Genomic DNA, 44,724 nt, shown 5'->3' on the forward strand with positions numbered 1-44,724 from the left:
TCCAGTTTCAGGATAGTTGCGCCACACAAAGTGAGGCAGAGCCTGCGGGCGCTCGATATTCAGGCGACCCCAGTGGCCGAACCGTTGCTGGTTGCTGCGGATATTGTCGCGGGTGCGGACACCACCGCTGGTCGCCCCGTGACCTTCTTGAGCCGAACCTCAAAATGGCATCGGCACCTGAACGACGATGATGGGCATCGGCTTTGGGAGGTGGCGGTCCTGTGCCATCTGCGTGATGCATTCCGAGCTGGTGATATGTGGCTTGCACACTCCCGCAGGTATGGTGATCTCAAAGATGCGCTGGTCCCGGCCGAAGTCGCTCGCGCCACGCCAAGACTGGCCATGCCGTATGAGCCGGAAATCTGGTTGGCAGATCGGAAAGCCCGCCTGGCCGATGGCTTGCAGCGACTGGCCCGCGCTGCCAGGGCCGGTGCGATTCCGGGTGGTTCCATCGAAAACGGTGCCCTCAAAATAGATCGTCTGACAGCCGCTGTCCCCGAAGAGGCCGATGCCATGGTGCTCGATCTTTACAGCCGCCTGCCGGAGATCGGGATCACCGACCTCCTGCTCGAAGTGGATGACGAGATTGGTTTTACCGAGGCCTTCACCCATCTGCGTACGGGCGTTCCATGCAAAGACAGGGTCGGCATGTTGAATGTGATATTGGCTGAAGGGCTGAACCTTGGCCTCAGCAAAATGGCTGGGGCTACGAACACCCATGATTATTTCCAGCTCTCGCGCTTGTCGCGATGGCATGTGGAAAGCGACGCGATGGCACGCGCCTTGGCCATGGTAATCGAAGGTCAATCAGCCTTGCCGATGGCCCGGATTTGGGGCGCAGGGCAGACCGCTTCGAGCGACGGGCAATTCTTTCCCGCCACGCGCCAGGGCGAGGCGATGAACCTGATCAACGCCAAATACGGCCATGAACCCGGTCTAAAAGCCTATACCCATGTCTCCGACCAGTTCGGCCCTTTCGCAACTCAGAACATCCCCGCCACTGTGAACGAAGCTCCGTACATTTTGGACGGGTTACTCATGAACGAGACAGGCAAGCGAATAAAGGAGCAATATGCTGACACGGGCGGGTTCACGGATCACATCTTCGCGGTCACTGCGTTGCTCTCCTATCGCTTCATTCCCCGCATCCGCGATCTACCGTCCAAACGACTCTATCTCTTCGACCCTGCAGCCGCGCCGAACGAGCTGCGCGGGCTGATCGGCGGAAAGATCAGGGAGAAGCTGATCGTCGAGAATTGGCCTGACGTACTGCGCGCCGTCGCCACTATGGCGGCGGGTGTTATGCCACCCAGCCAGCTCTTGCGCAAATTCGCGGCCTATCCGCGCCAGCATGAACTCGCCCAAACGCTGCGTGAAATCGGGCGCATCGAGCGGACGCTGTTCATCCTCGAATGGTTGCTCGACGCCGATATGCAGCGGCGCGCCCAGATCGGACTGAACAAGGGCGAAGCGCATCATGCATTGAAGAATGCACTGCGCATTGGCCGCCAGGGCGAAATCCGGGATCGTACTGCCGAGGGGCAGCACTATCGGATGGCGGGCCTCAACCTCCTCGCCGCGATCATCATCTACTGGAATACAAAACACCTCGGCTACGCGGTCAACGCGCGAGAGCGCGACGGTCTCGACTGCAGCCCAGAGCTTCTGGCCCACATCTCCCCCCTCGGATGGGCACATATCCTCCTCACAGGAGAATACAGGTGGAAAAATCAGTGACAGCTAAGCTTAACGTACGATCCTGCACTCAACCAGAGCAGACCCCAACTGGGCCTCGATGCGCTCGACAGTTCGGACATCCGATGGCATGTTCACGACCCGGGTCCCGATATCGTTGCATATGCGCGCCTCGATCGTGTGTGCGATGTAGAGTTCGAACACCGTCTGCATCTGATCAGCCGTCAATCCGTCGATCTCGGTTATGCCCGCGTCGGCAAGATCGGCGATTGTCTCAATGAATGCATCTCGAGCGATCCCCTCATCGATGGAGCCCCCATCCGGACAGATGAAGTCGGCCAGTCCAGCAAATACTTCCTCGATCGGCCGTCCCGCAAGACCTCCGAGGTCGAGAGAGCGGAGCACCTCTCCGATGCCAACATTCCCGACTTGGCCGAGAATGGTCGCGAGCCTCGACGCAGCGCCGCGCGAGCTACCCATGCGCCTCGCTGCCCGCGCCGCACCACCGGATGACCTCGACACATATTGCGATACAGCGCGTCCCATGCTCCTCCGGTCATCGCCACCGGAGCGTGCGTACCTGGTGAAGTTTGTTCGAGCGGACGTGTATCGGTCGGTCTCACCCGGAACCGGTGTCGCGGTCCGCTCCGGTGGCGCGGCCGGCGGAGCGGCGGGATCGTTGCCCGTCGGCGGCGCATCGCTGCCTGATCCGTCGGATCGCGGATCGCCCGGTGCACCGTCATCAGATCCACCGCCTTCCAACCATGATGGAACAAGTGGCGTTCCACCCGAGGCTCCGCCAAACGCGCTGGACGTTCCCATCAACAGCCCCCTTTTCGTGTGCGTGCCGCCGCGAGGGCCGCGACTCTCAACGTCGTCGACCCCTCCTCGGACCAGGTCGCGAGAAGAGCGTCCAAGCGAGCAACGAACTCCGAGCCGCGGATCACCCTATCCCAACCTGAAGCTACCCATGTCCCGCAACGTGCCGAAGGCAGGGATTCGAGAAGGTCCAAAAGGTTTGTCTGTAAGAAATCGTGGGCTTTGACGAGCACGGTCATGCCGTTCACTCCGGCTGGAGCGGTGTCGAAAGAGTCACTGGCGACGATACGCGCTCTCAGTTCTTCGAACACTTGGCCTGCTTCGGCTGGCGCGAGCTGCCGAAGTTCCGTCTCGTAGGCTTGAACACTCAGCTTCGACCCCATCAATCTCTCGACCACAGCACCAAGTCTGCCGAGCACAGATACGGCGCCGAAGTAATCTTTCCTGTCTTTTGCGACAAAGAGATAGGGCCTTAGATCGATCGCACCGAGGTTCGGCGGCATACTCGCCCAATCCCGGATAGCCTCCGACCCTCGCCATTCCGACAAGACAGCGCTCTCGTTCGGTTCCGTATCCTTTGGTTTGGTTTTGACATCATCCAGATCGGTGACTTTTGGGCGGTCTCCACGCTTTTTGTTCGGTTTGGACCTAGCCTCAGTCGGATCTTCGAGAGCCGCCAAGTCCTCGCAATGTCCGTTTGGGTGTTTCGCTGCCGCCGAGGCGATCTGATCGAACATGCGGGACATGAAGCGCTCGGCGAGCATCAGTTTCGCCAAGACAGGAAGCTTGACATCGTCACCGAATCCGCGAGCTCGCGCTGTCTGGTTCCTGAGAAGAAGCGTGTTCAGGAAGCGCTTGATCTGACGTGGGTTGCCTTGCGTACCGCTAGCCAGAATTTGGCCGATCTGATCACTTAATGTGAGCGCGTTTGAAACGCTGGCAGCCTTGGCGCCAAGGGCGTCACGGACAGTGGCCGCTGAGAGCCCGGTCGAGAGCCACGGCTTTGCGAGATGCTGGCGAGCCACTTTGATCAGCTTCTGGTATTCAGTGTCCTCTTCCCCTAGCTCCGCCCCCACGAGCAAGAGCGTCACATAGATTCGAGTTTCCGTCTCCCCCAGGGAGGGGATCCTGAACGGCACCTGGATGAGTTTCTCAAGATAGTTTCGCGCATAGTCCCTTGGTCCGGTCGTGTCGGGCAACTCCGGGAAATGCTTACGCACCGAATACTCGATCATCGCTTCATCGGCAGCAACCACGAAAGCAGTGTGTTCAGTGAAAACGAACAGCCGAACTGCCTCCAGCGTTTCGATCGCGACTTCAGGCAGGCACCTGTCGAGATCGTCGATCAGAACGACGAGTTGATCGACACCCGCCTTGTTGAGTAGATTTCTGAAAGCCTTCCGGAACTCACTGATTTCTTCAGTAAGCCGTTTCGAGTCATCTGGCTTCAGTAGGCCCGACATCCCAGCGATGGCGGCCTCATAGTTTTCACGAGTGAGCAATTCACCTGGCTCACCTATAGCCTTCTTCACAGAACCAACGACCGCGTCGATGTGCTCGGGCAGCGGAACTCCCGACAATGCTGTGAAAGCAAGACCTCCTCCTCGCCGGGCAACCTTGAGCCAATCGATGCGTTTGAAGATATTCTTAACCGCTTCACCCGCATTTGTTGCAAGCGACCGTTCGGCAACAAGCTCTGTGACAATGCCCTCGATCAGCGCGATCTTTGCATCCTCGAACCCCTGGAATCGCCAACCATTGAATTTCACGCAGAGAACGTCTGGGGTCGGCGATAGAGATGCCTCGATCATCTCCAAGATGCTGCTCTTTCCTGCTCCCCAATCACCATGGACACCGATCGTGATCGCCTGCTCTGGACGCTCCCGCAGCAACTCGGTGATCGTGCGCGCGATGGCCTCGTTGTTCAGCAGATCGACGCTTGTCTCGTTGTCGGGTAGAATCATTTCGCCCAGTCCACGACGCCATGATCTTCTAAAGTGGACTCGGGCAGTGATCTCACCTTGTCGCAGAAGACGATTGCATTCCTTGCGTCAGATCGCGCGGACGGGACAATTAGGCCATCGAAATCTAGAAAATGTGCGACTTCCCCAATTTCCTGGGTACGGGGATACTCGTCATTCTTTTGCTCATAGGAAAGACGACCGAACGTTTCCGTGTTCAGCCCGACCCTGGAAAGTGCTTCCAGATCCAGAAACTGAAGCGCACGCCCAAGTGAAAGTCCAATCTCAAACATGCGATACTTGACCTTGCTCGGCATGACCGGTTGGCCGCGCATCAGATGAAATCGCATCTCTTCCAGAGCACCTGATCGAGCCAAGGATGTATAGAGCACATCGAACGTCCCGTCGTCCCACCGACCACCGGACGCGCTGCAAATCAGCGGATCGCGCCCGTCGCGCACCAGCCGCCAAACGTTCCCTTCGAAAACGACGGGATCGATCGCCTCAATCGCGTCAATCAGCCGGTTGTCGCGTCGAGCTTTAACCATTTATTGGACCTACACATAGACATCATTGTCCAGCCGGTCGATGACGGCCAGTACTTCGAGCGAGCGATCATTGTGAATGAGGTCCATAGCGCGCTCGCCTCCGAGTTGTGGGTGCCGCGCATAGAGCCAGGCACGAACCTCGTCCGGTGTGTAATATTCATTGAGACGGCCGACGATGTAATAGAGGTCGGACAGAATCAATTCGTTCTTTGGTTGCGGCTTGATATCACCGGCCTTCCAACGCGATACCGTCGCCTTGGAGACATCCGTAATATTTGCGATATCGGTTCCTTTCAGACCCCCGATGTCGGCAAGTTCGCCGATGTAGCGTGACACTGCACTTTGCATTTCTTACCTCTGATCACCCCGCCGCAGGGCCGTGTCGACATTGAAGTCGCAAGCCCGAACACGCGGGGACTCCATTCCGCGCTCCTCATGGAGCTTTTCAAGCGCATCTGCAACCTTGCCCATCGTCTCTGCATGCGCCCGAGTCCGCTTGAGCAAACTCGTCAGGTCGATGCCCGCCGCCTGAGCTTGAGCCTCAGTGGGCTTAAGGAAGCTGACATCTTTTGCGCGACGCTCGGCATCCGCCATCGTCTTTGACAAGAAATGCCCTGCTCGGTTGAGGTCCGGTACGGACTGAAGCGCTTCTTGCGAGCGCACCAAATGAAGAGCCTGAATCTGCTTTCGAGTTCTTACCATTTCTTCAACGCTGGAAACGGTTACAAACTCGCTTTGCAGAAGCAGCTTCCGCCCGCCACGAGACTTGGCAAGCAATTCGAACTCGTTGGCATAGAAACCCCTGCCAAGACCCGGAACCTGCACAATGCGCGGCCGAGCAAATCTTGCATCGGGATCTGGCTCTTCCGGCGTCTTGTGCCAATCCCGAGCGTTGAACTGATCCAACTCGAGTATCCCGCTCGCGGACCCAGAAGCGACGCCAAATGCTTCTGTAGCCTCAGAGTTCAAACCAGAGCAGTAGTCGAGGATCACGGGCTTCCCGATATTGTGGAAACCGCTGAGCATCCGGATCAAAGAACGAACCTTTTGTGGACCGGGTTCTTTCCCTAGGCCGGAAAGGCGCATCCAGACAGCATCGACAGGCAGTATCGAAAGTGTTTCCGCTAGTGCCTTCCGCGACGTGGAATCCACCAATCCTTGGACGCTTTGTATTACCGGATAGTCGATCCGGATTCGGCCTCCGCCCAAGCGATCAAGCGCCGCTCGAAGAGCCGAGCAAGAGGCTGCGTCCACCTTGAGCCAGCCGTCGAAGCTGGGATCGCCCAAGAAATGACTCGGGGCAAGCACGCGGTCCGCGCCGACCGCAACTGCCATTTCTGCGATGCGCTCAATGATCTCCGTGGTGAAATCGTCCGGCCCCAAAGGCGACATCGGGACCTCAGTCAACCAAGCAGAATTGCGTACAAACGTCCCATGTCGCGCCGGGCTCGACAGCTCGGCCGCTCCAGTGTCGATCGTTATCTCCACACCCTCTGCTTTCAGCTCTTTTGCGAGAGCGGTCTGCCGATTGAGGCGTCCGGCATCGAAGACGACTCGCGAAGCTGGCAGACCTCCGGATGCAAACATCTCGGCAAACTTGTTGTGAGAGTCTCCGACACGGAAGAACTGCGCCAACGGCGAACGCAGCCGTTGGCCTTTCGGAAATGGGACGACAACCTTGGTCATGGCGCTGGTTCCATATTGGTTTCACCGATCAATATAGTGAAACCGTTACGGAACGTCAATCCTTGGAGTTCATCCCTCAAGCAACCGATACCCACGCCGCTTCTTCGTCGCCGACAGCTTCATCAGAGCGTTGACTGCCCTGCCCTCGTCATCATGCTGCTCGACCAGCATCTGGCCGCGGTAGCCGATCCGACCCCACTCCCGCACCAGGCTCACGCCGCCAAACAGGTCAGGCTGAACGCTCATCCTGTAAAACCGCCGCATGTTAAGAGACAGGTCGATCCGCTTGAGATCGACTGTGGTCGGAAACACCTCCAATTGCTTCGATTCATCGAACATCTTGCGGTCACCTTGTCTGCGACAACAATACCAAGTGTATGTACGTGTTTCCACAATGTTCTATCCCGAAAGCAAAGAGGGGGGCTCACGCCCCCTTCTCGAACTTCATGACCGGGATGCCAAGCTTCTTGGCCTTGTCGGCGAGGTTTTCCTGGATACCGGTTCCGGGGAAGACAAGGACCCCGACCGGGAGCACATCCAGCATCGCGTCGTTGCGCTTGAAGGGCGCGGCCTTGGCGTGCTTGGTCCAGTCGGGCTTGAAGGCCACCTGCGTCACGCCCCGGGCTTCGGCCCATTTGGCGGCGATGAGCTCTGCGCCCTTCGGGCTGCCACCGTGCAGGAGGACCATGTCGGGATACTTGGTCCGGACCTGGTCGAGCTTGCCCCAGATCAGGCGGTGATCGTTGAAATCGGTCCCGCCGGTGAGGGCGACCTTGGGGCCTGCGGGAAGCATTACCTCGGTCTCGGCGCGGCGCTTGGCGGCCAGGAAGTCGCGGCTGTCGATCAGGGCGGCGGTCATGTGCTGGCGGTTCACCATCGAGCCGGTGCGGGGGCGCCAGGTCGATCCCGTGTGATGGACGAACTCGGTGGCGGCGTGATCGCGCATCATGTCCATGCAGTTGCGCCGTTCAACGAGAGTCAGGCCTTCGGCCGTCAGGCGCTCGAGTTCGACGGACTTCACTTCGGAGCCGTCCTGCTCGCGCTGGAGGCGGCGCTGCGCCTGCTCGTTCTCATCGAGCGTCCGCTCGATCCTGGCCGTGGCGCGGTGGAAGAGGTTGACCTGGCCCCAGAGCACCTCTTCGAGGTCGGGTTCCATACGGGTGTCTTCCAGGGTCGCGACGAGGGCGTCGAAGATGTCGGCGACGGCGACGGCGAGGCGCTGCCCATCGGGCATCGGGCGCGGATCGGGCTCGTCAAAGGGGCGATAGCCGTAGAGCTGGAGCTCGTCGAGCGCATGGGCGGTCTGGGATGCGCTATGGGCGGGTTCATACGCGTCGTCGTGGGTATGGATCGTCATCGGTTTCTTGCCTCCGGGCCTGTCTCGTCCGCGCGTCATACCGCGCGGCCTTCATGGGCAGACCCGAGCCGTCGGGGCGGTTGCCCCTTCACCCCGGCTTCACCGGGGCCGGAACAGAGTGGAGGAGGTCGGCAGGGAAGCTATTTGTCTCGCGATGCAAAGGCGGCAGATCGGGGTCCCCACGCGACTTGTCGCGTGGGGTGGTCTCGCCGCCGGCGGAAATAGGTTCCCTGCCGACCTTGCTGGGGCAACCGCTTTGACGGCCTGCCCATCTCTTGAAGGCCGCGCAGGATGACGGGTGGATGCGCAAGGCCCGGGATGGAGTGAGGACGACGATCCAGAGCCACGACTGGGATGCTGCCCCCTGCCCCGCACTCCCAGACCCCCCTGCGCGATGCAGCTCAGCCCAATAGGCGATGCCGATCCTCTGGCCCGATCTGACCTGCCAGATGCTGGCGCAGCGCGTCCTTGCCGTTCGCCCGAAGATCATCGTTGAAATCCCCGAGCCGCGGTTCCAGCACATGGCAACCAATCCCGACCTCGGAGGCTCTGGCGCTCAACTTCTCTGCCGCGCGCTGCCCGGCCGGATCGCAATCGATCGCAACGTAAAGGCGCTTGAGCCCCTCCGGCAACAGGACCGCGCCGAGGTGACCCGAAGAGAGTGCCGCCCAGACGGGCAGACCTGGGATTGCCTCGGACAGGGACAGCATGGTCTCGATGCCTTCGCCGACGACGAGGATGTCATCGTGCGGGGTGAGCCTGACAGCATTGCCGAGTAGGTGACCCATAGCCCGACGCTGTGGATTCACTGCCGCCTTCCCCTGTCCGTCAGGCGCCAGCCAGGTGCGATGCGCTCCCTGCACGGCCCCTGCCCCATCGGTGACCGCCGCGATTATCGCAGGTCTGGGGATGCTCCGGGGCTGCCCCTCTTCCCGATGCCAGCACTTCGGGTGGAAGCGTAAGGCGCCGTTCGCCCCGAATTGGGTGATGCCTCGGGAACGGAGGTAGGTCTCAGCAAGCGTGCCTGTGATCGGGTTCGATGCAGCAAACAAGCGCGCCGCCGCAGCAGGAGTGCCACCTGGCGCCTTGGCCTTCCTCGGCTCTTGCCTATCAGGGACGACCGGCTGCGGACGGCCAAGATGCGCTCGGGCCTCGGCGAGAAGGTCGGGGAAGCGCGTGATCCCCGTCCGGGCGCGGATGATGTCCAGGAGATCGCCATGCTCGCCTGTGGCCCCATCCGTAAACTTGCCCGCTGCTCCTGGTCCCGACGCAGGGCCCGTCAACCGCACGAAGAGAGACCGGCCGGGGTTGTTCTGCAGATCGCCGACGATCCAGTAGGATCCTTCCCGCCGTCCGGCGGGAAGGTAGGCACGACAGACGCCTTCGGCATTTTCTGCCAGATCGCGCACGAGGTCTTCGGTCTCGGAATACATGGGTCAACAACCTCCGCGATCATGTAGCCTTGCGACAGAACAACGCGCAAGCAGACGATCCAGTATCGCGACGCCATCGGCGTCGGTCGGGCAAAACAGCCGAAGCTTCCAACTAATAATCTCCGAGAAGAAGCCATCGGCCTTGAGTCGATCCTTGGCTGCCTCCGAGAAGCCCGACAGTTCGATCCGGTTCGCGCCCATGACGCGCGAGCGGTGCAATTCCATCCCTTCGGACAGGCGCACCACGGTCTTGCCCTCCAGAACGAGGGCATGGACCTGCGCGGCCGAGAGCTTGGGCGCATCGGCGGCCAGCGTGGTCGCGACCCAGGCAGGCGAGACGCGGCGGCCGATGATGCGCTGCCCGTCATCGGTCTGCAGGCGGTAGACGCGGGTTTCATCCTGGGGAAGCTGCTTCCAGATCGGCAGCAGCAGACCTGCCACGATGTGCAGCGTGGAGTCCGAAAACTCCGGCACCTCGGCCAGTTCCGCAGTCCACGCCGCTGTGAAGGCCGCGCGGTCGGCCTCGAGCCAGTGGGTGTCCTCCATGACCTGGGCCGGGACCGTGCTGGCATCAAGCGGGCGGATCAGGCGCAGGCGCGGCTCGATGGTCCCATCGTCCAGCATGTGACTGGTGGCGGGAACCTGCACGGCAGCTCGGCCCGAGCGGCTGTTGACCAGAAGCCGCGCCTGCGGGTCATCCAGCCATTCGAGCGCATCGGCCAGCGAGGTAGGCGTGTTGCGGCGCTTTTCCGCGATGGTCAGCAGCTGGGTTTCCGCGCCGGAGCCCGGATGGGTGTAGATGACCTGTGCGTCGGTCACCCGAAAGCTCTCCGCACGCAGGGTCTCGAGCCCGAGATCGTAGACCCCGGCGGCGACAGCGCCCTCGATCCGCTGATCGAGGAGTTCTTCGAAACCCGCGAACAGCACGGCCTGCATGTCGATCGTCAGTGCCAGCAGGCGATTGAGGAAGGTCGTGATCGGCGGCAGATCGTCCTTCAGCCCGTTGTCATCGGTCAGGCTGAGGCCAGTGGCATCCTCGAAAGCCCCGAGCGAGCAGCCCGCCAGATCGCCGCGAAAGATGCGGCGGTAAAGCTGGCGCAGGGCGTCGCGGGCGTAAGGCGACTCGAGATTGTCCTCGGGGCGGAACAACCCCTGCCCTCCGGTCTGACGCTGGCCGCGCGTGATGGCGCCAAGCGTGTCGAGACGTCGCGCAATGGTCGACAGGAACCGCTTCTCCGCCTTCACATCCGTGGCCACCGGCCGGAACAGCGGCGGCTGCGCCTGGTTGGTGCGGTTGGTCCTCCCGAGACCCTGAATGGCGGCATCTGCCTTCCAGCCGGGTTCCAGCAGATAATGGACCCGCAAGCGCTGGTTCTTCGCCCCGAGATCGGCGTGATAGCTGCGCCCGGTGCCGCCGGCGTCCGAGAAGATCAGGATACGCTTTTCGTCATCCATGAAGGCTTGGGTCTCAGTGAGGTTCGCGGCTCCGGCCCGGTTCTCCACCACGAGCCGTGCCGAATGCCCTTCGCCCTTGCGCACGATGCGCCTTGAACGCCCCGTGACCTCGGCCACAAGATCGGTGCCGAAGCGCTGGACGATCTGGTCGAGCGCACCCGGCACCGGCGGCAACGAAGCCAGTTTCTCGATCAGCGCATCACGACGCCGGACGGCTTCGCGGCACTCCACCGGTTGGCCATCTCGCGTGACGGGGCACGATGAAAGATTACCTTCGCTGTCGGTGAAGGGCTCGTAGAGCTGCACGGGGAAGGAATGGGCGAGGTAGTCCAGAACGTAATATGCCGCGCCACTGTTATGCGGAGTTCTGGGTTTCAAGCTGTTGTTCTGGTGATTCATTTTCGGGATTCTGCTTTGGATAATCATGATGCCTCTGCTCTCAACCGCAGAAGGACATCTCCCATGAACTCCCCCTCAAACTCTCCGTTCGGTGGTCCGACCGATGAGCTGCCGGACCTGCTTACGCCTGTAGGTTTCGCGCTTTATGCTGGACGGGGCGGAACGGTCTGGGTGGAAATCGCAGGTGGCAGACAGAAGCGGCATTGATACGGAGTTGGCGCGGCTTCGAGCACGTCTGGCCGATCTGGATGTCGAACGCGCGCAGCTTCAGCGCGACGTTGCAGCGCTAGAGGCTCGTCTCGCTGCAGAGCACGTGCCGGCAGTGAGACAATCCTCATTCGAGAACGCCCCTGTCACTAATTCCTCTCCGTCGCGCGACAAGGTCGATCTGTTCCGACGGCTGTTTGCCGGTCGGCCTGACGTGTTCCCAGTGCGATGGGAAAATAGGAAGACTGGTCGCTCAGGTTATTCGCCCGCCTGCGCCAACGAATGGGTGAAAGGGATCTGCGGCAAGCCGAAGGTCAAATGCGGCGAATGCCCCCATCAGAAGTTCATCCCGCCGAACGAAAGCGTCATAGAAAAACACCTGCGCGGCGACGATGGTCGGGGCGGGGATTTTGTCGCTGGCGTCTATCCGTTGCTGCCCGGCGATACATGCTGGTTCCTGGCTGCGGATTTTGACAAGGCGTCCTGGGCTGAAGACGCCAATGCGCTGCTCGAAACCTGCCGGGGGAAGGACGTGCCCGCAGCGTTGGAAAGGTCGAGGTCAGGAAACGGAGGGCATGTCTGGATCTTCTTCTCTGAATCGGTCTCCGCTCGTTTGGCACGCCAGCTTGGATCCGTCCTGATCACGGAAACGATGGAGCGACGGCCTGAAATCGGCTTCGCCTCCTATGATCGGCTGTTTCCGAACCAGGATACGATGCCGATTGGCGGCTTCGGAAATCTGATCGCGCTGCCGCTCCAAAACACCGCACGCAAAGTGGGCAACAGCGTCTTTGTGGACGCGGACATGCAGCCACATGATGATCAGTGGGCCTTTTTGTCTTCCTTGCCGAGAATGACGATGGCGGCGGTGACCGACCTCGTCGAAGCGGCAGAGCATTCCGGGCGAGTGCTGGGCGTCCGCATGCCGGTGGAAGACGAGCAAGCAGCCGAACCGTGGAAAATGTCGCCCTCGCGCCGCACTACACCGACCCGACTGGATGTGCCCATCCCGCAGACAATCACGGTGACGGTCGCGGATCAGATTTACATTGACCGGTCCGACCTTCCATCAGCCATGATTGCCCAAATGGCGCGACTGGCCGCGTTCCAGAACCCCGAATTTTACCGCGCACAAGCGATGCGGCTGCCGACATTTGGAAAGCCGCGCATTGTGTCCTGCGCCGAGTTGCATCCCCGGCACGTCGCGTTGCCGCGTGGCTGCTTTGACGATGTGGCCGGGTTCCTCGCCGATCACGGAGCGAAGGTCGACCTCGAGGATTTGCGTGAGGAAGGCACCGCAATACCGGAGACTGTACGGTTCCGCGGTGAACTCCGCCAGCAGCAGTCGCGGGCATTCGATGCCCTTATCAAACACGATACCGGCGTGCTGGCAGCCACCACCGCCTTCGGCAAGACGGTCGTGGCCTCGGCGCTGATCGCGCATCGCGCCCGCAACACGCTGGTTCTGGTTCATCGCCGGGAATTGCTGAGTCAGTGGGTCGAAAGACTTGGCTCGTTCCTGCAGATCGATCCCAAGCTGATCGGCACCATCGGTGCCGGAAAGCGTGAACCTACCGGTGTGATCGACGTGGCGCTGATCCAGAGCCTGGTTCGCAAGGGTGAAGTTGACGATATCGTTGCCGACTACGGTCATCTTGTCGTCGATGAATGCCATCACCTGTCCGCCGCGAGCTTCGAACTCGTCGCCCGCAGGTCGAAGGCCCGCTATGTCACCGGATTGTCGGCGACTGTCGCCCGCAAGGACGGGCATCATCCGATCATCTTCATGCAATGTGGCCCGGTGCGCCATCAAGTGAGCGCCAAATCGCAGGCCGCCGAAAGTGGCCTTCGCCATCGGGCGCGAGAACGTCACACGAGATTCCGGTTGCCGGACGCGCTCGCCATGGCCGAACGCCCGTCCATGCCTGCAATCTATGCAGCACTGGCGGAGGACGAGGCCCGAAATGATCTGATCTTCGACGACGTTCTGAAATCGCTTGAGGCCAAGCGCTCGCCGATTGTTTTGACCGAACGAAAGGACCACCTCGACTATCTCCAGAAACGGTTCTCAAGGTTTGCCAGAAATATCGTCGTGCTTCGGGGCGGCATGTCGGCAAAGGACCGGAAGGCAGCGCAAGCGGCGTTGAGCGTTGCCGATGATGAAGAACGGCTGATACTCGCGACAGGTCGCTACATCGGCGAGGGCTTCGATGATGCTCGTCTGGATACCCTGTTTCTGACCATGCCGATCGCCTGGAAGGGCACGCTGGCGCAGTATGTCGGCAGATTACACCGGCGACATGACGACAAGAAAGACGTGCTGGTGGTCGACTATGTTGATAGTTCGGTTCCGGTTCTCGCGAGAATGGCGGCGAAGCGACGAACAGGTTACCGGGCTCTCGGCTATGTCATGGAATAGCGCCCCGCAGAAAGCGGGACACCATTCTTGCCCGAGCGTTCAGGGACGTTGCGCGGCGACGGCAAGGATCTGCATAAGCTTGTCCGAGGGCTCCCGAAACTTGCCGGGTTTGATTAGAGGTGCGTGATGCGCCTCGAGAAGCGCGAGCTTCTCGGTTGGGTCTGCGCGCAGATACATCTCGGTCGTCTGGATACTGGCATGACCAAGCCAGAGCGCCACCTTGCGGATATCACCGGTGGCCTGCAGGGTGTGCATGGCGCAGCTGTGCCGCAGCACATGTGGGGTCACATGTTTTGCGGCAATCGACGGCGTCGAACGTTGGGCCGTCGCCACATGCTGCTTCAGCCGATACGCAAATCCATCCCGTGTCATTCGTCGCCCATCACGGTTCAGGAACATCTCTGGACCTACTTGACCGGGCCGGACCGCCAGCCACGCGCGAATGGCGCCTTGGGTCTCTTTCCAGAGCGGCAGCACTCGCTCCCGCCGCCCCTTACCCAGGATACGCACGCTGGAAAACGACCCGTTGGGAAAATCGTTCATCCGCACCGCGAGTAGTTCGGATGCCCTCAACCCCGCGGCATAGGCCAGATGCAGCATGGCGCGGTCCCGCAATCCGCCGGGCGTGTAGCGGTTCGGCGCGGCCAGCAAGGCACGGACTTCTTCCTTGGTGAGATAATCGATCAGCTTGGCGTCTGTTCGCTTGGTCGGCATGGCCCGGACCATCATCGCCTGTTCAAGGCAGGCAGGATGGCGATGTTCGACGAAACGGAGAAACGATTTGATCGCCGCCAGTCGCGCATTGCGGGAACGAACGGAATTGGCGCGCCCTTCTTCAATATGTTCGAGGAACGCCCTGATCGTCTGAATGTCGAGGTCTTCGATGAAGAGTTCCGAGGGGGTTCGCTTGACCCGCCCGGCGACAAACCGCAGCAAGAGGGTGAACGCACGGGCATAGGCCGCTATGGTATGTCGGCTTGCGCCGCACTCATCGGGAAGATGGGTTTGCAGGAAGGCGGAAAGGTCGGGGGCGAGCGGGGTCATGCCGCACCTCCGATCCAGGTCTCCTCGGCGGTCGACGCAATCATCTGCAACAGAACCGGCGTGGCTTCGAGGTACCAATAGGTGTTGGCGATATCGACGTGGCCGAGATAGGTGCTCAGAGCCTTCATGTGCCGCAACACTGCCTGCGGGTTGTTCCCACAGGCCTCAAGGGATCGCACGGCGAAAGTGTGGCGCAGATCGTGAAGCCGAGGGCCTGGCCCAGTCGGATTGCGGTAGCCAAGCTGCCGGACGATCCGAACGAAGACCACATGGGCTCGTGTTTTTGTCGGGGCATGACCATGACCAAGAACGAAGAGGTCGTCGTTCGCGTTACGCACGGCCGCGCGGGCTTCGAGATATCGTTCCAGCGCGGCACGGGTCGAAGTATGTATTGGCACGATACGACTCTTACCAAATTTGCCGCTCCGGACCGTGAGGCCCTCGGCCGTAAGATCGGCGCACTGAAGGGACAATGCCTCCGAAATCCGCAAACCTGTCGAGGCAAGGAGCCCGAACAGGTAGTTGTAGGTCAGCGGGCTGATCGGCGACAGACCAGGCACAAGAAGCGCTTCCTGCATGATCCGACTGATCTGGTCATGTGTCAGTATATGCGGAGCCGGCCGTCGCCGGCGAGAACGGCCAAGCAAGCCCATCGCTGGAAACTCGTGCCGTGCGTCTTCCGCATGCAGGAACACCGCCAGCGCGCGGGCGCGATCAAATCGGGCCTGCGCGGCATCCGGCGTCGCGGCACCTCCAGCCCATTCGAGGATCAGCGCTGCCGTCACATGCGTGACAGACCGTTCCGCGGCAAAATCCGCGAAGGCGCGCAAGGATACCTCCTGCGCGGTGAACTTCTTTCCAAGAGCTCGATTGAATTGGACGAAGCGATCAACGTGGTGATGTATCATGACGCATACCCCGGCCATGGTTGAGCCACTTCCGCCAGGATCCCGACATCGACCTTGGCATAGATCGCGGTCGTATCGCGCGAACTGTGGCGCAGCGCGACACCGATCTGGTCAAGATCCGCACCACCGCGCAGCCATGCAGATGCAAGCGAGTGGCGAAAGACATGCGAACCGGTGGGCAAACCGGTAAAACCTCCGCGGTTCAGGATACGGGCGATGATCCCTGCGATCTCGGCAGAAGATCGAAACGGGGTAAAAGGAGCCTGGGTTCGGAGAAAAACCCTGTCCGTGGCGACCACCGGACGCGCATCCTCGATATAGGCCAGCAGCGCATCGCCTGCATCCTGCGGCAGGGGCATCATCACTCCGCGTCTACCCTTGCCATGTAATCGCAACCGGCTCGCGGGCCAGTCGATATCGGACAGCCGCAGCTGCCAAATGTCTCCCGCGCGCAGGGCCAGCCGGGCGAGGAGGAGCAAAATGGCGCGGTCGGCATTGTTGCAGAACGGCGTTCTGAGGCGTGAGGGCCCCTTTCCCCGTAAGGTTCAGGCCACGCGGACGATCTCGGCTGTTCCGAGGGCGTTGAAGCGGTTCATGAGGGCGACGCGGATGTGGATTTCGGCGGTCTGGCGGTCGGGGTCTCTCGCGGCGATGCGCTCGCCGAAGGACTTGAGGCAGCGCATCTTTGCTTCGACGCGGCTGCGGGCATGGTATCCGGTCAAGCGCTTCCAGAACGCGCGTCCATAATGGCGCGTGGCCCGGAGGGTTTCGTTGCGCGCCCGGGCCGCCGGGCAGTCCTCTTTCCACGGACGACCGTTCTTGCGGATTGGGATGATCGCCGTGCCGCCGCGCGAGATAACGGCGCTGTGGCAGCGGCGGGTGTCGTAGGCGCCGTCCGCAGTCACGGTGCCGATGTCTTCGCCTTGGGGGATCTGGTCGAGCAGGTCGGGCAGGACAGGGCTGTCGCCTTCCCGGCTGGGGGTGAACTCGATGGCGCGGATGTCCGAGGTGGCGGTGTCCATGGCCAGATGCACCTTGCGCCATTGGCGGCGGCCTTGAACACCATGCTTGCGGGCATGCCATTCGCCGTCGCCAAGAAACTTGATGCCGGTGCTGTCCACCAGCAGATTCAGCGGCCCGTCGGCACGGCGATAGGGGATCTGCACCTTGAGGGTCTTCTGTCTGCGGCACAGCGTAGAGTAGTCGGGAACGGGCCAGTCCAATCCCGCGAGCCGCAGGAGGCTCGCGACCATCCCGACTGTCTGCCTGAGCGGCAGCTTGAACAGCACCTTGATCGACAGGCAGAACTGGATCGCTGCATTGGAGAAGACCGGCGGGCGCCCTGGGCGCCCCTCATGCGACGCGTGCCAGGCCATCTCCTTGTCCAGCCAGATCAGCAACGACCCGCGCTTGCGGAGCGCAGCGTTGTAGACTGACCAGTTCGTCGTGCGGTAGCGGGCGGGCTTGGGCTTGCTCATGCCGCCCGTCTAACCGCATGGATTCGTGATGTGAATCCTTCACGGCGAGAGTTCTGCAACAACGCCATTCGAAGGCATGACCAGAACACCCGTCCCGCTCGCTACGCTTTTGGCGACGCGCCTCAAGTTGGTCGCCGATCTGCAATCGAGGCTCGATGACAAGGCGAGGCAGTTCCTCCTGACGCTTCAGGACGGCGAGCCTGACTTCGCGGCGATCGACCGTTCGCAGGCCGCTGACCTACCGGCCGTGAAGTGGAAACTTCTCAACCTGAACAAACTGAAGCGCGACAACCCCGAAAAGCACGCAGCGCAGCGCGACGCCTTGTTGAAGCTCCTGGGTTGAGCCACGGCCATCACCGTCGTGAGGGGCGCTTTGCGTTGGCCGTCCTCATCGCGTCGATGGGAGGCGCCGAAGACGGGTGAACTCAGTCGGCGCTTCCAAGCCCTGTGTTTCGCTGAAATGACCGCGTTTTCGCCCGACGAAAGGCAGAGCGCAGTGCTTCGGTCGGCAAAGGCGGCGAGTCCATCGCTTCAAAGAAGTGCGCATGGTCGATCTGCTTGAGATCGGTGCGGTCAGGGCTTTCAATATCAGGCGTTGCCATCCTTATAGGCCTCCGGGGCAATTACGGTTTTGCGGATTAGCTGACAGCCGCAATCGAGTAGTGCGGTGTCCCATCCCAAACAAGATCCCAAGACGCGCCCGGACGAACGTTCTGAATTGCGTGGGGCTCGAAGCAGACCAGGCAATTCCCGCCCGGTGCAGGAGCCCGGACCGAAGGGTAAATCAGGCCCTTGGATCCGCCCCGACGCAGATGCTGTGCCAGGCTTTGGCCCTCGGGATACCCGACAGCCGGATCCGGATGCAGCGCCGGATGACCTGCCTCATCGGTCATGTCGTTGAAGACGCCGATGAAGTCGGCCAGCAATTCCACATAGCGGGCGCTGTCGTGGAAGCTGCCGGTAAAGCCGAGTTCGCGTGTGCGGTGCCAGGCCACTTCGCTGACAGAAACCATCACATCCCATGCGCAGTACCAAGCGCCGCGCTCCTCGGCGTTGAAGCGGTTTCCGCCGGCGCGGGTGTAAGTGAAGGCTGCGTTGACGTGACTGTCCCCATAGATGCGCAGATCGCGGCTGCGGCGTTGCCAAGCGAGTTCGCGCGGGTCCAGATGCGGGTTGCGCCCGCGTTCGGCCTGTAGACGTCCACTGGTCAGGCCCTCGATCTCTGCCAAGATCTCCATCTCGTCATCGGTATCGACGAGACCGCGCAGCGATGGTGGCTTGTGGTAGGTGGCGGGCAGGAGACGAACGAGACCGCGATCGGAAATCTCGGTCTGCTTCATGCCCCACCACGCAACGCATCAAGATAGGTCCGAACCGCGAGGATCTGCGGCAAACCCCCGTCGATGGCGGTGTCGACTGGTCGGCTTCCACCAAAGAGCGGCCCCTTGTTCGGTCGGGTGAACCAGCTTTTTGCCAGAGGCTCCGAAAAGTAGAGTTCAAGCGACTTGAAGATGCCAATTACAGCGCTGAGCCGCAGCAGTTGGTCCTTGGTGAGCTCCCCAGCGAAATCCGGCTTCTTGGCGCGCTTCCACGTGCTCTCTGACATGTCGGCAAGGCCAGCCGCTTCCTTGAGACTGAGACCCCAAGCATCGGCCACGCGTGCATAAGCTTTCAACGCGACGGCGTTGATCTGTGCGGGTTCCCGGATTTTCTCTGCAACGTACATGGCGTCCTCCATTGGCTTCAATATAGTCCATATGGACTTACTGTAAAGATCAAATGAACCTTGCGCGTTGATCACTGTTACCCGAACCGCCGCCCTCCTTCCGTGAACGTATACTCGTTGACGATGATCCCCTCCTCGATGGCCTCGTCCGAGGTAAGGTGGTCGTATTCGGCTTCAAGCTGGCGGTAGAGCCAGCGGGCCAGATCGCGCAGCGCCTCGGTCACGAGCTCCTCGGCGTCCTCGGTCGGCGGCTGCCACCTCGGGCTGTCCCGCGTGACGTCGATCGACATGGTGTATTCATGGTAGTAGCGGCCACGGTGGCTGGCCTCGGCGGCGAGTTGGTAGAAGTTTCGCCGCTGGATGGCCTGCAGACGGTCGGCGATGCCATGCAGCGTCGCGTCGGTCGGGGCGTAGTCCCGGATGCGCGTGGCCGCGCCCTTGGCGTGGGACCAGTAGCCCTCGAAGCAGGCGCCGTCGCCCTGGCTCCAGAAACCGGAAAACCAGATGCAAGGCTTGGCCCGCGCCCCGCCACCCATCAGGCGGACGGCGGTGGTCTTCAGGCAGATGCCGAGGATTTCGCAGACCCGCTCGAAATCCTCATAGACCGCATCCCACCAGTCGTCGTGGGGTCCAAGGTCGCGATACCAGTTGCGGGCCTTCTCCTTGGCGGCATCCGAGAGTTCGGGGAACTGGTAGACGGTGGTGCAGATCACCTCAGGCATCGATGTCCTCCCCGTTCAATGCGGCGGCCAGCCATTCTTGCGTGCTGGACCAGCCGATGGATTTGCGCGCACCGAGATCGATGACATGCGCGCCGCCACCAAAGGCGTCGAGTCGTGGCCGAGAGCAGGTCAGAGAATACTGGAACCCCCAAGGGCCGGTGAGGTCGAGCTCTTCAGCAAGACGCAGGACGAAGCGGATGACGGCTTCGACATCGCCGTTCCCGTCATCATGGATCCAGAGGCTGCTGCCCTCGGGCGCGTCCTGGCGCATGAGATCGAAGCCCGCGACATCCGGGTCGTCGGCGTCCTGATCCGCAGCGCGCAGTTCCTGGAACAGCGCGAGTGCACGGGCAGCCTTGTCGGGGCTGCCGACGTCGAGCAGGCACGAGAAATGGGTGAAGTAATCTGCCATGGGAACCTCCTTAATGGGGAAGACCCGGCCAAGAGGCCGGGTACTGAATCGGGATGAAGGGTCGGCCGGGAGCGATCAGCCGATCGACGTGTCGTCTGCCGCCTTTCGTGCGGCATGCGCGCAGAGCATTTGCCGGTAGAAACGCTTGCGCGCGGTCCGGAGGCCGCAAACAGCGCGTGTGTCGGGGTGCAGCGCCCGGGCCGCCGCGCGCAGGACGGCAAAGGACGAAGCGGTCGCTGGCAGCCCGAGGCGCTGATAGGCTGGGTCGGTCATGTCAGGTAACCTCGACCACGGGCGAGGCGAGATGCGGATCGACTTGTGCCTCGATCCGTTCGGCCCGGCCCATCCAGGGTTCGGGCCGGATCGCCTTTACCCAGTCGGCGAAGCTCGGGATGAAGCCGAGGTCTTCCTTCACATGCTGTTCCCCGACCCAGCGGGTCGGGATGATGCGCCCGGTCGAGAGCGTGAGGGTCTGCCCGAAAATCGTCTCGGCCATGAAGATGCCCTCAGCATGGTGGCGTAAAGCCCGGTGCCGGAAGTCCGCAGTAATCTCCTTGCTCTGGTCGAACCAGGCATGCACCGCCATGAAATCGTCGACCGTGCCGCCCCATTTTTTCACCGAGGACAGGGCGTGGTGATAGGGATGTGCCATCGCCGCCCCCTCAGAAATCGTGTGTGTAGAGTTCAGACGAGGTGAAGCGCTCGTTGAACTCAAGGTGGATGCAGCGGGCGGCCGCGTCGAAGCAGAACTCGCCCCAGGCACCGTCGTTGTTCTCCCAGCCACCATGGGTGTCGGAGAGGAAGTCGTAGGCCAGTTGCTCGACGACATCTTCGAGCGAGAGCTGCCGCATCTCGACCTCGGGGTCGTCCGAGGTCAGCGCGGCGTAGTCGATCTCGGTCGCGGGGAAATCGACGGCGGTCTCCCCGGACCACGCGCCGATGCTTTCGATCTGGCCGCTGTCCCCGGCCCCATCGAAGGTCACGGTCACATGGGTGATGCCCGCGGCAGTCAGGCCATCGAAGAGGCGCTCCTTGTTGGCCGGACGCAAAGCTGCGATCCGCGCGTCACGCTCGGACTGCCGAGCCAGCACGGCGGCGAAATCAATCCTGGACGGCGCCATCGGCGCGGCCAGGGTGGGTTCGATATTGGACATTGGAAACTCCGAAATGAGGGAAAGGATCTGAACCCCGAGGCTCTCTCTCGTCCTCGTAGGCTCACATCCTCCCCTGCCCTTCTCTGACTCTCGGGCGTCACGCCGCGATCTGCAGGGCGCGAGACGCGAAGACACGCCAGAGCGGATCGACAAGACGGGAATCGAGAACGTCGGCGTGGTGCCGCAGCCTTCGCGCGAGGCCATGTTCATGCCACTCGGCCGCCCGCATGGCCTGCGCGCGGGTCTGGCTGGCCTCGGACACGACGGCGCGGGCTTCGGCGGCATCCGAGACCGGGTGGCACCATGCGACCCCGCCATCACAGGTAGCTCCGGCCAGAACGAGACGGCCCTCCCGATCGAGGATTGCCAGGATGCGCGGAGCGTCTTCAGGTGTGATATCTTCGGCGTGAATGATTGCCCCCTGCATGGCCTCGGCCAGCGTGGCAAACCGCTCCAGTACCTTGGGGTGTGCCTGCCCGGACATGAGAGCTGCGGGCGCATGGCAAGCCGTCGTGAGTGCGAACGGTAAGTCTTGATCTGCAAAAACGGTCAGGAGGCTCGGCGGCAAACCTGTCTTCTGCGTTTCCGGCTGAGTTTGGAGAGGAAGGTCGAACATGGGCATATCTCCGACGGTGCGGAGAGCCTCTCTCCCCGCTTCAAACCGTCAAAGACCAAACCCCCGCCCTCTTCCTCGGAAGGGTGACGGCGGCAGGCTCGCAAGGCGCGTCACAGCTTGCCCAGGGCCCGCAGGCTCAGTTCCGTCCCGGCGCCGACGATGATGTGGTCATGCAGCGTCAGGCCGAAAAACTTACACCCATTCTGGATCTCCCCGGTCATGCTGAGATCGGCCTCCGACGGCGTTGGATCTCCCGACGGGTGGTTGTGGATCAGGATCAGGGCGCTGGCGTTCAGCATCAGAGCCCGTTTGATCACCTCGCGTGGATAGACCGGGACATGGTCGACCGTGCCGATCGACAAGAGCTCATCGGCGATGATGCGGTTCTTGCGGTCGAGATAGAGCACGTGGAACCGCTCGATCGGCCCGCGCACCGTAAGCGCGCAATAGTCAAGAAGCGCCTGCCAGCTGTCGATGACGGGGTTTCGGCTGAGATAGCGGCCGAGGATGTCGCGGGCCTCGAGGATGACAGTTTCTTCCTGGGGGGTCATGGGGGTCTCGCTGAAATGCGCAGGCCGAAGCCCCTTGCCCTCTCGGGGCGGGGCCAGTGGCGTGCATGTGGAAGAGGAAAACGCGACCGCCGCGGATGCAGGCGGTCGCTGTGCCGGGCTTCGCGTCAGCCGACCCGGTCGAGGAGCTTCTTGGCGCGCCCTTCCATATCAAGGCGGGCATCCTGCTGAGTCTTGTCGCGGGCGAGCCGCGTGATGCCCTGCACGAAATCGAAGATGCTCTCGGGCGGGCGGCCTTCCTCCATCAGCACCTTCTCGATGATCTTGCCGGATTCGGCTTTCGAGAAACCGCGCTTACGCAGGAAATCCGCACGGTCCTCATCGCTGCGCGCCACGATCTGCTGCCGCGCCGCCTTGATCCCGTTCACGAACCCCTGCGGCGAGGAATTGGCAAACCGCGTCAACGCGGGCGCGGCCTTATGTGCGAAGCGCGAAGCGGCGTATTTCGAGTGACGGATCTTGATCTCCTGGAAATCCTCGACACCCCAGAGGTTGCGGTTCTGGCACACCGCCCGCAGGTAGAAGCTCGCCATGCCGAGGGTCTTCGCGCCCACCTCGGAATTCCAGCAATAGAAGCCCCGGAAATAGAGATCGGGAGAGCCGTCCGCCAACTTGCCCGCCTCGATCGGGTTGCGATCGTCGACCAGGAACAGGAAGACGTCGCGGTCCGAGGCATAGAGCGTGGTCGTGTCACGGCTGATCTCGACATCGGGATTGTAGACCCCGGTCGACCAGTCCAGCACACCCGGCACCTTCCAGCGCGTATCGCCCGTGCCATTGCCCGCGATGCGCTGCACCGCTTCGACCAGCTCGAAATCGTGGATGCGGCCATAGTCCGGACCGGTCACTGCCCGCAACTCCGTGCGGCCATCCTCGGTCTCGAAGGTCTTCACCTGCTCGGCGCGGTGGTTGGTCAGGCCGTGTTGCAGGTTGATCCCGGCCAGCGGCGCGGGCAGCTGCCGCAGGTAAGACGCCGGAGCGCCGACGATGCTGGCAAGCTGGCCAAAGGCCCAGTGCGTCGGCGCGACCGGTTCATGCGCTTTCGGCAGCATCAGGTGCAATCGCTCGGGGTTGTCGCGCGCGGCCTCGACCCGGATGTCGGCCGTCTGGACCACCCGGCTGCGGCTGCGCTCGGAGCGGCCTTTCACACTGGCCCAGAGATCATCGAGCGACAGATACCTCTCATCATCGGGCCGGTTGAACCATTCGGACGACACCCGCCCGTTCCGCTCACCCCGGCTCGCGTCCACCTTCCAGCCACCAGCCCGCGCCGGTGCGACCGGATCCAGAACTTCCACAACACCCATCGGTATTCCTCCGTGACAGGCGCCGGGAGCCACTCTCCCAGCCCTCAACCCGTCACCGGAAAACCGGCCAACCTCAAACTCTCTCGGGCAAACGGCGCTAAGTCGGAGGCGCCGCACGCCCGCAACTCGCTGGTGTTGACCTGCGTTCAAAAATGGCAGAGTTTAAACATGGCCTTTCTCGCAGGCCGGTGTGCCCGCCACGCGAAGCTTTGCAGCGATCTTGATTTCGAACAGCAGACCTCATGCCATCGGCGGGTCTGATTAGCAGCGGGCACCTAGTCAGATCCGGCTTGGACATGGATCATGACAGAGAACACTAAGCTTAAGACTTTGAAACTCCTGGCGAAGCGTTACGCTAGGGCGACGGGTCATCCACAGCACGTAGCGCTCGACTTTGTTGCCAGTCGAATGGGCTTTGCTCATTGGAATGCGTTGACAGGCAGCGCCAAAGGAGAGTGGGTTCCCTCCGAAGCACAAGTTGCCACGATCAAGGCCTTCGTGGAACGGATCACTTCCTACGAGGGTGCGACCTTCGACCATATCTTCGGAAGCCCCGATGCCGTCACTCGAGGAGAAGTACGGGGGCATCCATACGAACTGAAAACAATGCTTGGTGACGTCCGCATGGATGGTGAGGGTTGGCAGATCGTGCTGCCAGAAAACCCTTTGGCCGCCCCTCGTGTCGAGATCGACATCAAGCATGCCCAGACCAGCCCGATGAACGATCGCGTGCTACGTGAAGAAGCCATCGGGATTGCGAGGGAATTGATGCAGAGCGTCAAGGCGCAGCGATTTGCCGATTGGCCACGGCGCGCCACAAAGCCGGATGCGGAAGGAAATGTGCGGCACCCGTTCTTGGAGATGGAGGAATCGAACCTCTGGTACTGCCTTCACTGCAACTCAGAGATCACCGGCCCACAGATCGCTGGAAACCAATGGCACTGTCCCAGCTGCGGCGCATCACCAATCAACATTCTTCCAGAAGCCTTCTGGCTGGGACCGAACGATGAAAAACCAGTGCCAGTCCAATCCCGCGCCGAAAGGCAAGAGATTGAACCCATCGTGTCAGTTATAGATCCGCGGCCAAGGCTTGACCTCAACAATGACCAGGTGACCCATTTGATCCGGGCTGCCCTGTTCGAGGATGCGACCAATGCCAGCGAACGCATGGGAGCAAGTCTGGCCGAAATCTGGGTTGATGACGATCTCGACGTGGTTGTTTCCTTCGAGGATCACTACTGGCCCGAGGACAAGGAGCCGACCGCTGCGATCAAAGTGGCCGCACTGCTTGGGATCGAGATTGAGTTGGAAGTTACTTGGTCGGATCCGTTGTTCGCATGGCCCGGTTTGGGCACCGTGACCCAGAGCACGGCCGAATATACGCGGTTGATGCTCGACGCGTATCGCAGTCACGGCGCGACCAGAACTAAAGACGAAATCTAGCTCGTGCGCATGTTGAACAATTAGGCGCATTCAAGGCGCTCAGCACCGGAAGGCAAGCGTGGGTGCCTTTTCCAGTGGCCCGAAGAGACTTTTAGCCCGGCGGTTTAACCCGCCGGGCCCGAGGGGGAGACCCCGTTCCTCAGAACGGGATCTCGTCGTCGCGGTCGACCAGCTCGGGGTTTTCGTTCTCGGCCGACTTCGGACGGCTCAGGAAGTCGACCTTCTCGGCGATGATCTCGCAGCCGTAGCGGTCGTTCCCCATGCTGTCGATCCACTTGGTGTAGTGAATGCGACCGTGGACGAGGACCTTCATGCCCTTTTCGCAATGCTCCGCGACCGTCTTGCCGAGACCGTTGAAGCAGGTGATGCGGTGCCATTCGGTGTCCATGACACGGTAGCCGTTCTCGTCGCGCATCACACGGCCTTCCGAGAGGCGGGGGCGCGAGGTGGCGAGGCTGAAGTTGGTGATCTTGGTGCCGCTCTGGGTGGTGCGGACTTCGGGGGTCTGACCGATGTTGCCGGCGAGGATGACGATGTTCTGCATGATAAGCTCCTGTGTTTCCTGTCTTCGGGACCGTCCCTTCGACAAGACCCTGAAAAAGCCCGTCGGGTGACGCGTGCACGGTGGACAGCATGGACACCGGACACCCCCAGAGGACCGGGGTGGAGCGGGCAGGACGCCAAAGGCGGCCAACACGGCCCGGACTGACGCGGGGTTGCGCGCAGGAGATCGAACGGGATTAGGGGATTGTCAGTCGAAGGGATGGCCCAGGAGACAGAGAGATACGGGGAGCCCATGCCAGACCATGTCCCCTTGCCCATCGGGACTGCTTTACCCCAAGCCCAGCACGCCGCTAGCGGCCCAAGTGGCTATCACCGGCTCTCGCCCCCCTGCCCTTCCGTGCTGCGGAATGCAGGGCCTTGCCGCGACGGGCTATCGATACCGGAATATTCAGGACACGGACCGCACCAACGGCTGCTTTCGATCTCGACGTACTGTCGCTCAGCGAGCTGAAGAAAATGCAGAATGACGTCGCCAAAGCGATTGCCACATTCGAAGATCGGCACAAGGTGGAAGCCCGCGCCAACGTGGAAGCTTCCGCCCGAGACCTCGGCTACTCCCTAGCCTACGGCGACCCCGAACAGCGCACCGACTCCAGCGGTCGCCGCCATGGCGAGTGCACCCCAGAGCGTGACCCTTGCAGCACCTCGAATAACACCAGCACCGCCAGCAGAAGCGCCTAATCCACCAAGAACCGCGAGGCCGAGGATCGTCGACACGGCGACCAAGAAAACGATCCGTGCATCCGGGACGACCAGTACGACGATCAAGGGCAGCACCGCACCCACGGCGAAGGTCAGCGCCGACACCAAGGCGGCCTGGATCGGGCGGGCTGTCACGGTCTCGGAGATGCCAAGCTCGTCGCGGGCATGCGATCCGAGCGCGTCACGTTCGGTCAGTTGCACGGCCACCTTTTCGGCAAGGTCTCGGTCCAGCCCTCGCTCGACATAGATTTGGGTAAGTTCTTCGAGTTCGGCCTCGGGTGTTTCCGCCAGTTCGCGGGTCTCGCGCGCAAGGTCAGCGTTTTCCGCGTCAGTCTGAGAACTGACTGAGACGTACTCGCCTGCCGCCATGGACATCGCGCCGGCCACGAGGCCAGCCAGCCCCGCTATAAGGACCTCCGGCTTTCCCGATCCTGCTGCGGCGACGCCGACCACGAGGCTTGCCGTCGACACCAGCCCGTCGTTCGCGCCGAGAACGGCGGCCCGCAGCCAGCCGATGCGATGCACCATGTGGATTTCGGAATGCGAGAGGCGGCTCATGGCGTGGCTCCTTGCGCGATGTCATCCTGCCCGGAGGAGACAGCCTTTGGTTTCGGAATAGTGGGTTCATGGGGCGCGATGCGCAGCGCGCGGAGGGCGTTCAGGATCACTGCAACGTCGATGACCTCCTGCAGGAGCGCCCCCTGCACCGGAGTGAGATAGCCGAAAGCCGCCGCGATCATGCCCATGACCGAAAGGCCGATCCCGGCGACAACGCTTTCGACAGCGATGCGGCGCGCGCCGCGCGCGATCTCGATCCCTGGCCCGAGGCGGTCGATACGGTCGACAAGCAGCACGACATCCGCCGCCTCCGCCGAGGCCGCCGCGCCCCGTGCGCCCATGGCGACGCCCACGTCTGCCGCTGCGAGCGCGGGCGCGTCGTTGACCCCGTCGCCCACCATCATCACCGGGCCGTTCTTGCGCTCGGTGAGAACGAGCAACACTTTCTGGTCCGGTGTCAGCCCGGCCCGCAGACCGTCGAGCCCAAGCCCTTCGGTGACACGCTCGGCCACGTCAGCGCGGTCTCCGGTCGCGAGCAGGATACGCGCGATCCCCTCGCGCCGCAGCCCGTCCAGCATCTGGCCCGCGCCGTCGCGCAGGGGATCGGACATGACGAGATGCCCTACCATGTGCCCGTCGACCGCGACAGCAACGAGGACCGAACCAGCGGCGATGGCGGAATGATCGCCGGGCCGCCGTCCGACGCGGGATGCGACGAAGGCATCCCCGCCGACGATGATCTTCCGGCCTTCGACATAGCCGACGACGCCTTCGCCCGGAATCTCCGCCACGTCTGACGGAACGGGTAGAGAGAAGCCCCGCTCCTTTGCGGCGGCGACGATGGCCTGAGCCACGGGGTGCTTGGACGCCTGGTCAAGCGATGCCGCAAGGCGCAGGATGTCGTCCTCCGCCATGCCGTCGTGGCTGTCGATCGAGACGATCTGCGGCCGGCCGTCCGTCAGCGTGCCGGTCTTGTCGAGGATCAGCGTTCGGATGCGCGCCATCGTCTCCAGCGGTCCCGCGCCCTTGATCAGCAGCCCGAAATGCGCGGCGCGCGACAAGCCGGCGACCAGCGCAACCGGGACGGCAAGGATCAGCGGACAGGGAGTGGCCACGACGAGTACGGCGACGGCCCGGATCGGATCGCCGGTGAACCACCACGCCGCGAAGGCGATGCTGACCGTGACCGCCAGAAACCCCAGCGACCACCGGTCGGCCAGCCGGGACATCGGCGCCTTGGACGCCTGCGCCGCCTCGACCAACCGGACAATCCCGGCATAGGTGCTGTCCTTGGCTTCTCTCGTCGCCGTCAGATCGAACGCCTCGCCTGCGTTTGTGGAACCGCTCATGGCTTCGGCGCCGTGGGCGAGGCGCACCGGCAGGGACTCGCCGGTCAGCGCCGAGGTGTCGACGAAGGCCGTCTCTGAGCTCAAGGTGCCATCCACCGGCACCACGTCGCCCTGCCGGATCAGAAGGCGGTCGCCGGGCGCAATTTCGTTCAGCGGCACTTCCTCCAGCCCGCCATTCCGGTGTCTTGTCGCGGTCCGGGGCACACGGGACAGCAGGTCGTGCATTTCACGGCGGGCACGCCCTTCCGCGAAGGCTTCGAGGAAGGTGCCGCCGGAATACATTACGGCGACCACCGCCGCGGCGAGGGTCTCGCCGAAGACGAGCGCCGCCGACATGGAGAGCGCGGCGACAATATCGAGGCCCACTTCGCCGGAACGCAGGCTGCGCAGGATCTCGACCACGAGCGCGGCGAGCGCGGGAACGACGCCCGCGATCCAGACCGCGTTCGCGACGTCGGGTTCGCCGGAAAAGTAGAAGGCAAGTCCCGCAATCAGGCCGGTCGCGGCAATGAGCAGGATAGCGGTCTTGAAGCGGTCGGTCCGTGTCGTTTCCATGCGGCTCATCTCCCCTCGGCTGAGGCGATTGCCGCTGGCTCTTCGGAAAATAGTCGTCCGACTCCCACGCCCCTTACGTTGACAACATCATCGCGCAAGAGGAACAGGGCGTCGAGGCCGCTTTGTTTTGCGAGCGTCGCGCCTTTGACCGGCCCAAGCACCATGAGGGCCGTCGCCCAGGCATCTGCCTCTGCACAGCTGCGGGCCACGACCGTGATGGAGGCCGGCGACGCGATCAGCGGCGCTCCCCGCCTCGGGTCCATCGTGTGCGACAGGCGGCGCCCCTGCACCTCGACCCAGTGACGGTAGTCGCCCGAGGTCGCGACGGCGGCATCCTGAAGCGCGAGGATCGAATGCGGCGTCCGGCGCTCGGCGTCCGGCGCCTCGACCGCGATGGTCCAGGCTTCACCGTCCGGCCTGAGGCCCATTGCACGCATCTCGCCATCGATCCCGACGAGTCCGTCGGATATGCCTTGATTGCGGAGGATTTCGGCCAGTCGATCCACGCCGTAGCCCTTGGCGATGCCATTCAGGTCCAGCGCGATGGGTGCGGCCTTGCGCACGTGTTCGCCGTTGATCTCGAGCACGTCATGCGCCGGGCGGCGCGAGGCGGCCATCGCGGTGCGGATGCCATCCGGCGCGGCGGCCTCCGGTCCGAAGCCCCAGGCCATCACCGCGTCGCCCATGCCGATGTCGAAGGCTCCGCCAGAGGCGCGGCCAATTTCCAGGCCGAGGCGTAGCACCTCGAGCAATCGTGCAGGAACAGCGATCCATTCACCGATCGGTGCCGCGTTGAGCCGCATAAGGTCGCTGTCCGGCTTCCAGGTCGACATCTGTCCGTCCACCTCATCCACGGCCGCCTGCAATGCCGAGCAGACCGGCCCCGGGTCGAAACCGGGGTCCGCGAATAACAGCGCCGACCACCTCGTGCCCATCGTCGGCCCGTTCAGCGCGATGCGCGCCCGCTCAGTAGACATCTTCGACATACCGCCCCTCCGCCTTCAGGACTGCTGGTGTCAGCCCGGCCGGCGCGAGGATCTCGGCCAGCGCCTCGGCCACGCCGGCGGCCATGTCTCGTCCGCCGCAGACCATCACGCGCGCCCCATTGCGGATGAGCTCCGCGACCTGAGTGGCCTCGCTGCGCAGCGCGTCCTGGACGTAATGGGGACGCGCCCCGCGCGAGACGGCCGTGACCAGCCGGCTTACACGCCCTTCGTCCTGCCATCCGGGGAACTCCTCGCCGTAGAAGAAATCGCTGTCGGGATGGCGCATGCCGAAGAACAGGTGGATCGGCCTGCGGCGCGTATTGCCGCGCACAAAGCCCGCTAGCGGCCCGATGCCGGTCCCCGCGCCGATCAGGATCAGGGGCGCCCGGCTTCGGCCCGGACGGAAGCCGGGGTTGGGGCGCAGGAAGGCGCTCACCGTGTCGCCAGGTTCCAGCGCTGTGAGCTGACCCGAGCAGAGCCCGCCGGGATGCTTCTTGACCACGATCTCGATGAAGCCGTCGCGGCGCCCAGAGGCGAGCGAATAGAGCCGCGGGACGGTCCCGCCTTCGGGCAGAATGCCGATCAGGTCACCCGTCTGGAACCGTGCGAACCCGCCCCCGAGCAGCCGTTGCCCGAGCGAGACGCGGGGAAACGCGAAGCGGAGGATGGCGGTCGGGGCCTGCACCTCGGCGCCGTAGTCGCGGCGCGAGACGAGGGTCAGCGTGGTCGTTTGCGGCTGGACCGGCTGGTGCGTCAGTTCGAGTTCGATCCCGAGAGCGTCTCCGAGCGCCCCGCCCCAGCGCGCGAAATCCTGCGGCGATTGCCGGTCGATTGTGTCGAGCGGCAGAAGCTCGGGCCAGCCCTTCGCCTCTGCCGCAGTCGCGACGGACTTGGCGAAGGCGCAATAGGCCGGAAAGCTGCGGTCGCCGAAGCCGAGCACTGCCAGAGGAATGTCCGGCGCGCGGTCGGTCGCGTTCAGCCGGTCGAGAAAGCCCTTCGCCGAGGCCGGCGCCGCGCCGTCGCCATAGGTCGCGGCCAGCAGGATGATCCGCCGGGCGTTGGTGTAGCGCTCAGGGCCGAAGCCCGACATCGGGCCGACATGGACGCTCTGCCCGGCTTTCGTCAGCGCGGCGTGCAGCGTCGCGGCAAAGCCCCAGGTGCTGCCGCCCTCGCTGCCGACAAGCAAGATCGTCTCGGCGCGTCCGGCGGGCTGGTTGCCCCGGATGCGTGGTCGCCCGGGCCGCCCGGCGAGCCAGACCAGCACGCCGGTCGCGCCCATGGCCGGCACGCCGAGCGCCATGAGCCCCAGCACGAGCCCCAGCGTCGCCGCACCCTGTCCGGTGTGCAGCATGTAGATGGTCTCCGAGACGCGCTCCCACCCGGTCAGGTCGGCCCAGGCCAGCAGCGCCCCGTCGCCCTGATCGAGATATCCGGTGCCCCGGTCGGTCTTGAGCGTGAATACGTCTGTTGCGTCGCCGGGATAGGGAAAGCTCAGCTCGCGCAACTCGGCGACCGGCGTTCGCCGAAGCGTGGGCATCCGGCCCGGAGCGAAGCCGGTCTCCCCACTGACCTCGGCAGGGGCGACCGGCAGGACGCCTCCGTCCGGCAGGAGATCGAAGGTAGACGCCGTCATCCAAAGCGCGGTCGTGGAGGACAGGACGAGGCCGACAACGGCGATGCGTGCGATCTCGGCGTGCAGCCGCCCGGCAAGCGGTCCGCGCAAGGGTGAAAACCAGCGTCGCCAGCCGCCCACCCGCCGCGCGACCAGCGTCGCGCCGGAGAGCGAGAGGATCAGCATCGCGGCCGCCCCTGCGGCCATGGCGATGCGGCCGCCGTCCCCGAGGAACAGCGAGCGGTGCAGGTTGGTGAGCCAGCGTTCGGCCTGGTTCGGGTCGGCCGAGGCTACGCCCTCACCCGTCGCCGGGTTGATTACGGCGGCACCCGGCGCGCCCTGATCGAACCAGTAGGCAGTGATCCGACCGGAGGGCGACCGGCGGATCTGCTCGACGCCCGGATAGACGGCCTGGATGCGGTCCGCGAGAGCGGCTACGGTCAGTCCGGCTTCCGCCTGCGGCGCGGCGATGCGCTCGGCCGCAGGGAAGACCGACAGTGCCGCGCCGCTCAGGCCCAGGATGGTGACGAGCGCAAGGGCCAGAAGACCCGGCCAGCGATGGAGTGCACGGATCATGGCCCCACCCTTCACATGTCGTAGGCGAAGCTGGCGATGTACCGGCGCCCGCGCACCGGCGTGCCCGCGCCGTCGGTCGTGAGCGGTACGGCCACCTCGTTCGGACTGTCGCGCATGTCCTCGACGGCCGCGTCGATGTGGAGCGTGTAGCCCGCATCAAAGAGCGCGTCGGCGAGGTCGAGCGTGATCTCGAGCGTGCGGCCCGCGCCGACGCTGGCGCCGGTGATTCCGTTCACCTGCGCGGTGTCGCCGCCGGTGGCGCGGTACCAATCGCTGAGGTGCTCGTAGTACTTGGACTTGCCGCCAGCCATCCAGAGACTGCCGACATAGGCGCCCGAGGTGTCGGTGACGTAGAGCGCGAGATAGGCCCCGTCGCCGCCGTAATTGTTGAGGGTCGTGGTGAGCGTCACCGGCCGCGCCATGGCGAGGCCGGGGAGCGTCAGCGCGGTGGTGAGCGCGAGCGTTGCGAGAAGCGATTTCATCGGGTTGATCCTTGTTCGGAGAGGAGCTTGAGAGCGGTTCAGTTCACCTGAACCTGCGGCGGGGTGCCGTTCCCGAAGAGGCCGTTCTGCGGAGGGGCGACCGTGCCGGCGGGCGCGGGATTGCGGGCGCCGCCACGGTCGTCGTCCTCATCCTCGTAATCCATCTCGACGATCTGCAACGTCGCCGGATCGAGCTTCACCTCGATCTCCCGGCCATCCTGATCTCGGCCCTCGATCTCGTAGCAGCCATCGTCGATCTCGAAGTCGCGCACGGTCCAGCCGTTTTGCTCAGCCAGCTGCATCACGGCCTCGCGCGGCTGCCACTGGTCACGGGGCACGCGGCACTCGTCGTCGTCGGCCAGGGCGGCGCCAGCGGGCAACAGGGCGATCAGGGCGAAGGCGGTCAGGGTCTTCTTCATGGCAGGGTCTCCTTGTCATCTGCTGAGGACAATCTGGAGACAGGACCTGAGGCCTTCCTGACGCGTCGGCGATTCCCGCTTCAGCTTGCCGTCAGGAAAATGGCCCCGCCGATGAGGGCGGGGCCAAAAAGGTGCGAGCGCAGGCCACAGGGCTGACATGGCGATGCGCCCTGCCCCGCGGTTAAGCGAATTCGAACTGCTCGAAACGGACACGGCGAGGCGTTTGGCCTTGCGCCTTCAAGCCCTTCAGGACCCCGTCCTTCAGGCCGGTTGGGCCACAGAACCACAGATCGGCTTGCCGGACTGCGAAAGGGGTGGCGCTGATCAGCCGCTCAGCCGTGAGCCTGCCATCGCGCGCCGTGACGAACACCTCGAAACTGAACCTCGGGTTGCGGGCAACCGCAGCGCGCAGCGTCTCTACGCCAATCGCTTCATCTTGTGTCGGAACGCAGTAGATGAGGTGAATGTCGCGACTCTCCGCCTCTGTCAGGCTTTCCGCCCAGGCGAGGAACGGCGTGATACCGATGCCGCCGGCAAGCCATATTTGGCGCGCACCGCCCTTGCGGAAATTGAACCGTCCATATGGCCCTTCGACCTGCACACGCGTTCCGGTCCGCAAGATGGCGGGCAGGCTTCGTGTCCAGCCACCCAAGCCCCGGATGGAGAACGTCAGGGTGCCGTCAGGGCGCGGGGCGCTGGCGATCGTGAAGGGGTGCGGCTCGGACAGTCCCGCCTCTGGCGCGCGGAAGAAGGCGAATTGCCCCGGCCGCCACCGCATGGCCCGCCCCTCGGGGCGGAGGGTCAAGGTGGTCGTGTCACCGGTCTGCCTGATCTGGCTGACGGTGAAGTCTCTACGCCGTAGGTGCGGAGCGAGCAACTCGGTGAAGATCCAGGCGACCACTCCGGCGATGCCGAAAGCATTCAGCACCAACATGAATGTCGGGTCTACCCCAGCAGGCATGTCGACAAAAAACTGGTGAAACACCACGATTGCAAAAAGGGCTCCCATGAAACGATGGCTGAACCGCCAGAGCTGATAGGGAATCTCGAGCCCGATGAAGGGCAATCTCCGGAACCAGCTGACAGCGACTAGGGCGAGAAGTGCGTTGAAGGCAAGTTCGCCCGCCTCTTCACCTAGGTCCCCAAGGGAGGTTTCACGCACCAAACGCTCGAAATCCGGCTCTATCTGCTGGTGCAGTATCATCAGGACCATCGCGGAAATGCCGAGCCATTTGTGGACCCGGTACATTCGATCGAGACCGCCGAACAATGGTTCCACCAGTGGCGGCCGTGCGGCGAGGATCAAGGTCTGTGCCATCGCGACAACTGCCGCGGCCCCGACGGCAATACCAAATGCTGCATCCGCACCATAAGGCGCATAGGTGTTCATCCCGAACAGAGCCGCCAGCAGGCATGGCAGCGCCACCAGCACCGGGCCCGTCAGGGCCAGAGGAGAGTTGAGGGAAAGCCGAGGGAGTGTGGGAAGGCCCGGCGCAGAGACATTACCATCACGATGCGCCGTATCAGTCATCGTCGCGTCTCTCGTGATCGCGGTCGCGACGATCATCATCGTCGTCCTCAAACTCGAACTCGATTACTTCCAACGTCGCCGGGTGGACCGTCACCTCGATCGCACGCCCTTGGGCATCCCGGCCGTCAATTTCGTAGCAGCCATCGTCGATCTTGATGCGGCGCACCGCCCAGCCATTTTCCTCGGCAAGACGGGCAACCGCGTCGCGCGGCTGCCAATCAGCCATCGGAACGAAGCAGTCGTCGTCAGCCAGCGCCGCGCCGGCCGGGAAGACCGCGAGAAAGCCGATAATTGTCAATGTCTTCTTCATGGGGCACACTCCTAGTGGCTCGCCTCTTGATGCACTTCATGCGCTGCGAAACTGACGACAGCCTGAACGGGCGCGACCCACAGGCTTCAGCTTCGTGTCAGCCAGACGGATCATGCAGGGACATCAGACAAGAACGGGTACGACCATGCGCATATTGCTGATCGAAGACGACACGACCCTCGGCGCTGCCGTGCGCGACCAGATCGCAGCCGATGGCCAGTCAGTGGATTGGGTTACGCGGTTGGATGCGGCAAGCGATGCCATGGCTGCTACGTCCTACGACTTAATCCTGCTCGACCTGATGCTGCCGGACGGGCGTGGCATCGGGTTCCTCAAGGTTTTGCGCACGCGGGGCGACGTGACGCCGGTCATCATTCTTACCGCACTCGACCAAGTGTCGGACCGCATCGAAGGCCTCAACGCGGGCGCAGACGACTACCTTGTGAAGCCTTTCGACCTGTCGGAACTGTCGGCGCGGATCGGATCGGTCGCGCGGCGCTACAGCGGCAACCCCAACCCGATCCTGACCCACGGACCGCTCGACATCGACCTTGCTGCGCGCAGCGTCCATCGGGATGGCAGACATGTGCCGCTGACGGCGCGGGAATGGGCGCTCTTCGAAGCCTTCCTCGCGCGCCCCGGGCAGCTCCTGTCCAAGGCGCAGTTGGAGGAGAAGCTCTACGCCTTCGACGCCGAGGTCGAGAGCAACACCATCGAGGTCCATGTCAGCCGCCTGCGGAAGAAACTGGGGAGCGCAATCATCGAAACCGAGCGCGGCATGGGCTACCGCCTGGGCAGGCCATGAGGTGGCCCGCAAGCCTTCAGGCGCGGCTCGGCCTATCCGTGGGGCTGGTGCTGACGGTGCTGTGGCTGCTGGCTGCGACGGTGACGGCCGTGATCGTCCGGGCCGAAATGGACGAGGTCTTCGACAGCGCGCTCCGTGAGACAGCGGAGCGGATCCTGCCGCTGGCAGTAACCGACATCGTCGGGCGGGAAGATCAGGGTGTGACCCAGCGGCTCGCCCCGATCCGTGCGCACGACGAGTTCTTCACCTATCTCGTGCGCGATGCCGAAGGCCGCATCCTGCTGCAATCGCATGCGGCGGACCCCACCGTGTTCCCCTCCTATGACGGGCCCGGGTTTCGCCAGACCGCGACGCACCGTCTCTACAGCGACGCGGCGCTTCAGGACACGATCCGCATCACAGTGGCCGAGCCGCTGGCCCACCGCATGTCGGTGGCTCGCGAAATCCAGATGGGTCTCGGCCTGCCCTTGCTGATCGTGCTTCCAGTGGCCTTGATCGCGATCATCCTGGCAGTTCGCTTCAGCCTTGATCCTCTGCGCCGGTTCCGCGCGCGGCTGGAAGCACGTGGCGCTCGCGACCTTTCGCAGGTTCCTCACGAGGGGCTTCCAACTGAAATCGGCCCGTTGGCTGATACGCTGAACAGCCTGCTGGCCAGATTACGTGAGGCGTTCGAGGCCGAGCGAAGCTTCGCCGCGAACGCCGCTCACGAGTTGCGCACACCACTCGCGGGAGCGATCGCGCAGGCGCAGAGGCTCAGGTCGGAAACCAAGGACCGAGCGGCTGCACAACGTGCGACCGACATCGAGGAGACGCTGAAAAGGCTGACGCGACGCACAGAACGCATGATGCAACTCGCGCGGGCAGAAGGCGGGCGATTGAGGATGGACAAAAGCTCGGATCTGAGGGGCGTTGCGAGAATTGTGGTGGACGATATTGGCCGCACGGGCACGCCAGATCGTATCAGGCTAAATCTTCCCGACATGGCTGTCATGTCAGATCTTGATCCCGACGCCTTCGCCATTCTGTGCCGGAACCTCGTGGAAAACGCTCTTCGTCATGGGGGACAGACTACCCCGGTCGACGTCACGCTGACCGCATCTGGCCAGTTCACCGTGGCAAATGACGGCCCTGTCGTGCCAGGCGAAACACTCGACCGGCTGACAGCGCGTTTCGAGCGGGCCTCTGCCACCTCCGACGGCAGCGGCCTGGGTCTTGCCATCGTCGCCGCAATCGCAGAGCGGATCAGCAGCCGCCTTGTCCTTCAATCGCCGCGGCCGGGCCGGACCACAGGTTTTCAAGTATCGCTCAGGTTGCCGATAGACGACAGCGAGTGACAGCGACATCCACTTTGGTTCCCAAAGGGTCAAATGCAGCCTTGGGATCAAGATCATCAGGGCCTGGCCTGGCGCGTCGGTTACCGTGCTATGCAGCGTCACGCTCGGAAAGGCAGCGCACAGCGCCAGCAGCCTGTTCGGAATGGACCCCGCGCTGATGAACGTCATGTAACCAGCGCTCACCATGAGGGTGACCGCTGTTTCCAGCATATAGGGATGGTCGACGAAAAGGCTTCCCGAACATGGTAGAAGCAGACTGTCGGAAGCGATTGTTAGCCGACTGACTATCCCCGGTCACGGGGGCATTACTAGGCCCAGGTGCACACCTGTGCCACGCCTGGGCCCTCGGGAAGTGAGGCCGAAGCTTCACCCGAACGGGTCGTATTCCGAGACGATCACGACCTCGTCGCCGTCGATTTCATCGGCGGGGACGGCACCATAGGTTCCATCACCTGCCTGGAAGACGACGATCGAGACCATGAGCGTGGCGGCGAGGGAAGCGGCGAAGGCGTGAGCATCTTTGCGGGACATCTGTTTGGCTCCTGTCTTGGAGGCGGAGGACCATCCCCCGCGCGACAGGACCCCGCAGGCCCGAAGACTGGCTGACATCACCGGGTGCGTTCGGCTCGTCCGAATCCACCCGGCGGCACGGGTTCGCCCGTAGTCCGACCCCTCGCGGGTTGATCTCGAAGACAGGATTCGGGGCAAGGAAGGGAATGGCGAGCGGGGGATGGTGCGACCGCTGACTGGAGCCGTATGTTCCACTGATGCTTTCGCTGCCAGCCTCCCGGGCAGGCTCTTGGATGACGATCCCTTTCCGTATTGGAATGGATCCTATGGTGCCCCGCGATCTCGCGGGACAGGGGCGTCATGGATGAGAGGCCCGCTCTTGGGCGGGCCCCTTGGGTTCTACATAGGCTCAGGCGGCAAGCTCCGCGTCCCCTGCCCTACCGGCGTCTTCTTCGCCGACAATCTCCAGCCGCGCGTTGCGATAGCCTTCTCTGGCGATCCAGAGTTCGGCAGCCGTGACGGACTCGGCCAGGTGGAGCAGCTCCGTGCAGCCGCCGAAATCCAGCAGGACGCGCACCTGTCCGGGCTTCGGTTCCTCGGCCACCTCGAAGGTCAACCCACTGTCGGCCGAATGCGTTCGCATGATGGTGACGAGAATGACCCCGTCCGAGGAGAAGTTCCCCTCGTGCAGCGTGAACGACGCCGGCGCCGTCCAGGTCGGATAGGATCGCGGCGGCTCCTTCTTGACGAGACGGCCGACGCCGTTCGAGCGTTCCCAGGCCGCGAGCTTCTTCGTGAACCGCGCAGGCGGTTTCGGACTGTTGTCGGTGTAGCGAATGAGCGCCCCCAGGGGCGCGGTGTCGAGAATGGTGGTTGCAGACATGATTCCTCATTCTGAATGCACGAAATTGCATTTATCTTATTGATATTGTTTATTTTTATGTGATTGAGGGCGGGTTGCCCCGCCCTCGGATGGCGCAGATCACTCCGCGGCCATCATCGATGCCTCATTGCTCGGCAGGTCAGCGGTGAGGAAGGCGGGCAGATCGACATTTTCGGCCTGCTCGGTGCCGGAAACTGGCTCAGACGCCCCCTGCCCTTCCACACCGTCTAGTGCCGCCAGATCGTGACGGCGAAGAACCTCCGGCAACCAGCCGCTGCCTTTCAGCAAACGCTCGGCTTCGGTCGCCATCTCGCCCTTCTTCAGGTGATCGAGGAGTTGCGCCGTCCCCTCCCCTTTCGCCTCGCGCACAGCCTCGAGGATCCGGGCCTTGGGCACACGGTTCAGGTAGGTGTCGGCCGTCGGCTCCCAACCCGCCTCGACCATGTCGAGTCCGACCGCCTGTGCGACCAAGTCGGACTGGGTCATCCGCCTGGTCAAACCGCTGGCGGAGATACCGGCACCATAAGGGTTCACCTTCTCATTGAGCGCGTTGATCCCGAAGCTGAGGCAATGCGCGAGCAGGGACAGCCGGCTCGGCTGATCAAGGGAGGTCAGGTAGTCCCAGAGCGCGGCATCGTCGCCAAGCGGCAAGTCGGTCTCCCACTCCGCGTGGCGATCGTCCACCAGCTTGGCCACTACGCTGTCCTTCAGGTCGCTCGCCTGCGCCGACATGTAGACGTGACGCACCGAAGCCTCGAGGCAGCTGCCGGCCGAACTGCACGTCCGGAAGGTATCGTTGACGAGCTTCAGGAGCAGCAGCGTCAACGCGACGTCAGGGGAGCGACCGACAGCTTCGCGCAGTGCCAATGTCCGGTGCGCCGTCAACTCCATGATCAGCCGCTCGGGCAAGGGCTTCAACGCACCATCGTCCTCGTCGTCGGGCACGTTGGCGCCAAGCGCCTGGCCAGCAGAGGTGATCACCGTGCCATGGCCGACACCATCCGCGCTGCTCGGAGCTGAAAGCTCAGCGCCCTGCCCGTCTGCCGCCTGTTCACCGCTGTGGACGTCGACGTCTGTTCTTGGTTCATCCTCGGGCCGCACGAAGCCCCGATAAACTGCAAGCTCGCCATAGCGGTCAAGCGTCACGAAAGCCCCTGCCCGTGCGATCTCCTCATTGTCAAAAACCAGCGGCCGGGCCTCGAGCTTCTCCATCGCGACTTCCAACTCGCCAAGACGCGTGTCGATCTCTTCGGGGAATTCATCCTGGCCCTCGTATTCCTCTTCGAACGCCCGGTATTCGGCGAGCAGCTTGGCATGGGCCGCGCCTTCGTCATCCGACATCGGCGCCGGGTCTCCGCTTAGCCGCCGCAAACCGTGGCTGTAGCCATAGGGCAGGTCGAGCGAGACCTCGATCCATTTCCAACCTTCGGTCGCAATCGCTTCGGCTTCAGCCTGAAGCTTTTCGCTGACCAGACGATCGAGCAGGGCAGGATCTTCTAGCCAACCGCCGTCATCGCCTTGGAAGAGGTCATGCAACATAGTGCCGCCCGCCGCCTCGTACGCCTCGACGCCGACAAAGACGGCGCGCCGGTCCGATGCCCGCACCGAGGTTTCCGTCAGCATCCGCCGGATCTGATAGGGCTCCTTGTTCCACGAAGACTTGATCGCCTCCCAGACTTGAATCTGACGCTCGTGATCCGGATTGACCGTGAAGGCCATCAGCTGCTCCAGCGTCATCTCGTCCTCTGCGTAGAGCTCGAGCAGGGCAGGGGCCACGGCGGCGAGTTTCAGGCGCTGCTTCACCACCTGCGGCGTGACGAAGAAGGCGGCTGCGATCTCTTCATCGCCTTGACACTTCTCCCGCAAAGCAACGAAGGCGCGGAACTGGTCGAGCGGATGCAGGGCTGCACGCTGCATGTTCTCAGCGAGCGAGTCGTCTTCGGCGAGGATCGCGGAAGTGGCATCCCGTACGATGCAGGGGATGGGCGTCGTCTTGGCCAGACGCTTCTGCTTCACCAGGAGCGAGAGTGCTTGGAAGCGCCGGCCGCCAGCGGGGATTTCGAACTTGCCGGTCTCGGAACCATCATCCGCCAGAACGGGTCGAACGCTCAGGCTCTGCAGCAACCCGCGGCGGGCGATGTCTTCGGCCAGTTCCTCGATGGAGATGCCGGCCTTGATGCGCCGGACGTTGGACTGGCTCAGCACGAGTTTGTCGAAGGGAATGTCCCGGGACGGGGACAGGGTGACTTTCTGGGCAGATTTCGCCATCAGATCTTCTCCACGACGGGCGCCGGAAGCCACTCTCCCGATCTCACTTCCCGTCACCCCTTTCACAACCCCTCTCTCCCTCGACCGTAGTTGTCCGCGGACAATTTCTTGGCGGAAGCAGTAGAGCACTGTCTGACTAAATCGGTTGCAGTTGTGCCCGAGAGAGTCGCCGAACAAGCTGCTCTGGAACGAAGTCAGGGCTGTTTCTCCCTGACGTTATCGACCGAAAATAGGCACCGACCTTTTGGACTTTGTCGTGGAACTGCATGATCGCCCAGACGGTAAGCGCTGCCCCTTCTATGCCCAGCTGTTCTTGAGCATCTTGGTAGTTTCTCGAGTCTATCCCGAGCATTGGTGCGAGAGTTCGTGCGTGTGAAACCACGTCGGACATAGTCTTCACTGGTGTGAGTGAAAATTGGGCTGCTTCAGGGCAGGCGCTAAGGATTTCGGGAACGCTAAGGGGTATTGCCCTTGGATGTGTTGGTCGAGTTTTCGACGGGTGGTGTTCTCTCTTATCAATATGTTCTTTGTTTGAGTTATGATGATGGCGGACATTTTGGCCGTCGTTGCCGGACATTTTTTCCTCCCCGGCGACGACTGCTTCACAAGGTTGTTCGGCTTCCACCGCTTCGATATCTAGGCCAGCCAAGAGGCTGTGGCATTCATCCAGTGAAAGCTTTCTGCGAAGGGTGCGCATAGCGATTATCGCATCAATGTCGTCGGGTTCGGCTTGCAGGATGTCGTTTGCTGCGGCACGTATTTTTGCTTTGAGGTAGGCGATCTGGTCGTTTTCGCGAACGGCCTGGGCAGCAAGCTCTGCAAGCTCTTGGAAGCGTTGGAACAAGGGTGTGAGGTCGAACCCGAATCGAAGGGCGGTGCCTTCGGTTACGTTTCGCTTGCTGAACCTTTTTCGATTTGCGCTATCACGGCGAACAAGCAGCCCGAGTTCTTGGAGAATGGCCGCATGGCGCCTAATTGTTCGGTCGGAGATCCCATTGCGTCGGAACGCAAGCGTGGCGTTAGATGCAAAGACGGTGTTGTGCTGCCTTTTCGGTGGAAGGCACGAGAGCATCGCGTCGAGCGTCGCAATGACTGATGCTTTTAGACCCATCAACGGAGCCGCCTGGCGCAGTGTGTCGATGATGATGTGACGTTCGGGGCGGGCGTTGTCCGCGGACAACATGATCTCTGTCCGCTCTCCAACGGAGGCGGATGCCTGAGTGAATGCCATGAATTTTTCACGACAACCGGTCGGGAAAGGCCCAGATCCCCCGATTTCTTGAGAAAAGGCAACAGATCATCGTTCAACCGATTCGGTTGTTATTGACTGCTACGGAGAAGCTGGTACATCTGAGGGTGCTAAGAACAGATTGGGCTCTCCGGGGATGACCTTGGGGGGCTCTTTCTTTTCTGGCTGTTTTCGTGCTCCTTTTTTGTTGCTCTGCTCGCCTGTCTGTCAGCCGGATTGCTGGTCCGACTTCCACGCCTCATAGAGACGTTTCAACTCAACTTCCGCGTTGTCTCGCATCCATTGAGCGAACTCCGGGGTATCAACCTTGGACATTTTTACCGTCAAAGCGCGCGGGCTATCCTTGACCTCTGCAAGTGTCTTGCCGTCGCTTGAGACAACCATATGTGCTGCGGACTTTGTGGACCTCGCGGGTTTGCCAAGTTTCGAAATGGCGTCGCTGACGCGCGCAAAGCGGTCGTCCGAAGTAGGGATCTGATCCAGACCCAAATCGGAAGCTACTCGAACTAGGTCAGCATTGCTGCCCTTCGCCTTGTCTGCTAGGTCTTCCCACCGGCGACGTCCGACGCCATGTGCCGAGCCGATCAACTGTATCACAGTCACCGGTATTGTGCGGGCAACCTTAGTCATTCGCGACAACATAGGTTTGTCGATGGCAAGTGCGTCGAGGATCACTGGCTGATCGTAGCCATTGTCGCTCAGCTGCGCGGCGAACAGGGCCTTTTCAATGAAACTAGGGTCCAGTCTGTGTGAGTTTTCCTGGCCTTGGGCAAGGATCGCCTCCTCGTCCGAAAGAGTGCGCACCAAGGCTCTGGCCGATACTCCGATCGATTGCAGGGCCCGCAGTCGGCGACGACCATAAACGATCTTGTACCGACCCGGTTTGTCCGCAAGCGGACGGACCATGATCGGCACCTGCTGCCCATGTTCCTTGATGCTCGCGGCAAGAGACGCGACGTCGGCATCGGAGAATGAAAGACGGTCTTTCGGCCCGTCTTCCTCGATGAGATCGACCGGAATTTCCCGTACAGCGTTGCTGGATAGATCCTTCAGGGTCGATTTCACACCGCTCATCGCACCGGTGTTGGGGAAACGAGGCTTAAGGTCAGCCGTTGCCACGTCCTCGGTGGTGTCCGGTGGGGGAGGGGGCTGGAAAAGGTTTCTACGCGCCATTACTCGACCGTCCTCCCCCAAGCCTGTTGAATCGTCTTTTCGAACTCGTCTGCGACGCCGTTTACGCTTTCGAGTATCCTGTCCAATGTCTTCTTGACGACCTGGCTCGGCTCTAGTTCATAGATCGTCTGCTGCGTCATCCCGGCGTCCGAAATGGCAGTGGATTTCAGCATGGGCGTGTTGAGAACCTGGTCGAGCAAAATCGACCTTAGGAACCCAGCCATCTGCGATTGTGGGACATCGGTCGGTTCGAACCTCGCGACGAGGTACTTGAGGAACGACCAGTCGATCGGTCCTGTTGCTTCCTCCAAAGTCCTGACGGTTTCTCCCGCCATCTCAAGGAATTGCGCCATGGAGGCGACGTCCAGCATACTCGGCACCACGGTAATCAGGAGGCCGGTTGACGCGAGCAATGCCGTCATCGTCGTGAAGCCCAACTGCGGTGGGCAATCGATGATCACCAGATCGTAGTTGGCTTCGATCTCATCGAGCGCAATGGCCAACCTCTGAGTGAACGGAGGATCGACCTTGTGTTGAAGCGCGTAAGCCGTCTCGGTTTCATACTCAGACAGCAACAATCCGGCTGGCGCGAGGTCGAGGTTGTGGAAGTAAGTCTTGCGGACGACTTGGCTTAGGGGAACCGGATCCTCGTATTTCAGGGCGTCGTACACCGTGCCGCTTTCGGCAAATTCGATTTCTGGGCGGTATCCGAACATAGTCGTTAGGCTGGCTTGGGGATCCATGTCTACGGCCAAGACGCGATACCCTCTGAGGGCATAACGTTGGGCTAGATGAATTGCTGTCGTCGTCTTGCTGGACCCGCCTTTGAAATTCACGATGGATATGATCTGAAGTCCATCGCCATCCCGCCGGCCTGGCAGATAAGCTTCCCCGTTGCGACCGGTCCGCGCCATCACCCTGCGGATTTGATCGATCTCTTCAGCGGAATAGAGACGCCTGCCGCGAGAGTCTGTCTCGACTTCGGGAAAATCACCTTCCTGATGGCGCGTTCTCAGGTTCGACATGCTGATGCCTGTCAGCTCAGAGACCTCTGCAGGGTGAAACTTCCGCAGCGTCTTTCTGCTTTCCGGTTGAAAGCTGTTGCGCATATGATGGTTGAGAGCATCCGACAGGCGCGCGGCGTTGGCAGAAATGGAAGCTGCAATGGATTTTGCGCCGGGGAAATCTGCCTTGCTGTTCATGCTGCCCTCGTGACCTCTTGGTGGGTCGATTGTGTTTCGTCGCTAAAGTGCGCGATTTTCGCTTTTTTGCGACTACAGCACTCATGACACGCAACTTATCGCCAGACAACAATTTTTTTGAAGGCGGAGGGCGCGAACTTGAGCTGGGCGTGCATTCTGGCGTGAGAAAGTAGTCTAAGTATCTAGTAGATCAGGATAAATCTCAGTCTGCTCTAGCGCCTTGTCGAACATGTTGTGGCTTCACTGCAGCCTACCCCTAGAGCCTCAGACCTTTAACCTGAGACATATCCGGCAGCCT

The 44,724-nt window shown here is 62.4% G+C and carries 44 protein-coding genes and 1 pseudogene; 6 read left to right on the forward strand and 39 right to left on the reverse strand.

The genetic code is table 11. The features are described 5' to 3' along the window. Window positions 1–1,737 (forward strand): Tn3 family transposase (locus ATO3_RS26355; RefSeq protein WP_143747393.1); only part of this gene is annotated, 1,737 nt, incomplete at its 5' end. A 9-nt stretch (window positions 1,738–1,746) separates the two neighbouring features. On the opposite strand, the gene qatB is transcribed toward ATO3_RS26355, so the two are convergent. From qatB to ATO3_RS26400, 9 genes and pseudogenes are all read right to left on the reverse strand, one after another. After that, a complete protein-coding gene (gene qatB / locus ATO3_RS29545) occupies window positions 1,747–2,517 on the reverse strand; it encodes a Qat anti-phage system associated protein QatB (RefSeq protein WP_332888726.1) in 771 nt (256 codons plus the stop codon). Then, window positions 2,517–4,478: a Qat anti-phage system ATPase QatA gene (gene qatA, locus ATO3_RS26365; RefSeq protein ID WP_088652815.1), complete on the reverse strand. Its 1,962-nt coding sequence runs from the start codon at window positions 4,476–4,478 to the stop codon at window positions 2,517–2,519. Before qatA ends, qatB begins: the two co-directional genes overlap by 1 nt. Then, window positions 4,475–5,023 (reverse strand): RES family NAD+ phosphorylase, encoded by a 549-nt coding sequence (locus tag ATO3_RS26370; RefSeq protein ID WP_088652816.1) that lies wholly within the window; start codon window positions 5,021–5,023, stop codon window positions 4,475–4,477. Before ATO3_RS26370 ends, qatA begins: the two co-directional genes overlap by 4 nt. 9 nt (window positions 5,024–5,032) lie before the next feature. Then, complete coding sequence (locus ATO3_RS26375; protein ID WP_232786339.1) at window positions 5,033–5,359, reverse strand: antitoxin Xre/MbcA/ParS toxin-binding domain-containing protein; 327 nt, start codon at window positions 5,357–5,359, stop codon at window positions 5,033–5,035. A gap of 15 nt (window positions 5,360–5,374) precedes the next feature. Continuing rightward, window positions 5,375–6,709 (reverse strand): hypothetical protein, encoded by a 1,335-nt coding sequence (locus ATO3_RS26380; RefSeq protein ID WP_088652818.1) that lies wholly within the window; start codon window positions 6,707–6,709, stop codon window positions 5,375–5,377. Window positions 6,710–6,778: 69 nt separating this feature from the next. Continuing rightward, the gene (locus ATO3_RS26385; protein WP_088652819.1) at window positions 6,779–7,048 is read right to left on the reverse strand and encodes a WGR domain-containing protein; all 270 of its coding nucleotides are present in this window, start codon (window positions 7,046–7,048) and stop codon (window positions 6,779–6,781) included. Between the two features lie 85 nt (window positions 7,049–7,133). After that, on the reverse strand, window positions 7,134–8,066 hold the full coding sequence (locus ATO3_RS26390) for a DUF2493 domain-containing protein (protein WP_088652820.1): 933 nt from the start codon (window positions 8,064–8,066) through the stop codon (window positions 7,134–7,136). Window positions 8,067–8,467: 401 nt separating this feature from the next. Next, window positions 8,468–9,499, reverse strand: a complete 1,032-nt coding sequence (locus ATO3_RS26395; RefSeq protein ID WP_088652821.1) for a DUF7146 domain-containing protein — start codon at window positions 9,497–9,499, stop codon at window positions 8,468–8,470. A gap of 3 nt (window positions 9,500–9,502) precedes the next feature. Further along, a pseudogene (locus ATO3_RS26400) lies at window positions 9,503–11,293 on the reverse strand (strawberry notch C-terminal domain-containing protein); the annotation flags it as partial. Between the two features lie 244 nt (window positions 11,294–11,537). On the opposite strand from ATO3_RS26400, the gene ATO3_RS26405 reads away from it, so the two are divergent. Then, window positions 11,538–13,979 carry a TOTE conflict system archaeo-eukaryotic primase domain-containing protein gene (locus ATO3_RS26405; RefSeq protein WP_088652830.1) on the forward strand — a complete coding sequence of 814 codons (2,442 nt, stop codon included), beginning with the start codon at window positions 11,538–11,540 and terminating at the stop codon, window positions 13,977–13,979. A 39-nt stretch (window positions 13,980–14,018) separates the two neighbouring features. Here ATO3_RS26405 and ATO3_RS26410 read toward each other — a convergent pair whose 3' ends face one another. The 4 genes from ATO3_RS26410 to ATO3_RS26425 form a co-directional block, all read right to left on the reverse strand. Then, window positions 14,019–15,023 (reverse strand): tyrosine-type recombinase/integrase, encoded by a 1,005-nt coding sequence (locus tag ATO3_RS26410; protein ID WP_088652822.1) that lies wholly within the window; start codon window positions 15,021–15,023, stop codon window positions 14,019–14,021. Next, a complete protein-coding gene (locus tag ATO3_RS26415; RefSeq protein WP_088652831.1) occupies window positions 15,020–15,931 on the reverse strand; it encodes a tyrosine-type recombinase/integrase in 912 nt (303 codons plus the stop codon). Before ATO3_RS26415 ends, ATO3_RS26410 begins: the two co-directional genes overlap by 4 nt. After that, entirely contained in the window at window positions 15,928–16,413 is a 486-nt protein-coding gene (locus ATO3_RS26420) for a tyrosine-type recombinase/integrase (protein ID WP_332888727.1), read from the reverse strand. Before ATO3_RS26420 ends, ATO3_RS26415 begins: the two co-directional genes overlap by 4 nt. Before the next feature lie 63 nt (window positions 16,414–16,476). Beyond that, window positions 16,477–17,409 carry an IS5 family transposase gene (locus ATO3_RS26425; RefSeq protein WP_068767093.1) on the reverse strand — a complete coding sequence of 311 codons (933 nt, stop codon included), beginning with the start codon at window positions 17,407–17,409 and terminating at the stop codon, window positions 16,477–16,479. A 76-nt stretch (window positions 17,410–17,485) separates the two neighbouring features. On the opposite strand from ATO3_RS26425, the gene ATO3_RS26430 reads away from it, so the two are divergent. Next, window positions 17,486–17,752 (forward strand): hypothetical protein, encoded by a 267-nt coding sequence (locus tag ATO3_RS26430; RefSeq protein WP_233152330.1) that lies wholly within the window; start codon window positions 17,486–17,488, stop codon window positions 17,750–17,752. A gap of 82 nt (window positions 17,753–17,834) precedes the next feature. On the opposite strand, the gene ATO3_RS28660 is transcribed toward ATO3_RS26430, so the two are convergent. The 11 genes from ATO3_RS28660 to ATO3_RS26480 form a co-directional block, all read right to left on the reverse strand. Beyond that, window positions 17,835–18,011 carry a type II toxin-antitoxin system TacA family antitoxin gene (locus ATO3_RS28660; protein WP_018065915.1) on the reverse strand — a complete coding sequence of 59 codons (177 nt, stop codon included), beginning with the start codon at window positions 18,009–18,011 and terminating at the stop codon, window positions 17,835–17,837. 36 nt (window positions 18,012–18,047) lie between these two features. Then, a complete protein-coding gene (locus tag ATO3_RS26435) occupies window positions 18,048–18,749 on the reverse strand; it encodes an RES family NAD+ phosphorylase (protein WP_078542905.1) in 702 nt (233 codons plus the stop codon). Then, window positions 18,746–19,147, reverse strand: a complete 402-nt coding sequence (locus ATO3_RS26440; protein ID WP_028095451.1) for an MbcA/ParS/Xre antitoxin family protein — start codon at window positions 19,145–19,147, stop codon at window positions 18,746–18,748. Before ATO3_RS26440 ends, ATO3_RS26435 begins: the two co-directional genes overlap by 4 nt. Window positions 19,148–19,212: 65 nt before the next feature. Continuing rightward, on the reverse strand, window positions 19,213–19,857 hold the full coding sequence (locus tag ATO3_RS26445) for a hypothetical protein (protein ID WP_043872315.1): 645 nt from the start codon (window positions 19,855–19,857) through the stop codon (window positions 19,213–19,215). Beyond that, window positions 19,850–20,269 carry a hypothetical protein gene (locus ATO3_RS26450; protein ID WP_074855011.1) on the reverse strand — a complete coding sequence of 140 codons (420 nt, stop codon included), beginning with the start codon at window positions 20,267–20,269 and terminating at the stop codon, window positions 19,850–19,852. The genes ATO3_RS26445 and ATO3_RS26450 overlap by 8 nt, the downstream gene beginning before the upstream one ends. Before the next feature lie 75 nt (window positions 20,270–20,344). Beyond that, window positions 20,345–20,542, reverse strand: coding sequence for a hypothetical protein (locus ATO3_RS26455; RefSeq protein ID WP_038070038.1), 198 nt, complete (start codon window positions 20,540–20,542; stop codon window positions 20,345–20,347). Window position 20,543: 1 nt separating this feature from the next. Further along, complete coding sequence (locus ATO3_RS26460) at window positions 20,544–20,921, reverse strand: DUF6915 family protein (protein ID WP_038070035.1); 378 nt, start codon at window positions 20,919–20,921, stop codon at window positions 20,544–20,546. A 10-nt stretch (window positions 20,922–20,931) separates the two neighbouring features. Next, window positions 20,932–21,423: a DUF6878 family protein gene (locus ATO3_RS26465; RefSeq protein ID WP_038070033.1), complete on the reverse strand. Its 492-nt coding sequence runs from the start codon at window positions 21,421–21,423 to the stop codon at window positions 20,932–20,934. Between the two features lie 97 nt (window positions 21,424–21,520). Continuing rightward, the gene (locus ATO3_RS26470; RefSeq protein ID WP_038070031.1) at window positions 21,521–22,039 is read right to left on the reverse strand and encodes a hypothetical protein; all 519 of its coding nucleotides are present in this window, start codon (window positions 22,037–22,039) and stop codon (window positions 21,521–21,523) included. A 110-nt stretch (window positions 22,040–22,149) separates the two neighbouring features. Beyond that, window positions 22,150–22,590, reverse strand: a complete 441-nt coding sequence (locus tag ATO3_RS26475) for a JAB domain-containing protein (protein ID WP_038070029.1) — start codon at window positions 22,588–22,590, stop codon at window positions 22,150–22,152. Window positions 22,591–22,715: 125 nt separating this feature from the next. Beyond that, window positions 22,716–23,915 (reverse strand): hypothetical protein, encoded by a 1,200-nt coding sequence (locus ATO3_RS26480; protein WP_038070026.1) that lies wholly within the window; start codon window positions 23,913–23,915, stop codon window positions 22,716–22,718. A 303-nt stretch (window positions 23,916–24,218) separates the two neighbouring features. On the opposite strand from ATO3_RS26480, the gene ATO3_RS26485 reads away from it, so the two are divergent. Further along, window positions 24,219–25,358 carry a hypothetical protein gene (locus ATO3_RS26485; RefSeq protein WP_038070012.1) on the forward strand — a complete coding sequence of 380 codons (1,140 nt, stop codon included), beginning with the start codon at window positions 24,219–24,221 and terminating at the stop codon, window positions 25,356–25,358. Between the two features lie 139 nt (window positions 25,359–25,497). On the opposite strand, the gene ATO3_RS26490 is transcribed toward ATO3_RS26485, so the two are convergent. The 9 genes from ATO3_RS26490 to ATO3_RS26535 form a co-directional block, all read right to left on the reverse strand. Further along, entirely contained in the window at window positions 25,498–25,902 is a 405-nt protein-coding gene (locus tag ATO3_RS26490; RefSeq protein ID WP_008335991.1) for a single-stranded DNA-binding protein, read from the reverse strand. 578 nt (window positions 25,903–26,480) lie between these two features. Continuing rightward, window positions 26,481–27,182, reverse strand: coding sequence for a VIT1/CCC1 transporter family protein (locus tag ATO3_RS26500; RefSeq protein ID WP_038070015.1), 702 nt, complete (start codon window positions 27,180–27,182; stop codon window positions 26,481–26,483). Further along, complete coding sequence (locus tag ATO3_RS26505) at window positions 27,179–29,086, reverse strand: heavy metal translocating P-type ATPase (protein WP_088652823.1); 1,908 nt, start codon at window positions 29,084–29,086, stop codon at window positions 27,179–27,181. The genes ATO3_RS26500 and ATO3_RS26505 overlap by 4 nt, the downstream gene beginning before the upstream one ends. 5 nt (window positions 29,087–29,091) lie before the next feature. Further along, the gene (locus ATO3_RS26510; RefSeq protein WP_088652824.1) at window positions 29,092–30,072 is read right to left on the reverse strand and encodes an FAD:protein FMN transferase; all 981 of its coding nucleotides are present in this window, start codon (window positions 30,070–30,072) and stop codon (window positions 29,092–29,094) included. Continuing rightward, window positions 30,053–32,260, reverse strand: coding sequence for a PepSY domain-containing protein (locus ATO3_RS26515; protein ID WP_054540789.1), 2,208 nt, complete (start codon window positions 32,258–32,260; stop codon window positions 30,053–30,055). The genes ATO3_RS26510 and ATO3_RS26515 overlap by 20 nt, the downstream gene beginning before the upstream one ends. Window positions 32,261–32,271: 11 nt before the next feature. Beyond that, entirely contained in the window at window positions 32,272–32,742 is a 471-nt protein-coding gene (locus ATO3_RS26520; protein WP_054540790.1) for a DUF2271 domain-containing protein, read from the reverse strand. A gap of 38 nt (window positions 32,743–32,780) precedes the next feature. Further along, on the reverse strand, window positions 32,781–33,161 hold the full coding sequence (locus tag ATO3_RS26525) for a PepSY domain-containing protein (protein WP_038070264.1): 381 nt from the start codon (window positions 33,159–33,161) through the stop codon (window positions 32,781–32,783). 181 nt (window positions 33,162–33,342) lie between these two features. Next, entirely contained in the window at window positions 33,343–34,731 is a 1,389-nt protein-coding gene (locus ATO3_RS26530; RefSeq protein WP_233152331.1) for a ferredoxin reductase family protein, read from the reverse strand. Next, window positions 34,685–35,002 (reverse strand): PepSY domain-containing protein, encoded by a 318-nt coding sequence (locus tag ATO3_RS26535; protein ID WP_038068680.1) that lies wholly within the window; start codon window positions 35,000–35,002, stop codon window positions 34,685–34,687. Before ATO3_RS26535 ends, ATO3_RS26530 begins: the two co-directional genes overlap by 47 nt. A 145-nt stretch (window positions 35,003–35,147) precedes the next feature. On the opposite strand from ATO3_RS26535, the gene ATO3_RS26540 reads away from it, so the two are divergent. Continuing rightward, window positions 35,148–35,807 carry a response regulator transcription factor gene (locus ATO3_RS26540; protein WP_038068681.1) on the forward strand — a complete coding sequence of 220 codons (660 nt, stop codon included), beginning with the start codon at window positions 35,148–35,150 and terminating at the stop codon, window positions 35,805–35,807. Then, complete coding sequence (locus ATO3_RS26545) at window positions 35,804–37,141, forward strand: ATP-binding protein (protein ID WP_054540795.1); 1,338 nt, start codon at window positions 35,804–35,806, stop codon at window positions 37,139–37,141. The genes ATO3_RS26540 and ATO3_RS26545 overlap by 4 nt, the downstream gene beginning before the upstream one ends. A gap of 366 nt (window positions 37,142–37,507) precedes the next feature. Here ATO3_RS26545 and ATO3_RS29070 read toward each other — a convergent pair whose 3' ends face one another. The 6 genes from ATO3_RS29070 to repA form a co-directional block, all read right to left on the reverse strand. Next, window positions 37,508–37,672 (reverse strand): hypothetical protein, encoded by a 165-nt coding sequence (locus ATO3_RS29070; RefSeq protein WP_009574204.1) that lies wholly within the window; start codon window positions 37,670–37,672, stop codon window positions 37,508–37,510. Window positions 37,673–38,060: 388 nt separating this feature from the next. Next, complete coding sequence (locus tag ATO3_RS26550; protein WP_088652825.1) at window positions 38,061–38,534, reverse strand: hypothetical protein; 474 nt, start codon at window positions 38,532–38,534, stop codon at window positions 38,061–38,063. Between the two features lie 99 nt (window positions 38,535–38,633). Further along, window positions 38,634–40,802: a ParB/RepB/Spo0J family partition protein gene (locus ATO3_RS26555; RefSeq protein WP_088652826.1), complete on the reverse strand. Its 2,169-nt coding sequence runs from the start codon at window positions 40,800–40,802 to the stop codon at window positions 38,634–38,636. Window positions 40,803–40,938: 136 nt separating this feature from the next. Continuing rightward, window positions 40,939–42,033 (reverse strand): plasmid replication protein RepC, encoded by a 1,095-nt coding sequence (gene repC, locus ATO3_RS26560; protein ID WP_088652827.1) that lies wholly within the window; start codon window positions 42,031–42,033, stop codon window positions 40,939–40,941. A 225-nt stretch (window positions 42,034–42,258) separates the two neighbouring features. Then, window positions 42,259–43,224 (reverse strand): plasmid partitioning protein RepB, encoded by a 966-nt coding sequence (gene repB, locus ATO3_RS26565; RefSeq protein ID WP_088652828.1) that lies wholly within the window; start codon window positions 43,222–43,224, stop codon window positions 42,259–42,261. Continuing rightward, window positions 43,224–44,426: a plasmid partitioning protein RepA gene (gene repA, locus ATO3_RS26570; protein ID WP_088652829.1), complete on the reverse strand. Its 1,203-nt coding sequence runs from the start codon at window positions 44,424–44,426 to the stop codon at window positions 43,224–43,226. The genes repB and repA overlap by 1 nt, the downstream gene beginning before the upstream one ends. Window positions 44,427–44,724 lie beyond the last annotated feature (298 nt).

It is taken from the genome of Marinibacterium profundimaris, from assembly GCF_002210095.1.
Taxonomy (GTDB): domain Bacteria; phylum Pseudomonadota; class Alphaproteobacteria; order Rhodobacterales; family Rhodobacteraceae; genus Marinibacterium; species Marinibacterium profundimaris.

Coding starts and splice junctions, on each gene's coding strand:
- qatB (WP_332888726.1), bottom strand. CDS start 2,517: ATGGGAACGTCCAGCGCGTTTGGCGGAGCCTCGGGTGGAACGCCACTT.
- qatA (WP_088652815.1), bottom strand. CDS start 4,478: ATGATTCTACCCGACAACGAGACAAGCGTCGATCTGCTGAACAACGAG.
- ATO3_RS26370 (WP_088652816.1), bottom strand. CDS start 5,023: ATGGTTAAAGCTCGACGCGACAACCGGCTGATTGACGCGATTGAGGCG.
- ATO3_RS26380 (WP_088652818.1), bottom strand. CDS start 6,709: ATGACCAAGGTTGTCGTCCCATTTCCGAAAGGCCAACGGCTGCGTTCG.
- ATO3_RS26385 (WP_088652819.1), bottom strand. CDS start 7,048: ATGTTCGATGAATCGAAGCAATTGGAGGTGTTTCCGACCACAGTCGAT.
- ATO3_RS26390 (WP_088652820.1), bottom strand. CDS start 8,066: ATGACGATCCATACCCACGACGACGCGTATGAACCCGCCCATAGCGCA.
- ATO3_RS26395 (WP_088652821.1), bottom strand. CDS start 9,499: ATGTATTCCGAGACCGAAGACCTCGTGCGCGATCTGGCAGAAAATGCC.
- ATO3_RS26410 (WP_088652822.1), bottom strand. CDS start 15,023: ATGACCCCGCTCGCCCCCGACCTTTCCGCCTTCCTGCAAACCCATCTT.
- ATO3_RS26415 (WP_088652831.1), bottom strand. CDS start 15,931: ATGATACATCACCACGTTGATCGCTTCGTCCAATTCAATCGAGCTCTT.
- ATO3_RS26425 (WP_068767093.1), bottom strand. CDS start 17,409: ATGAGCAAGCCCAAGCCCGCCCGCTACCGCACGACGAACTGGTCAGTC.
- ATO3_RS26430 (WP_233152330.1), top strand. CDS start 17,486: ATGACCAGAACACCCGTCCCGCTCGCTACGCTTTTGGCGACGCGCCTC.
- ATO3_RS28660 (WP_018065915.1), bottom strand. CDS start 18,011: ATGGCAACGCCTGATATTGAAAGCCCTGACCGCACCGATCTCAAGCAG.
- ATO3_RS26435 (WP_078542905.1), bottom strand. CDS start 18,749: ATGAAGCAGACCGAGATTTCCGATCGCGGTCTCGTTCGTCTCCTGCCC.
- ATO3_RS26440 (WP_028095451.1), bottom strand. CDS start 19,147: ATGGAGGACGCCATGTACGTTGCAGAGAAAATCCGGGAACCCGCACAG.
- ATO3_RS26445 (WP_043872315.1), bottom strand. CDS start 19,857: ATGCCTGAGGTGATCTGCACCACCGTCTACCAGTTCCCCGAACTCTCG.
- ATO3_RS26450 (WP_074855011.1), bottom strand. CDS start 20,269: ATGGCAGATTACTTCACCCATTTCTCGTGCCTGCTCGACGTCGGCAGC.
- ATO3_RS26455 (WP_038070038.1), bottom strand. CDS start 20,542: ATGACCGACCCAGCCTATCAGCGCCTCGGGCTGCCAGCGACCGCTTCG.
- ATO3_RS26460 (WP_038070035.1), bottom strand. CDS start 20,921: ATGGCACATCCCTATCACCACGCCCTGTCCTCGGTGAAAAAATGGGGC.
- ATO3_RS26465 (WP_038070033.1), bottom strand. CDS start 21,423: ATGTCCAATATCGAACCCACCCTGGCCGCGCCGATGGCGCCGTCCAGG.
- ATO3_RS26470 (WP_038070031.1), bottom strand. CDS start 22,039: ATGTTCGACCTTCCTCTCCAAACTCAGCCGGAAACGCAGAAGACAGGT.
- ATO3_RS26475 (WP_038070029.1), bottom strand. CDS start 22,590: ATGACCCCCCAGGAAGAAACTGTCATCCTCGAGGCCCGCGACATCCTC.
- ATO3_RS26480 (WP_038070026.1), bottom strand. CDS start 23,915: ATGGGTGTTGTGGAAGTTCTGGATCCGGTCGCACCGGCGCGGGCTGGT.
- ATO3_RS26485 (WP_038070012.1), top strand. CDS start 24,219: ATGACAGAGAACACTAAGCTTAAGACTTTGAAACTCCTGGCGAAGCGT.
- ATO3_RS26490 (WP_008335991.1), bottom strand. CDS start 25,902: ATGCAGAACATCGTCATCCTCGCCGGCAACATCGGTCAGACCCCCGAA.
- ATO3_RS26500 (WP_038070015.1), bottom strand. CDS start 27,182: ATGAGCCGCCTCTCGCATTCCGAAATCCACATGGTGCATCGCATCGGC.
- ATO3_RS26505 (WP_088652823.1), bottom strand. CDS start 29,086: ATGGAAACGACACGGACCGACCGCTTCAAGACCGCTATCCTGCTCATT.
- ATO3_RS26510 (WP_088652824.1), bottom strand. CDS start 30,072: ATGTCGAAGATGTCTACTGAGCGGGCGCGCATCGCGCTGAACGGGCCG.
- ATO3_RS26515 (WP_054540789.1), bottom strand. CDS start 32,260: ATGATCCGTGCACTCCATCGCTGGCCGGGTCTTCTGGCCCTTGCGCTC.
- ATO3_RS26520 (WP_054540790.1), bottom strand. CDS start 32,742: ATGAAATCGCTTCTCGCAACGCTCGCGCTCACCACCGCGCTGACGCTC.
- ATO3_RS26525 (WP_038070264.1), bottom strand. CDS start 33,161: ATGAAGAAGACCCTGACCGCCTTCGCCCTGATCGCCCTGTTGCCCGCT.
- ATO3_RS26530 (WP_233152331.1), bottom strand. CDS start 34,731: ATGATGATCGTCGCGACCGCGATCACGAGAGACGCGACGATGACTGAT.
- ATO3_RS26535 (WP_038068680.1), bottom strand. CDS start 35,002: ATGAAGAAGACATTGACAATTATCGGCTTTCTCGCGGTCTTCCCGGCC.
- ATO3_RS26540 (WP_038068681.1), top strand. CDS start 35,148: ATGCGCATATTGCTGATCGAAGACGACACGACCCTCGGCGCTGCCGTG.
- ATO3_RS26545 (WP_054540795.1), top strand. CDS start 35,804: ATGAGGTGGCCCGCAAGCCTTCAGGCGCGGCTCGGCCTATCCGTGGGG.
- ATO3_RS29070 (WP_009574204.1), bottom strand. CDS start 37,672: ATGTCCCGCAAAGATGCTCACGCCTTCGCCGCTTCCCTCGCCGCCACG.
- ATO3_RS26550 (WP_088652825.1), bottom strand. CDS start 38,534: ATGTCTGCAACCACCATTCTCGACACCGCGCCCCTGGGGGCGCTCATT.
- ATO3_RS26555 (WP_088652826.1), bottom strand. CDS start 40,802: ATGGCGAAATCTGCCCAGAAAGTCACCCTGTCCCCGTCCCGGGACATT.
- repC (WP_088652827.1), bottom strand. CDS start 42,033: ATGGCATTCACTCAGGCATCCGCCTCCGTTGGAGAGCGGACAGAGATC.
- repB (WP_088652828.1), bottom strand. CDS start 43,224: ATGGCGCGTAGAAACCTTTTCCAGCCCCCTCCCCCACCGGACACCACC.
- repA (WP_088652829.1), bottom strand. CDS start 44,426: ATGAACAGCAAGGCAGATTTCCCCGGCGCAAAATCCATTGCAGCTTCC.